Origin of the sequence: Streptomyces sp. NPDC079020 (assembly GCF_044542225.1) — a bacterium.
Classification (GTDB): domain Bacteria; phylum Actinomycetota; class Actinomycetes; order Streptomycetales; family Streptomycetaceae; genus Streptomyces.
The window spans coordinates 162,292-218,108 of record NZ_JBITUB010000009.1; the positions used below are offsets into that span (position 1 = coordinate 162,292).

Consider the following 55,817-nt stretch of genomic DNA (forward strand, 5'->3'; position numbering starts at 1 on the left):
TGGCCCCCCCACCCCCCGGTATACCCCCCCCACCCCCCCGCGGCAAAGGCGCCGCCGGCCCCCCGCCCCCCCGCCGCGGGGGGGGCCGGCCCGCCCCCCCCCCCCCCCCCCCCCGCCGGCCGGCCACTCGTTCCCGAGACTGCCGGGTGTCAGTACGCCCCGAACACGTTGTCGATCGAGCCGTACTTGTCGGCGGCGTAGTTGCACGCGGCCGTGATGTTGGCGACCGGGTCGAGGCTGTCCATCGACGTACCGGGCACGTGGTAGGCCTGGAAGGTCGGGTCGATGACCTGGAGGAGGCCCTTGGACGGGATCCCGGCGGCGGCGTTCGAGTCCCAGTTGTTGACGACCAGCGGGTTGCCCGAGGACTCACGCATGACGTTGCGATGGATGCCCTCGTAGCTGCCGGGGATGCCGTGCTCGGCCATGACGGCCAGCGACTCCTTGATCCAGCCGTCGAGGTCGTTCGTGTACGCCGTGGGCTGCTCGGCCGCGACAGCGGCGGTGCCGGCACCGGTGGCGGCGGCCTGGGTGACCGTACCGGTGGCCACGTCGGCGGCGGAGCCGTTGGCGGCCGGCTGCGCGGCCGTGCGCTGCGAGCGGTCGGCGCGGTCGCTTCCCTCGCTCCGGTCGGGCGCGGAGACAGTGGACTCGGGCTGCGCCGGAGCCTTGGTTCCGATGGACAGCTCGAGACCGGGGTGAATCAGGTCGGGATTGCCGCCGACGGCCTTTCGGTTGTCGTCGTACAGCTTCTGCCAGCCACCGCCGAGGGAATAACTGCGGGCGATCTTGGAAAGCGAATCGCCCGCGACCACGGAATGGGTCGTGACACCGGCCTGCTGCGCGGCAATTCCCTTGGCGGATACGGCAGTCGGCGCCATGGCCTTTTCAGCGGCAATGGAGTGCTGCACGGGCGCCGCGGAGGCGAAGCTCGCACCGGCCAGCGGGAGCACGAGGGCGGCTCCGCCGGTGCCCACGGCGATGAAACCGCGGGTCAGACGGGCGGACGTGGAACGACGGTGCTTGCCCGTTTCGGGCATGGTGAATTCCTCTCCGCCGCCTGCGAGGTGAGCTGTCGGGTTCAGGCTGGAGCTGCCTGGCCGCATGTGAATGCGACTTCACCCCAGCCGGTCCGGATACCGGACCGGCGTCTTACCTGGGTCCCCCGCTCCTGCCGTACGTGAGTAGGTTCGATTGCCGGACGGCGGCAGGATTAGGCGTTCCATCCGGATTGACGGTGACCGTAGGCGAGAAATCTTGATCGGAACAAGCCCTGAATTCCGGATCGCATTTCCTCCGCAAGATCAATTGATGGAAATCCCTGTCGGCAATCTCACGACGCGAAGTCGGATTCCCCGGCACAGAAGGGAACCGGGCGGCGCGTCACGGCGTCCGGGACCCGGAACGTGACGCTCACCACTGAGTCCGATAAGGGTGATTTGCGCAAGGAGTGAAACCGGCAAAAGACCTGAATGATCTTTTATGAAGCGGGGGATCAATTCCGGCAAATCACCCATATCGCCGATTCCGGGTGCTTCGGGTGGGCCGGCGGGAGGCTCCGCGGGACCCCGGCCCGACGTCCGGGCGCGCCAGGGCTTAACGTGTCCGTTGGAGACTGGTAAGCCAAGCCTTACCTCTGCGGCTCGCCGCACCCTGCCCGCGCTCGCCCGCCCTAAGGAACAACACGCCATGACACGCCCTGTCCGCGTCGCCATCGTCGGAGCCGGTCCCGCCGGGATCTACGCGGCGGACGCGCTGCTGAAATCCGAAGCCGCACAGGACCCGGGTGTGTCGATCGACCTGTTCGAGCGCATGCCCGCTCCCTTCGGCCTGATCCGCTACGGCGTGGCCCCGGACCACCCCCGGATCAAGGGCATCGTCAAAGCGCTGCACCAGGTGCTGGACAAGCCGCAGCTGCGGCTCTTCGGCAACGTCGACTACCCCAATGACATCGGCCTGGACGATCTGCGGTCCTTCTACGACGCCGTGATCTTCTCCACCGGCGCCGACGCCGACCGCGCGCTCGACATCCCCGGCGCCGGTCTGGACGGCTCCTACGGAGCGGCCGACTTCGTCTCCTGGTACGACGGGCACCCCGAGGTCCCGCGCACCTGGCCGCTGACGGCGGAGAAGGTCGCCGTGCTGGGTGTCGGCAACGTGGCCCTGGACGTGGCGCGCGTACTCGCCAAGACGGCCGACGAGCTGCTGCCGACGGAGATCCCGGCCAATGTGTACGAGGGCCTGAAGGCCAACAAGGCGCTGGAGGTGCACGTCTTCGGGCGGCGCGGCCCCGCCCAGGCCAAGTTCAGCCCCATGGAGCTGCGGGAGCTCGACCACTCGCCCAACATCGAGGTCATCGTCAACCCCGAGGACATCGACTACGACGCGGGCTCCATCGAGACGCGGCGGGGCAACAAGCAGGCCAACATGGTCGCCTCCACGCTGGAGAACTGGGCGATACGCGATGCCGGCGACCGGCCGCACAAGCTGTTCCTGCACTTCTTCGAGTCGCCGGTCGAGATCCTGGGCGAGGACGGCCGCGTGGCCGGTCTGCGTACCGAGCGCACCGAGCTGGACGGCACCGGCAACGTCCGGGGTACCGGCTCCTTCACCGACTGGGACGTGCAGAGCGTCTACCGCGCCGTCGGCTACTACTCGCAGGAGCTGCCCAAGCTCCCCTTCGACGTGGCCTCCGGCACCGTCCCGCACGCCGCCGGACGCGTCATCGCCGGTGACGAGCCCATGACTTCGGTGTACGTCACGGGCTGGATCAAGCGGGGGCCGGTCGGCCTGATCGGCCACACCAAGGGCGATGCCAACGAGACGGTCGCCTGCCTGCTGGAGGACCGCGCCGAGGGCCGGCTCCCCGCCCCGGCGCAGCCGGAGCCGGACGCCGTCGTCGCCTTCCTCGACGAGCGCGGTGTCCGCTACACCACCCGTGAGGGCTGGCACCGCCTGGACGCGCACGAGCAGGCGCTCGGCGCGGAGCAGGGCCGCGAGCGGATCAAGGTCGTGGACCGCTCCGCGATGCTGGACGCCTCCGGTGCCCCGGAGGTCTCCCCGGCGACGGACACCCCGGCCGGTTCCTGACCCGTCGGCCCATCGGCAGGTTCCGCGCCCGCTGGACGGCGGCGGCTCAGTCCGCCGCCGTCCAGCGGGAGGCGAGCAGCAGCGCGATGTCGTCGGGCCGGTCCTCGGCCTGTCCCGCCTCCTCGATCACCCGGTCCGCGATGTCGCCGAGGGGCGCCGGGCCGAACTCGGCGATGGTGCTGCGCAGCCGCTCGATGCCCTCGTCGATGTCGGTCCCCGCGCGCTCGATGAGCCCGTCGGTGAACAGGGCCAGCGTCGCTCCCGGGCCGAGCCGGAATTCGGTGACCGGGTAGACCGCCTCGCCGTCGATGCCGAGGACCACTCCGCCGGAGAGGTCGAGCACCTCCGTCGTGCCGTCGGCGTGGCGCAGCACGGGCTGCGGGTGCCCGGCCCGGACGGCCTGGGTGCGGCCGGTGACCGGGTCGAGGACGACGTAGCAGCAGCTGGCGAACTGGCCCGGATCGAGGTCGATGAGCAGTTTGTTCGTCCCGCTCATCACCTCCTGCGGGTCGTGCCCGCTGAGGGCGAAGGCCCTTACGGCGCTGCGCAGTTGGCCCATGGTCGCGGCCGCCGCCACACCGTGCCCCTGTACGTCCCCGATGACCAGCGCGAGCCCCTGGCCGGTCTCGATGACGTCGTACCAGTCGCCGCCGACCTCCATGCCCTGGGTACCGGAGAGATACCGGGCGGCGGTGTCGACGCCGTCGATCGCGGGCAGCCGGTGCGGCAGCAGGGCGTCCTGGAGGCCGCGGGCCAGCGCCGACTCGCTGTCGTAGCGCTGCGCCCGCTGGAGGGCCTGCGCGATGAGCCCCGCCAGTGCGGTGAGGACGGTGCGTTCCTCGGGGCTGAAGCCGCGTGGCTGGTCGAAGCCGAGGATGCAGGAGCCGACCGGCCGGCCGGAGGCGATCAGCGGCAGGAAGGCGCGTGCTCCCACGTCGGCGTCCATGGGGATGCCGGGGTAGGCGCCCGCCAGCCGCTGCATGGACTCGAAGAAGAGGGGACGGCCCGTGGTGAGGGTATCCACCCCGGGGATGCGGACATCGAGCCCCACACCGTCGAACCGGTCGAGGAAACCCTTCGGGAAGCCGATCTCCCAGGCGAGGTAGAGGTGGCGTTCGCTCAGCAGGTAGATGGCCAGCTGTCTGCCCCCGAAGGCGGGCAGCAGTTCCTCGGTGACGACGGCGGACACCTGGCGGGCGGTGACCGCCTCGGTCAGGGCGATGGCGAGGGCGACCGGCCGGTACAGAGCGGCGGACCGGTCGGCCGGGGAGCTGAGTCCGGCTCCGGGTGTGACGACGGACTCCGGTGCGTAGGCGGGCCGGTCGGCGGAGCCGAGCACGACCGTCACCCCCTCGTGGCCCGGGTACATGGAGACGGAGAGCCGTTCGCCGGGAGCGGGGCGGGCCATGAAGTGGACGGGTTCGTCGGAGAGCAGCGCCGCCCGGTGGTGGTCCTCGTAGGCGGGGTGCCCGAACCACGGCATGACCTCCCACAGGACACGTCCGACCAGTTCCGTCCGGCTGCGGGCGAGGAGTTCCTCGGCGAGCGGGTTCACATAGGTGATCCGGCCGAGCCGGTCGAGCGAGAAGACTCCGCTGGGCAGCCGGTCCGCGGCTTCGGCGACGAGCGGGCCGGCGCCGAGGTCGACCACGGAGCCGGTCAGGTGGTCCGTCGTGCCGGTTCCCTGCGGGTGTGCCCGGCGGCCCGAGAGTTCCAGCAGGTGAGAGCGGCCGTCGGGGCCGCGCAACCGCATTCTGCGGACGACGGGGGTCGCCGACTCGGCCGCCTCACGGGCCAGTGCCCACAGCCCGTACACGTCCTCCGGGACCAGCCGTGCGGCCAGGGCGTCGACGGTACCCGGGAAGGCGGCGGGCGTGGTGCCGAGGATCGCGCACATCTCCTCGTCGGCATCGACGGTCCCCTCGACCGGATTCCAGTCGAAGCGGCCGATCCGCAGGGGCGGCGCGGGGGCGGCGGGCATCCGGACGGGCAGCGGCTCGGTATCCCACAGGCACGGCGAACCGTCCGCCTCCAGTCGCGCCAGGGAAGCGCCGAGCCGCCGGGCCGGCTGCTGGAGCCGCTCGCTCACCGTCGGTCCGACCGGCTCCTCGGGCCTGGCGGGGAGCAGGACGAACAGAACGCCCGCCCGTCCCCGGCCGGCCAGGACCGGGACGTAGAGCGAGCCGAAGGGGAACGGCAGCCCCGCCATCAGCTGCGGGAAGCGGCGCATGGCCTCCTCCGCGTCGGCGAGGAGCACCGGTCTGCCCGAGCGGTAGGCCTCGGAGACGGGGAAGGGCCGGTTCACATGCATCCGCCACCAGGGGCGGAACAGGGGGCCGGGCAGCCCCGCGAGTGACGCCAGCCGCAGCAGTCCGGGCCTCCCGGAGCGCAGATAGACGCCGCCGGCGTATCCGCCCGCGGACTCGACCGCGCTCACGGCAGCCTGCGCGAGCACCAGGGACAGCTCGTCCGGTACTCGGCCTGCGTCCGCTGACCCGGCCACAGCCCCGCCCGGATCGCGCGGGGTGTGCCGGGCCGCACCGTACCGGGTCACACAGCCAGCATGCTCACTGCCGGCCCGCGGCGCATCTTCGCGGGCCGGCTTCCGGCGGGTGCCGGACGGGGTTCAGTGGAGCTTGGCGACGGCGGTGGCGGTCGTCGTCCTGAAGCCTTCCAGCGGCGCGCCGTCGAGATCGCCCAGCTGCCCCCATTCGAGTACGGTCACCGTGCGGCCGTCGCGGCCGACGGAGTGGAGGCCGATGTCGGTCGAGCCGACGTCCGGGTGCGAGGTGTCGATGCTGTAGATGTGGGCGCCCTCCTCGACATCCACCCGCCCGTGGTAGAGGGCCTCGCCCTCCAGTCCGGGGTCCTGCTCCTTGAGCCGGTCCAGGCAGCTTTCGAGCGCGCCGCGGAGCTCGGCGGCCAGGGCCGTCGCCTGTGCGGTGGTGGCGGCGACCGTGGTCGTCTGGCGTGCGCCGGTGTCCAGCTCGGTCCGGAAGTCGCGGTGGCTCGTGGTGGTGGCGGGAGCGATCCCGGCGGTGCATACGGAGCCGGATTCGGGCAGTCCCTGACGCACCGGACCGGCGGTCCACGGGCTGAGGGAGGCGGGCAGCTGCGAGGCCGAGAGGAACTTCGGCGGCGCGGGAGCGGCCGGGGCGGCGGCGGAGGCCATGGCGGGTGCGGCGACGGTCAGGCATACGGCTGCGGCGGTCATGACGGCTGAGCGGATCAGGTTCATGGAAGAGCTCCCCGTTTCGGTGGCCGGGCTGAACGGTCACCAGCCTCACCGCCCTGCGGGGCGGTGACAAGCACGACGCGTGCTCTTCCTCGCGGGCGCGGCGGCGGGGAGTCCCGATCCGGGCCATGCTGGTTGCGGGCGTACCACGGAGTACCGCTGTCACGGGCCCGCCCGGGAGGTGCTGATGGATCCGGTCACCGCCTTGCGGCGGATCGCGTTTCTGCTGGAGCGGTCGCAGGCCGCCACGTACCGGGTGCGGGCGTTCCGCAGAGCCGCCGGGGCGGTGGCTCAGATGCCGGAGAGCGAGCTCGCGGATCGGGTGACGCACCGCTCGCTCGAGAGGGTGAGCGGCATCGGTCCCCGCACGGCCCAGGTCATCCGGGAGGCGCGGGAGGGCGTGGTGCCGGAGTATCTGGACCGGCTGGAGACGGAGGCCGCTGTTCCGCTCACCGGCGGGGGTGAGGCGATGCTCGCCCGGCTGCGTGGCGACTGCCACGTCCACTCCGACTGGTCGGACGGCGGCAGTCCGATCGAGGAGATGGGGCGGACGGCGATCGCGCTGGGGCACGAGTGGACGGTGCTCACCGACCACTCCCCCCGGCTGACGGTGGCCCGCGGGCTGTCACCCCGGCGGCTGCGGGAGCAGCTGGAGGCGGTAACTGAACTGAACGAGCGGTGGGCGCCGTTCCGGCTGCTCACCGGCATCGAGTGCGACATCCTGCCGGACGGATCGCTCGATCAGGAACCGGACATGCTGGAGCGGCTGGATGTGGTCGTCGTGTCGGTGCACTCCAAGCTGCGCATGGAGGCGCGGGCGATGACCCGGCGGCTGGAGACGGCGGTGCGCAGTCCGTACGCCGATGTGCTGGGCCATGTGACCGGGCGGCTCGTTTCGGGCCGGGGCCGGCCGGAGTCGGAGTTCGACGCGGACCGGGTGTTCGCCGCGTGTGCCGAGGCGGGAACCGCCGTGGAGATCAACTGCCGTCCCGAACGGCTGGATCCGCCGCGCCGACTGCTCCGCCGGGCCGTCGGGGCGGGTGTGCTGTTCGCGGTCGACACGGACGCGCACGCCCCGGGCCAGCTCGACTGGCAGATCCTGGGCTGTGCGCGCGCCGAGGAGTGCGGGGTGCCCGTGGAGCGTGTCATCACGTCGTGGACCGCCGACCGGCTGCTGGAGTGGACCTCGTCAGCCGGCCGGTGATGTCCTGGATCCGCCGGGACACCCCTGGCAGCAGCGGGCTCCGCCGGGGCACCCCGGGCCGCGGCGGGCTCCGCGCGGCGGCTACTTCGTCGGGTGGACGTCCGCGCCGGCGGTCCCGCTCTGCCGCTCGCTGCGGTCACGGATCGTCCGGGCCTTCTTCTCCAGGCGCTGCCGTTCCTGCGGATCCGTCGCGCGCTCCGCGGCCTCGGTCAGCTGCCGGGCCTTCTCGCGCATCCGCCGGGCCAGGTGCGCCGGTTCGTCGACACCGCTCATCGTCGCTCCTCGGACGGTAGGGACCACCCTCGTCGTGGTCCGACGTCCTCAGCGAACCAAAGCCCCGGCGCCACCGCATCCCGGCGCCTACAGCACGGACCCCGGGTCGTCGTCGGGGCCGCCCGCCTCGACCCGGAGCGCGAGGTCCCGCAGCACATCGGTCGAGGTCACGTCCGTCTGCCCGGAGTCGTGCACCTGCGCCAGCATCGTGAAGGCGAGCGTGAAGGCCCCCACGAGCTGCTCGACCGCACCACCGACCTCGCGCCCGACGACGCTGACCACCTCCTCGACGGAGAAGTCCTCGGGGATGGAGATGTGCGGCATCGTCTCGTTCAGCAGGGCCGTCACGGCACCGGCGCCGGTTTCCAGATCGTCCCGGTCCAGGTCCGCCTCCAGCAGCCGCTGCATCTCCCCGGCCTCGGTGAGGATGCCGATCACGCGCTTCACAACTTCCCTCTGCTCCATGTCGCGAGCATAGGGCGTGCAACCTTTCCGCAACGTCAGGCGGAGTTGACTTCGTCGGTCCGTGACCGGTCGGGGAAGGACCGATACATGAACAGTGTTCCGGGCGCCGCTGCCGTGGAGCTCACCCCTGCCGCCGCCGGTCTGCTGCGGCGACTCCGGGGGGACCACGGCCCGTTGATGTTCCATCAGTCCGGCGGCTGCTGCGACGGCAGCGCGCCCATGTGCTACCGGGTCGGTGAGTTCCGTACCGGGAACTCCGATGTGCTGCTCGCGGAGCTCGCCGTCGAGGGTGTCGCCGAGCCGGTGCCCTTCTGGATGTCGAGGAGCCAGCACGAGGTGTGGGCCCACACCCGGCTGATCGTCGATGTGGTGGCGGGACGCGGCAGCGGGTTCTCGCTGGAGGCGCCGGAGGGGGTGCGCTTCCTCATCCGCTCCCGGCTCGTGGGCGGCTGAGGAGGTCCGTCACGGGGCGGCTCAGCGCCGGGGGCGCTTGTGCTGCGACCGGTTCTCCAGCATGGCCCGGCGGATTCCCGCCGCGGCCGACCGGGCGTGCTCCGGGGTGGCGGTGCGGTCGGCGACCGAGGTGACGAAGCGGTGCGTGGGACGGCGGCAGCGGCCGCACGGCGCGTCGGTGGTGATCAGGTGGCCGTCCTCGCACTGCGGGTCGGAGCACTGCCCCGGCCGCAGCAGCCGGTCGGCGATCTCCTCGGCACTCCAGCGGCGCCGGCCCTCCTCGTCCTTCTCGTTGAGGGCGTGGGCCCAGCGGAGGTTCCAGCGGCGCTCGATGCGTTCGCGGAGCGCTCCGGCGGTGCGCCGGCCGAGTTCCTGGTGGATGAGTTCCTGGACGGACTGCGGCACACGGCCGCCGAAGGCCTGCATGAGTGCGGGCGGCAGGGCCTGGAGGACGTAGCGCGGCGGGTTCCCCTTCGCGCCCTCGCGCCACCTCCGGCACTCGCAGGAGCCGTCGGGCCGCCTCGGTGTCCGGCAGCGGCCGCACAGACCGCGGCACTCGGCACAGAGTCCGTCGTCGAGTCCGTCCAGCTGGGGCGCGGGAGCCCGGCCGCAGTCGCGGCAGCAGGAGGCACACGGCCCGCAGAGGCGTTCGTTGCCCACCTTGGCCGACCAGGTCCGCATCTGGCACCGGCAGCAGAGCCCGTTGTTGCAGTACTCGTGGTGGGCGGCGCCCGAGTGCCGTCCGGGAGGCGGGAAAGACATTGCCCCATTGTGCGGGATCCGGCCGTGCTCCGACGAACGGGCCGCCGGGGCGGCCGGACCGCCACAGACCGCCGGGCCGGGTCAGGGGTTCAGGCTGCCGACCACGTTCGCGGTGGCCACGATGCCTTCCTGGATGGTCGGCGCCATGCTCGTGCCCGCGAGGAAGAACCCGAACAGGGCGCAGACCAGCGCGTGCGAGATCTTCAGTCCGCCGTTGCGCAGGAAGATCACCGCGAGGATCAGCATGAGCAGCACCAGTGAGATCGAAATGGCCATGGCCAACCTCCTCCGCCGCGCCTGAATTGCGGCATTCGGCGGCCAGTGTGGCGCAGCGGAGGAGCCGTTCGGCGCGCCGGCGTGTCCGCCGAACGGGTAGACACGGCGGAGGTGTGTCAGTCGCGCCGGACGGTGGTCACTCCCGGGCGCGCAGGAAGCGTTCGAGACCCGCGAGGTCGTCGGTGTTCAGATGGTCCACCCCCGCCGCGAGCAGCTCGGTCCAGACGGCGTCGCGCTCGGGTCCCGGGAGGTCGGGCGTGGCCCAGAAGCGGACGCGCTGTCCGCCGCGGTGGGCGGTGTTCACCAGCGCCGCGAGCCGCTGCCGCTCGGCGGCGGGGAAGGGGCCCGTGCCCAGCCAGCCGAAGGACTGGGTCCAGTTGCCGCTGATGAGCGGGATGAGGGAGGCGCTCGCCGCCGTGCCGAGGTCCTCGGGCCGGCCGTCGTAGAAGGCGTACCGGGTGCGCTGGGCCTCCATGGGGGCGCGGGCGGCGCGGTCGCCGGAGATGACGGGGGTGACCGCTCCGGTACGGACCCGGCCGTGGCTGTAGCGGGTCAGCATCCGGCGGCAGCGCTGGAGCTGCCGGTCGAGTTCGAGGTAGGCGGCGACGCCGTCGGCCTTGATGTCGATCAGTAACTGCACCGGGCGGCGGTCCCCGGGGTGGACGCTGCCGTGGTTCGCCCGGACCCGGGCGAGCAGCGGGTCGAGGTAGAGCGAGGCGAGGGTGCGCGCGGGGTCCAGGTCGGTGGCCTCGTGGGCGACGAGCAGTTCACCGTCGACCAGGAACACGTCCGCCTCGACGCTGGTGAAGCCGTGTCCGAGCGCGTCGTGGAGCGGCCGGGGGTGGAGGTAGTCGTTGTGTGCGTGGGCGTGGCGCAGGGGACGCGGGCCGTGGGGGCGGCCGGGGGTGCCGGCAGCGGCGGCGGCCGCACCGATGGGGAGGACCGCACCGGCGGCTGCCGTGGCGAGCGCGGTGGTGACGACTCTGCGGCGGGTCAGGTGTGCCATGGCCATGGGATCTCCTGAAGCGGTGGGAGAAGGAGAGCGGTGGGGTGGGACCCGACCGAGTATGGGGGCGCGCACCACCTCTACGGCAGGTACCTGCCAAGAGTTGGAGCGGTCGTCGTCCGCCCTTCGGCCTCGCTGCGTCTGCCGTTCCCCCGCTCTTCGGGCCCCCGCGGCTCCCGGGTGCCGGAAGGCCGGGGCCCGTCGTCCGGCGCGGGTCGCCGGTCACCGCGGCGGCGTCACGCGCCCTCCGGCCGCCCGCCCGTCCCGGCCCCTTCGTCCCAGCGGACGATTCGGTCGCACCAGCGCTCCAGCAGCACCCGGTCGTGACCCACCGCCAGCAGAGCCGCACCGGACTCCTCGCGGTAGGACTCCACGACGGCCACCAGGGCGGCGGTCGTCGAGGCGTCGAGCATCGCGGTCATCTCGTCGCAGATCAGCAGCCGCGGCCGCAGGACCAGGGCACGGGCGAGGCAGGCCCGTTGCAGCTGCCCGTCGCTCACCGCGTGCGGGCGGCGCTCCAGCAGTTCGGCACTCAGCTGGACCCTCGCGGCCAGCTCACCCACCCGCTCCGCCACTTCGCCGCGCCGCCCGGTGGCACGCAGGGGCTCCGCGATGAGTTCGCGCAGGCTCAGCCGGGGGTCGGCGGAGAGGCGGGGCTGCTGGAAGACGACGCCGACGGCGGTCCGCTGCTCCCTCGGGGCGCGGTGCCGCCAGCCGCGTACCGGCTCGCCGCCGAGGGTGACCGTGCCGGCCTCGGGGCGGTGCAGCAGGGCGGCGACCCTGGCCAGGGTGGACTTGCCGCAGCCGCTCGGGCCGAGCAGGGCGACCGCCTCGCCCGTGGCGACGCTCAGGGAGACGTCCCGGACGACGGGGCGGCGCGGTTCGTATCCGGCGGTGATGCCGGTGAGCTCAAGCATCGGTCCGCTCCTTGCTCGGGCGGTCGTCGGGCAGCCGGTGATGGCAGGCGACCGCCCCGTCGAACGCGGGCAGTTGCGCGCAGCGCTCGTCGGCGCGGGCACAGCGGGCGGCGAAGGCACACCCCTCCGGCAGCGCGCCCAGCTCCGGCGGCATGCCGGGGATGGGCGCGAAGTCCCGCTCCGGCAGCGCGTCGAGCAGACCGCGTGCGTACGGGTGCCGGGGTCCGGGCCGTCCGAAGAAGCGGCCGGCGTCGGCGATCTCGACGATGCGGCCGGCGTACATCACGGCCACCCGGTCGGCGATCCGTTCGGCGGCCGCCAGGTCGTGGGTGATGAGCAGCAGCGCCCGGCCCCCGTCGGTGTGGCGGCGCAGTTCGTCCACGGTCCGCTCCACCAGGTCCCGGTCGAGCCCGGTGGTCGGTTCGTCGGCGAGGAGCAGCGGTGCGTCGCCGATCAGGGCGAGGGCGGTGGCGGCGCGCTGGGCGAGGCCGCCGGAGAGCTGGTGCGGGTAGCGGTCGAGGTGGCCGGCGGGGAACGAGACACGGGAGGCGGCCGCCTCCGCCGCCCCCCGCAGCGCGGGTCCGCGCACGCCCGTCAGCTCGCGGAGGGTCTCCTCCAGCTGGCTGCGGACCGTGCGTACGGGGGTGAGATGGGCGGCGGGGCTCTGCGGGACGAGTCCGATGCGCCGGCCGCGTACGGAGCGGGCGAGGGTGCGTTCGTCCGCGGCGAGCAGATCGGTGTCCCCGTCGAGGACGGCGCTGCCCGTGCTGCGGGCGTTGGCGGGCAGCAGCCCGAGCAGGGCGGAGGCGAGCACCGACTTGCCGCAGCCGCTCTCACCGACCAGCGCCAGGCACTCCCCGGCCGCGAGGTCGAAGCGGGCGTCGGTGACGGCGGCGATGTGCCGGTTGCCGCTCAGCCGGAAGCGGACGGAGAGCCCCCGTACGGACAGGACCGGGGGCCGGGTGTCGGGTGAGCGGGTCACAGCATCAGCTCCGATCGGCGGCGCGGGTTGATCCGCTCGCGCCAGGCACCGGCGAGGCCCGCCAGGGCGAGCGTCGGAATGATCAGGAAGAGTCCGGGGAAGAGCGTCGGCCACCAGTCACCGGCGAGCAGCGATCCGCGTGCGGACTGCACGAGGTTGCCGAGGCTCGCCTGGTGGGCGGGCAGACCGAGGCCCAGGAAGGACAGCGCCGACTCGTGCCACATGGCGTGCGGGACCATGAGTACGGCGGCCAGCCCGGCCTGCGGCAGCACTCCGGGCAGCAGGTGGCGGACGATGACCCGTCCCCGCGAGGCGCCCCCGGAGACCGCCGCGTCGATGAAGGGGCGCGAGCGCAGCGAGAGCACTTCGGAGCGGACGATCCGTGCCGTGGACAGCCAGTGGGTCAGGGCCACGGACACGATCACCGGCCAGACACCGGGCCGGAACATCGCGACGACGAAGATGCCGAGCAGCAGGTGCGGTACGGACGAGAAGGTGTCCACCAGCCGCATCACGACCCGGTCCGTCCAGCCGCCGAACGCCGCGGCGAGCGCGCCGACCGCGGTGCCGATGACGGTGGCGGTGAGGGCGGCGACCAGCCCGACGAGCAGGGAGACGCGCAGTCCGTAGACACAGCGCAGCAGCAGATCCCGGCCGACGTCGTCCGTACCGAACGGATGGGCGAGGGAGGGAGGCCGCAGCTTGGCGGAGAGATCGACGGCCTGCTGGTCCAGCTGGGCCAGCGGAGGAACGACGAGGACGGCCAGCAGCACGGCGGTCACGACCACCGCGGAGGTGATCACCCGGACGCGGCGGCCGGCGCGGCGCGGGGAGGCGAGCACGGCCTCAGCCATCGAAGCCCACTCTCGGGTCGGCGAGTCCGTACAGCAGATCGGACAGGAGGTTGCCCAGCAGCACCGCCGCGGTGGCGAGCACCGTGAGGGCGGCGAGCAGCGCGAAGTCCACGGAGGTCGCGGCCTCCACGGTGGCCGCGGCGATCCCGGGCCAGCTGAAGACCGTCTCGACGAGGAGTGCGCCGGTGATGAGTTCGGGTACCCGGGAGCCGATCAGCGTGAGCATCGGCAGCATGCCGGAGCGCAGGCCGTGGCCGAGCAGCACGGTGCGCCCGCGCAGTCCGCGGGCGCGGGCGCCGCGTACCGGGTCCTCGTCCAGGGCGTCGGCGACCCCCTGGCGTACGTACAGGAAGAACCACGGCAGCTGCGAGATCCCCAGGACGGCCGCGGGCAGGACCAGATGGGAGGCGACCTGTCCGAAGGTGACCGTGTCGCTGGCGGCGTCGGTGAGTCCGCCGGCCGGCAGGACGTCCAGTTTCAGGGCGAAGAACCAGATGGCCAGCAGCCCGAGCCAGAAGGCCGGGGCGGCTTCCAGGGTGTACGCGGCCGAGCTGACACAGCGGTCGAGCCAGCCGCCGGGCCGGCGGGCGGCCAGGACGCCCAGGCCCGTGCCGAGCAGGATCGCGACGGCGAAAGCGGTGGCGGCCAGCAGGACGGACCAGCCGATGCGTTCGCCGATGACATCGGCGACGGGCTGGCGCATCACGCTGGAGTCGCCGAAGTCGCCCCGGAGCGCGGCGGTGAGCCAGTTCCACCAGCGGGCGGTCAGGGGCTGGTCGACGCCGAGGTTGGCGCGGAGCTGGTCGAGGTTCTCCTGCGAGGCGGTGAGGCCCGCGGTGCCCGCGTAGGCCTTGACGGGGTCGAAGGGGGACGCGGCGGCGACGGCGAACACGCCGAAGGTGACGACGCCGAGGACGGGCACGGCGAACAGCGCCCGCCGTCCCGCCATCCGCGCCATCGGCCCCCAGGGGAGGCGGTGGCTCACTTCTCCGTGCCTCCGGAGTTCCACTTCTCGACGTTCCACCAGGGGCCGGAGGCCAGACCGTGGTCGTGCGGTTCGACCTGGGTGGTGAGCGGGCCGAACCGGTCGTCGACGACGTAGAGGTGGTCGATGTGGGTGAGGAAGGTGTAGCCGGGGTTCTTGACCAGTTCCCGCTGGACGGTGTCGTACGCCGCCTTGCGGGCGGCCTTGTCACCGCTCCGGCGGCCCGCTTCGAGGGCCGTGTCGACGGCCTTGTTGTCGTACCAGGCCATGTTGTTGAAGCCGTCTCCCGCGAGGGAGGACTTCAGCAGGGTGTACTGGTCGAAGTCGGGGTCGGCGGGCGATCCGCCGCCCGCGAGGACGGCGTCCTGCTTCATCCGGGGCTCGATGACCTCCCAGGTCCCGGCCTCGGCGGTGATGTCGATGCCGGCCTTCTTGGCGTCGGAGGCGTAGGCGAGGGCGTGTTCCTGGCGGAGCTTGTCACCGGTGAGGTACCAGAGCGGGAAGGCGGCGCGCACCCCGTCCTTGGTGCGGATGCCGTCCTTGCCCGGCTTCCAGCCCGCCGCGTCGAGGATCCGCTGCGCGGCGGCGAGGTCGTGGCGGCGCTCGGTTCCCTCGGTGAACCACTCGCTGTCGGTGGGGACGGGCCCGTAGGCGGGCCTGCCCTCGCCGTTGAGGATGGAGTCGACCATGGCCTGCCGGTCGACGGCGACATCGAGCGCGCGCCGGACGGCGGTGTCACCGGCGACCTTGTTGTGGGTCGGCAGGGTCACCGTGCGGTAGTCGTACGTCGTGGCCGCGTAGGTCTTCCTGCCCTCGCCCTTGAAGCCCTTGGCGAGGTTGGGCGGCAGGATCGCGCCGTCGAGGTCGCCGGAGCGCAGCCGGGTGGCGCGCACGTCGTCGTCCTTGATGATGGCCATGGTGAACTTCTTGATCTTCGGTGCGCCGCCCCAGTATCCGGGGTTGGCCTTGAAGCTCAGTTTCTCGCCCTTGGACCACTTGGTGAGCAGATAGGGCCCGGTGCCGATGGGGTGGGTGGTGAAGGCGCCGGTGTTCACGTCCTGCTTGCCCGCGATGTGTTCGGGGACGATGGGCAGGACGGTGCGCTGGGCGAAGGGCGCGTAGGGGTACTTCAGGGTGAAGACGACGCTGTCGTCGCCGACCGCCTCGACGGTCTTCACCGCGTCCAGTTCGGTGCGCGAGGCGTTGTTCGTCTTCTCGTCGAGGATCGTGCGGTAGGTGAAGACGACGTCCTTCGCGCCGAACGGCTTGCCGTCGCTGAACGTGACGCCCTTGCGGAGCCGGTAGGTGTACGTGAGCCCGTCGTCGCTGACCTCGGGCAGGGCGGTGGCGAGTGCGGGCCGCAGCGTCATCGCGCCGTCGAGGGCGAGCAGCCCGTCGAATATCTTGGAGTTGCCGTCCTTGCCGTAGCCGAGCAGCGGGCTGAGGCTGTCGGGCTCGTACGCGATGCCGACGACGGCCGAGTCCGCGGAGCCGGAACCCGCGCCGCCGCCCGGACTCCCCGGATTCGAGCAGGCCGCCGCGGATATCGACAGCACGGCCGCCAGCGTGGTGGCGACCGCTCCCCGTACCGATCGGGCCGTCATACTGCACATCCCTATTGAAGATCGAATGTTATTGCGAACTGATCGCAATTAAACAGCACGTAAAGAGCCTCGCCCACCCCGCCCGCACCCGGCCGGCTCCGCCCGCTCGCCCGCCCTTCTCCCCGCGACCTTCCCCGGCACGGCGATGCGGGGATACGCGGTCGCGTACCCCCGCTCGCCGGCCCCTGCGCAGGGGCCGCGGACAGCCCTCAGGGCGCCGGGAGTCCGGCCAGCCCGGCCACCGTCCCGAGATGGCTGCCCGCGGTGCCGTACGCGATCGAGTCGGCCTTCGCCCGCTTCAGATACAGATGCGCCGGGTGTTCCCAGGTCATCCCGATCCCGCCGTGCAACTGCACGCACTCCTCGGCGGCGTGCACCGCGGCCTTCGAGCAGTACGCCTGGGCCACGGCGACCGCGAGCGGGGCGTCCGGGCTGCCGGTGGCGAGGGCGTCGGCGGCGTTGCGGGCGGCGGCGCGGGCCGAGACGACCTCCAGCCAGAGCTGCGCCATCCGGTGCTTGAGCGACTGGAACGAGCCCACGGGCCGGTTGAACTGGTGCCGTTCACGGGTGTACCGCACGGTCTCGGTCAGACACCACTCGGCGAGGCCGAGCTGTTCGGAAGCGAGCAGCCCGGCGCCGGTGAGCAGCCCGTGCCGTACGGCACGGTCGGCGGTGGCCCCGTCGGCGAGCAGGGTCCCGGTGGCGCCGGTCAGGGTGACCGCGGCGAGCGGGCGGGTGAGATCGAGGGCGACGAGCGGCTCCAGGGCAACCGCGTCCCCGGCCGTCCGGACCGCGTACAGGCCCTCGGCGGTGGGCACCAGCAGCACATCGGCGGCGAGGGCGTCGGCCACCCCGCGCACCGTCCCGTCGAGGACGCCAGCCGACGCGGTCACCGCCCCGGTGAGCGCTCCGGAGGGCGGGGTGGCCAACGGCACGGCGAGAACCGCGGTCGCGCGGCCGGAGGCCAGCTCACCGAGCAGCCCGGCGACCGGACCGTCCTCGTCCCCCAGCGCGAGCAGCGTGCCGGTCGCCGCGACCGCACTGGTCAGAAAGGGCGCGGGGGCGACGCTGCGGCCGAGCTCCTCCAGGACCACGGCGGCCTCCCGGTGCGAGGCCCCCTGCCCGCCCAGCGTCTCCGGTACGAGGAGTCCGGCGGCGCCGATGCCGGTGGCGAGCGCCTTCCACAGCCGCGGGTCGTACGGCGTGCCGGACTCGGTGGCGGCGATCACCGCCGATGCGCCGGCCCGGTCGGCCAGCAGGGAGCGCACGGCGGACCGCAGGTCCTCCTCGTCCTGCGAGTAGAGCAGGTCGGGGGTGGCGGCGGGCTGGTTCGGCTCGGTCATCGGGACAGGTCCTTCCAGGCGACGTCCTTGTCGTTGCGCGGTTCGGCGGGCAGTCCGAGCACGCGCTCGGCGACGATGTTCAGCAGTACCTCGCTCGTGCCGCCCTCGATGGAGTTGCCCTTGGCGCGCAGATAGCGGTACCCGGCGTCGCGGCCGGTGAAGTCGACCAGATCCGGCCGGCGCATGGTCCAGTCGCCGTACAACAGGCCCTCCTGGCCCAGCAGTTCGACCTCCAGACCGCTGATCTCCTGGTTGAGGCGGGCGAAGGCGAGCTTCATGCCCGATCCTTCGGGGCCGGGCTGCCCGGCGACGAGCTGCTGACGCAGCCGCTCGCCGGTGAGCCGGGCCACCTCGGCCTCCACCCACAGCGTCAGCAGGCGCTGGTGCAGGTCGTGGGTGCGCAGCTCCGGGCGCTCGCGCCAGGTCCGCGAGACCGGGCCGATCATGCCGCCCTCGCGCGGGATCCGGGCTCCGCCGATCGAGACGCGCTCGTTCATCAGGGTGGTCTGCGCGACCTTCCAGCCCTCGCCCACCGGGCCGAGCCGCCTGCTGTCCGGGATTCGGACGCCGGTGAGGAAGACCTCGTTGAACTCCGCCTCGCCGGTGATCTGGCGCAGCGGCCGCACCTCGACACCGGGGTCGGTCATGTCGCAGATGAAGTAGCTGATGCCCCGGTGCTTGGGCAGGTCCGGGTCGGTGCGGGCGATCAGGATCGCCCAGCGGGCCACATGGGCGCTGGACGTCCAGACCTTCTGCCCGTCGACGACCCAGTCCGCCCCGTCCCGGACGGCCCGGGTGCCGAGGGCGGCCAGGTCGGATCCGGCACCCGGTTCGCTGAACAGCTGGCACCACACCTCCTCGCCGACCCACAGGGGCCGCAGGAAGCGCTGCTTCTGCTCGTCGGTGCCGAACCCGAGGATGGTCGGGGCCGCCATGCCCAGACCGATGCCGATGCGGCGCGGGTCGTTGCCGGGAGCCCCGGCGGCGGCGAGCGCGGCGTCGACGACGGGCTGGAGGGAACGCGGCGCGTCGAGCCCGCCGAGTCCGGCCGGGCAGTGGACCCAGGCCAGCCCCGCGTCGAAGCGGGCCTTGAGGAATACGGTGCGGTCCGTGGTGGCCGGCGGGTACGCGGACAGCAGTTCGCTCGTGCGGCGGCGGATCTCGTCCGCGTCGGGGGCGGTGGTCACCGGGCGGCTCCCGTCGGCAGGACGACGATGCGGCCGGTGCTGGCGCCGTCGGCGACACGCTGGACGGCGGCCGCCGCACCGGCCATCGCGGCACGCTCGGTGACCAGCGGCCTGATGACCCCCTGGGCCGCGAGCCGGGTCAGCTCGTCGTGGCAGGCGCGGACCGCGGCGGGGTCCTCGGTGTTGTACAGACCCCAGTGGAGCCCGACGATCGAGTAGTTCTTGACGAGGGCGTGGCCGAGCGCCGGGGCGGGGACGACTCCGCTCGCGAAGCCGACGACGAGGACGCGTCCCTCGAAGGCGACGCACTTCACGGACCTGGCGTAGGCATCGCCGCCGACGGGGTCGTAGACGACGTCCGCGCCCCGTCCGCCGGTGGCCTCCTTGACCCGCGCCACGATGTCCTCGTAGCGGCGGTCGATGACCAGGTCGCAGCCCAGCTCCCGGGCGGTCGCGGCCTTCTCCGGGCCTCCGACGACGCCGATGACGGTGGCGCCGGCCGCCTTGCCGAGCTGTACGGCGGCGCTGCCGACGCCGCCCGCCGCCGCGTGCACGAGCAGGGTCTCGCCCGCCTCGATGCGGGCGCGGCGGTGCAGCCCGAACCAGCCCGTCTGGTAGCCGATGTGCAGGGCCGCCGCCTCGGCGTCGTCCAGGGAGCCGGGCGCGGGCAGCAGGGCCGCCTCGTCCGCGACGACGTACTCGGCGAAGCCGCCGTACGGAAGGGCGGGGGTGGCGAGCACCCGGCGCCCGTCCTCGGTGTCGCCGCAGACCTCCACACCCGGTGTGAAGGGCAGCGGCGGACGCACCTGGTACTGCCCCCGGCAGAGCAGCGCGTCGGGGAAGTTGACGTTGGCCGCCCGCACCCGGATCAGCACCTGGCCCTCGCCGGGCGTGGGCCGCTCCGTCTCGTCGAGCCGCATCACCTCGCCCGGCTCGCCGTTCCGGTGCACTCGCCATGCCTGCATGAGGGGCCTCCACAACACTGTCGGCATTACCTGCTCACGGCGCCCGCGCATGACCGCCGCGCGTCGGCCATCGCTCGCACTACCACCGCTCCGGCGCATACTAAGCGGTCGCTTGCCGATCTGGGAACACCTCGGGAAGGCCGGCGCACCCGCCCCGCCGGCCCGCCTCAGCCTCTCTTGGGCTTGGCCCTGACATGCATGCGCTCGCCCTGCGGCCCGAACAGGCTGAGGTATTCCACCGGCTCGTCGCCCACGGGCCCGAACCAGTGCGGCAGCCGGGTGTCGAACTCGGCCGCCTCCCCCGGCTCCAGCACCAGATCGTGTTCGGCCAGCAGCAGCCTCAGCTTCCCGGAGAGCACGTACAGCCACTCGTACCCCTCATGGGTGCGCTGCGCCGGCACATCCCCGGAGGCGGACTCGTGCACCACCTTGTACGCCTGGAGACCGCCCGGCCGGCCGGTCAGCGGGAGCGCGGTCTTCCCGCCGTGCACGATCGGTTTGGCCCTGACCCTCGGGTCCCCGACGGGCGGCGCGCCGACGAGATCGTCGAGCGGCACCTCATGGGCGCGGGCGATCGGGAGCAGCAGCTCCAGACTGGGGCGCCGCCCGCCGGACTCCAGCCGGGAGAGGGTGGAGACGGAGATTCCGGTGGCTGCGGAGAGGGCCGCGAGCGTCACCCCCCGGTCGGTGCGCAGCCTGCGCAGCCGGGGTCCGACACCGGTGAGTACGGCATCCAGTTCCGGGTCGTCCCGGTCGTGTTCCTTCATGCCCCCATTGCAGAATCAGCAAGCCGGTTTGTCAATCGGCCGGGCAAACGCGGCGTACCGGGGGCGGGCCCACCGCGTACAGCCGGGCGCCCCGCCCCCGCTTCCGGGGCCCGGTCCCTACCCGACGATCACCTCGGCGATCTGCGGTGCGGGGCCGGTCCCCCCGCGCCAGAGGAGGCGCACGGGCGTCGGCGGTGCTGCGGCAGGATCTGGCGAAGGGCCTGGGCGGCGTAGTACGTGCCGGTGGTGTCCTTGCCCGCCAGGACGATGCGGCCCGCGCCGATGCCGAGGACATAGCCGTCGGCGGGCAGGTCCTGCGGACCCCGGAGGTCCTGGGCCGCGAGCGCCGCGGCATCACGGACATGGACGGTGAGACCCTGCCGCGCCGGTCCGTCGCCGCGGACGACTCCGTCGGCCCGCGACCCGGCGGGCCGGCGCCTCAGCGGGCGAAGACCTCGAAGGGGACGGCGGGAGTCCCGCCGAACCGCTCGGCGACGGAGCGCACCGCACCGCCCAGGAACGTACGGCAGTACGCCTCGGGATCCTCCTCCGTCAGCGCCTCGATGTACGTGCGGTGCGCCAGCAGCGACCGGACGGAGCGCTCGAAGCCCTGCGTGGCGTCGGCCGCGTGCGTGGGCCGGTCGCTGCCCGCGACCGCGATCCAGCGCACCCCGTCCCACGGCCGGAGCCCCTGCTCCACGAGCTCGGGGAAGATCCACCGGTTGCCCGCGTCCGCGACCGCGTCCAGCGCGGCCCGCCCGACCGCCCGGTGGTCGGGGGTGTTCCAGGCGACCCCGCCCCAGGTGTCACGGTGATTGAGCGTGATCACCAGTTCCGGGCGGTGGCGGCGAACGGCCGCGGCGATCTCGCGGCGCAGCCGGATGCCGTACTCGATCACGCCGTCCCGGTGGTCCAGGAATTCCACCGCCCGCACCCCGACCACTGCCGCGCTCTCCCGCTGCTCCCGCTCCCGCACCGGGCCGCACTCCGCAGGGGGGAGCGTGTCGATGCCGGCCTCACCACGGCTGGCGAGCAGATAGGAGACCTCCCGGCCACCGTCGGTCCAGCCCGCCACCGCGGCGGCCGCTCCGTACTCCAGGTCATCGGGATGGGCGACAACGGCCAGGGCACGCTGCCAGTCGGTGGGCATGGGTTCGAGCTGTCGCTGCGTCATGCCAGCAGGCTATCCACGTGGGCGGAGCCCGCGCCGAGCCGACACACTGGGGCGAAAAATACCCCCGGGGGTATCAATGCTAGGCTGTTCGAGAGATACCCCTGGGGGTACATCGTACGAAAGGAGCGTGTCGTGTTCTTCGTCGACACCATTCATCAGCTCCCCGGGCGGCCGGCCGAGATACCGCCGGGCGAGGTGGTGGCCGCCGACGACGGGTCCGGTGCGGCACACGCGGCGGGCCTGATGGCCGTCGTCGCATGACCTCGCTGATCCTGGCCGTGACGGCCGGGGCCGGGGCCGTGGTCGGCCTCGCGCTCGGCGGGCTCGGCGGCGGGGGCAGCGTCCTCGCTGTTCCCGCGCTGATCTATCCGCTCGGCTTCAGCCCGGCCGCGGCGACCACCGCCGGGCTGCTCATCGTGATCGCGACCTCGCTGACCGGCCTGCTGGCCCACGCCCGGGACGGCGCGGTCCGGTGGCGTACGGGCGCGCTCTTCGCGGCCGCGGGCATCGTCCCGGCGGCCGTCGCCGGGGCACTGTCGGTACGGATTCCGGCGGTGGTGCTGACGGTGGCGTTCGCCGCGCTCGCGGCGGTGGCCGCGGTCCGGATGCTCCGGCCCCGTCCGCTGCCCCCGGCCGCCGACGCCGGCGCTCCCGTGCCCGCCCGCCGGGCCGCCGGGGCGGGTGCGGGGCTCGGGGCGGTGACCGGCTTCCTCGGAGTGGGCGGCGGCTTCCTGGCGGTGCCCGCACTGGTCACGTTCCTCGCCGTGCCGATGACCGCCGCCGTGGGGACGAGCCTCCTCGTCATCACGGTCAACTCGACGGCGGCGCTGGTCACCCGGCTCGCGACGCCGGCCGCCCTGGACTGGGCCGTCATAGCCCCCTTCACGGCGGCGGCGGTGCTCGGCGCCTGGGACGGCAAGCGGCTGGCCTCGAAGGTGTCCACGGACGCCCTGCAGCGCGTGTTCGGCGGGGTGCTCCTGGCGGTGGCGCTCGGCATGGTCATCGACGCCGTCCTTCGATGATCCGGCCGGGCCGCCGGCGCGGTGCGCGCCGCCGGTCCGGCGGCGCACCCGCGTCAGGCCAGCGAGAGGAAGAGCTTCTCCAGCCGGGCACGCATCCGGTCACGGTCGGCGGGCTCGGCGGAGCCGTCCGCCATGCAGTTCTGCAGCCCGGTGGCGATGATCGCGAAACCGGCCCGGTCCAGGGCCCGCGAAACCGCCGCCATCTGCGTGATGACGTCCTCGCAGTCCCGGCCCTCCTCGATCATCCTGATGATCGCGTTGAGCTGGCCCTGTGCGCGGCGCAGGCGGTTGAGGACCGACTTCAGTTCGTCGGCCGCCATGTCGAGTTCCACACATCCTCCTCCGAATACCCCAAGGGGTATTCTAACCTGTCCGGGGAACGGGTGACGCGTGTCTTCCCGACCCCGGTGAACGAAAGGAAGAACCGCTCGTGACCAGCCCCGCCTCCCTCTCCCCCGCCCAGGCCGCGGCCCGCCTGGAGGAGTTCACCGTCATCGACGTGCGAGCCCCCGGCGAGTACGCCTCAGGACATGTCCCCGGCGCCCTGAACGTCCCGCTCGACCGGCTCCCCGAGGCGCTGGCCGCGCTGAAGTCGGCCGCCGCCCGCGGCACCCTCCTCGTGGTGTGCGCCTCCGGCGTCCGATCGACGCGCGCCTGCGAAATCCTCGCCGGAGCCGACATCGACGCGGCGACCCTCATCGGCGGCACCTCCGCCTGGGAGGGGGACGGCCGCGGTCTGGACCGGCCGGCGGGCGCCGGGGCCGTCTGGCCGATGGAGCGTCAGGTCCGGCTCGCCGCCGGTTCGCTGGTGGTGGCGGGTCTGGTGGCGGGGCTCCGCTTCCCGGCCGCGCGCTGGCTCTCCGCCGGCATAGGCTCCGGCCTGGTGTTCTCCGCGGTGACCAACTCCTGCGGGATGGCGGCGGTGCTGTCCAGGCTCCCGCACAACCGCGCCCCGCGCTCCGCCGGCCTGAACGCCACCCTGGAGGCACTCCAGCGGTGACACGTGCGGACCGGTCCGCCCCGTCGCGCGTGGCGGAGCCAAACCGTCGTACCCGGGGGAGCCGGCCGCACACCGTGCGCGGCCGGCTCCCCCGCGTTCACCGGGCGGCAGGGGTCAGATCTCGTCCCTGACCATCGCGAGCAGCCGGTCCAGCACACGCGGCCCGCCCGCGCGCAGTCCGTCGTGCTCGAACTCGTTCGTCACCCAGGTGCGCAGCCCGCGGATCGACGCGGCGGTGCGCAGCGCGTGCCCGGTGTCCACGTACATGTCGTCGTGGTACACGGCCGCGGCGACCGGGACCTCGTTGACGGCGAGCCGCCCGGCGTCGTACAGCACCGGCCAGTCGGTGCGGTCCGCGAGGAGTGCGGCGGTCTCGCGCAGCGGGCGCAGCGCCGGGTCCACCTCGAAGTGCCAGGGGTGGATGCTCTCGCCGGTGAAGAGGACGGGGCCCTCCCCCGCCAGTGCCGCCTCCGCGTCGAACTGCGGGAACTCGGACCTGACCCGCTCGGCGGCCCATCCGGTGGGTGCCCCGCCCTGTCCGTAGATCGCCTCGTGCATCAGGGCGTACAGCGGATGTCCGGCGAACGAGTTGGCCGTGCGCATGCCCTCCTGGAAGGCGTCGGAGAGCTCGGTTCCGTGCGGGGTGCGGACGAAGGCGTTCTCCAGCAGATAGTGCAGCTGGTGGCTGCCGCTGCCGCCGCCCAGCATGATGCCCAGCGACTGGAACCCCTCGGGCGTCAGCCGGTGCCCGGCGCTCTCGGGCCGGTGTTCGGCGAGGTGAGCGGTGATCTCGCGGGCGCGCCGTACGTCCTGCGGGTAGCGGGCGTAGTGGGCGGCGGCCTTCCGCTCGATCCGCGGATAGGCGGCCCGGTACACCTCGTCGGCGTGGGCGTCGAGCGCGGGCAGACCGCCGGTGATCAGTACGGCTTCGAGTCCTTCGGGGGCGGCCGAAAGGTAGCGTACGGCGCAGAATCCGCCGTAGGACTGCCCCAGCACGGTCCAGGTCGCGCCGCCGGTCAGCTGCGGGCGGATGAGCTCGCAGTCGCGGACGATGCTGTCCGAGCGGAAGTGGGCGAGGTACTCGGCCTGCTCGCGGGGGCCGCCCCGCAGCGGCAGGGTCTGCCGGTTGGCCGGGGTGGACCGGCCGGTGCCGCGCTGGTCGAGCAGCAGCACCCGGAACTCCCGTACGGCACGGCCGAGCCATGCCTCCGCACCGACGAACCGGCGGGCGCCGAACCCGGGGCCGCCCTCCAGGTAGAGCAGCCACGGCAGCTGCTCACCGGCCCGGCCGGACGCCACCGCCTCCCGGCCGAAGATCTCGATCTGCTCGCCGCCCGGGTCGCTGTGATCGAGCGGGACCGTGAAATGACGGTCGGTGAAGACGACGCCGGGCTGCCGGTAGCTGCTCACAAAAGGCTCCTGAATCAGATGGTTCCGGGACAGTTCAGCACATGGGCGTGACCCGGACGGGCCCGGCCCGTGTGCGCCCGGTCCGGGTGGCTCCTAACGTGCACTCATGATCCGGTTCGAGCAGGTCGGCAAGGTCTACCCGGACGGCACGACCGCGGTCGACGATCTGTCCTTCGAGGTCCGCGAGGGGGAACTGGTCACGCTGGTCGGACCCTCCGGCTGCGGCAAGACCACCACCATGATGATGGTGAACCGGCTGATCGAGCCGACCTCGGGCCGGATCCTGGTCGACGGGGAGGACATCGCCGGCGTCGACCCGGTGAAACTGCGCCGCCGGACCGGATATGTGATCCAGCAGGTCGGCCTGTTCCCGCACCGGACGGTCCTGGACAACACCGCGACCGTCCCGGCGCTGACCGGCTGGAAGCGCGCCAGGGCCAGGGAGCGGGCGGCGGAACTGCTCGACCTGGTGGGCCTGGACCCGGGCATCTACGGACCGCGCTACCCCGCCCAGCTGTCCGGCGGCCAGCGCCAGCGGGTGGGGGTGGCGCGGGCGCTCGCGGCGGATCCGCCGGTGCTGCTGATGGACGAACCCTTCGGCGCGGTGGACCCGGTGGTCCGTGAACGGCTTCAGGACGAGTTCCTGGGACTGCAGGCAACCGTCGGGAAGACCGTTCTGCTGGTCACGCACGACATCGAGGAAGCCGTCCGGATGGGCGACCGGATGGCCGTGTACGGGGAGGGCCGCATCGAGCAGTTCGACACCCCGGCCGCCGTGCTCGGCACCCCGGCGACGCCGTACGTGGCCCGGTTCGTCGGCGCCGACCGGGGGCTGAAACGGCTGTCGGTCACCGCGATCGAGCCGGAGGACCTCTGGGCGCCGCCGGTGGCCCGGCTCGACGAACCGGCCGGCTCCGCGGCGGCCCGGCTGGGTGCGGCGGGGGCGCGCTGGGCGGTGGTCCTGAACGGTGCGGGCGAGCTGCACGGCTGGGTGTCGGTGGAGGCGCTGCGGGAGGCCGGGGAGCCGGCGACCGTGGGTGAGCCGGCCCGGCGGATGGACGCGTGGGTGCCCGTCGGCGCCCCGTTGAAGCAGGCGTTCAGCGAGATGCTCCAGTACGACGCCGGGTGGGTGGCGGTGCTGGACGGGGCGCGTTTCCTGGGGGTGCTGACTCCGGCGAAGCTCCATGAGGCGCTGCGCCGCTCGGTGGACGCGGACGCTCAGGGCGTCCCGCGCGAGGAAGTGGCGTTCGACTCGGTGGCGGACGCCTGAGGGCGGGACCGTACGGTGTGATCGTCTTTTCCTGCGACGAAGGCGGTCCCTCATGGCTCGGTTCGATCTGCCCCTCCCCGAGCTGCACGGCTACCGCAGCCGGTCGGTGGAGCCCGCGGACTTCGACAGGTTCTGGTCGACGACCCTCGACGAGGCCAGGGCCCATGACCTCAACCCCCGCTTCGAACGGCACACCGGCACGGGGCTGGCGGGCGTCGAGGTGTACGACGTGACGTTCGCGGGCTTCGGCGGGCACCCGGTGAAGGGGTGGTTCGTCGTTCCGGCGGGTACCCGGGAGCCCCTGCCGGTGGTCGTGGAGTTCCTCGGATACGGCGGCGGGCGCGGTCTGGCGCACACCCATCTGCTGTGGGCCTCGGCCGGTTTCACCCACTTCGTGATGGACACCCGGGGCCAGGGCAGCGGCTGGGCGCCGGGCGACACGGCCGACCCCGTGGGCAGCGCGCCCTCTCTGCCCGGCTTCATGACCCGGGGCATCGAGGATCCGCTGGACTACTACTACCGGCGTGTGTTCACGGACGCGGTGCGGGCCGTGGAGGCCGCCCGCTCGCATCCGCTGGCCGACGCGGCGCGCACCGCCGTCACCGGGGTCAGCCAGGGCGGCGGCATCGCGATCGCCGCCGGAGGTCTCATACCGGACCTGGTCGCGGTCGCCCCGGACGTGCCGTTCCTGTGCGACTTCCCGCGTGCGCTCACCCTCACCGACCGGCAGCCGTACCGCGAGGTGGGCAACTACCTCAAGACGCACCGCGGCCGCACCGAGCGGGCCAACGCCACCCTGGCCTATTTCGACGGGGTGCACTTCGCGGCGCGCGGCCGGGCTCCCGCGCTGTTCTCGGCGGCCCTGGAGGACCAGACCTGCCCGCCCTCGACGGTCTTCGCCGCCTTCAACGCCTACGGCCACCAGGACAAGACGATCGAGGTGTACGACTTCAACGACCACGAGGGCGGTGGCGCGTTCCAGCAGGCCGCCCAGCTGGCCTGGCTCCCGGGGAAGCTGACGGCCTGAGGACATCGACGGTCCCTCACCCCGCCGGGATGAGCCCCTCCTTCCTCAGGTAGGCGCGTGCGACGTCCTCGGGCAGCCTGCGCCAGCTGTCGACCTGCTCGTTCATCGAGGCCAGAGCGGCCGTGGTCAGTACGGTGCCGAGCGGGGCGAGGGCGTCGCGCACCCCGGCGCCGCCCGCCCGCGCGCGGTTGACGACGGGGACCAGGTGGTCGGCGTTCTGCAGATGTCTGTCGTCGGCGAGGAGCACGAGGCCGAAGTCGTCCAGCGTGGCGTCCGTGGTGGTGGTCAGGACCATCTGGTCCTGACCGCTCTGCACCGCCTGTCTGGCCTGGGTGGTGCCGACACCCTTCGGGTCGACGGCGGTGATGTCGATGCCGTACGTCTTCCTGAGTCCGGGCGCGCAGTACGGGCGCTGTACGCATTCGTCGCCCGCCGCCAGCCGCACGGGCAGCCGGGACCTTCCCAGGTCGCTGAGGGTCTTCAGGCGGTGCCGCGCGGCGTAGGAGGAAGCGACCGCGAAGGCGTTCTGGTCGACGGCCCGGCCCGGGTCCAGGACGGTGAGGCCGCGGGGCGCGGCCAGGGAGCGCAGGGCCTTCATCGTGGTGCCGAGGTCGGGGGAACCGACGGGCGCGGCGCCGGCGCCGTTGGTCTTGGCGTTCAGCCAGTCGGCGAAGGTCGCCGCGTACTCCGGCACGATGTCGATCTGGCCGCTCTCCAGCGCGGGTTCGTAGATCTCCCGGTTGGTCACGGAGATGATCCCGGTGGTGTACCCGGCCCGGCCGAGCAGGATCGCGTACATCCGGGCGAGCAGATCGCTCTCGGTGAATCCGGCGGAGCCGATCGTGAGGTGCCGGCTGTCACCGGGCGGGGCGGTGACAGCACCCTGGTTCTCCAGGGCGGGGCCGGTGGCGCACGCCGCGGCGGTGGCGGCCAGCAGGAGAAGGACGCACAGGGCGTACGGGGTACGGGGGCGGCTCACACGGCTTCCCGGGCCCTGCGCCGGTCCGGAGCGATGCGCCGGCCGGCCTCGAAGAGCCCTTCCACCAGGAGGGCGAGGACGGCGACCAGGACCGCCCCGGCCACGACCTGGGGTGTGGAGGCCAGGTTGAAGCCCGCGGTGATGATCCGGCCCAGCCCGCCGCCGCCGGCCAGGGCGGCCAGCGTCGCGGTGGCGACGAGCTGCACGGCGGCGATCCGGATGCCGGTGAGGACGAGCGGCATCGCGAGCGGCAGCTCCACGCCCAGCAGCATCTGCCGGCCCGTCATGCCCATCCCCCGGGCCGCCCCGACCACGTCCCGGTCCACCTCGCGCATCCCCACATAGGCGTTGGTGAGCAGCGGGGGCATGGCGAAGAGCACCAGCGCGATGGCGGTCGACCACTGGCCGTACGTACCGACCGGTGTGAGCAGCAGCAGGACCAGCACGGCGAAGGTGGGGACGGCCCGGCCGATGTTCGAGATGTTGACGGCCAGGGCGCCGCCCCTGCCGAGGTGGCCGAGGACCAGGGCGACCGGCAGGGCGATGAGACAGCTGATCAGCAGGCAGACCGCGGTGAGGCAGAGGTGTTCGCCGAGCCGGTGCCAGACCCCGTCGGGCCCTGACCAGTGGGCGGCCGTGGTGAGCCAGGACCAGGTGTCGGCGAGGGTGGTCACGGCCGGCTCCTGGCCCAGGGCGTCAGCAGCCGCTGCGCGCCCAGGAGCAGCAGGTCGGCCGCCACGGCGATGACGACGCACAGGACGGACGCGGTGAGCACCTGGACCTTGAAGTAGGTGTTCATGCCCGCGTAGATGAGGTTGCCGAGCCCGCCGTGGCCGACGATGGCCCCGACCGTGACCAGGGAGACCGCCGAGACGGTGGCGATCCGCAGTCCGGCCATGGAGGCGGGCAGGGCGAGCGGGAGTTCCACGGTCATCAGCAGGCGCAGGGGGCCGTAGCCCATGCCGCGCGCCGCCTGCCGGGTCTCCTCGGGCACGGCCCGGAGTCCGGCGAGGATGTTGCGCACGAGAAGGGTGAGCGAGTAGAGGACGAGTCCGGCGACGACGAGCGTGGCGGAGAGCCCGTACACCGGCAGCAGCAGCGAGAACATCGCGAGCGAGGGGACGGTGTAGAGGACCGTCGTCAGGCCGAGCACGGGTCCGGCCGCCCAGCGCCTGCCGCGGGCGGCCAGCGCGAGCGGCAGGGCGAGGGCCAGACCGATGAGCACCGAGACCGAGGTCAGCTGGAGGTGCTGGACCGTCGCGTCCCAGAGGATCTCCCGGCGGCTGGAGAGATAGGCGCCGCAGATCCATTCATTGCGCGCGAGGCAGTCGTCGGGAGGCGCGGTCACGCGTCCATTGGAGCGCGGGCGGCCGTCCGCCGCGCGTCATGATCGTCTGTTCGAGGTGCGCGGCCCTTGCCGGACGGCGCGTCCACGGCGCCGGATCCACTGATGGATGCAATGGGAAAACGCTTTCAGTGCAGCTATCGTAGACCTATGCCGAGCCAGGTCAATCGACGTTCCGCCCGCCCCCGCCCGTCGTCCGCCGTGACGCTCCAGCAGGTCGCGCAGGACGCCGGGGTATCCCTTGCCACGGCGTCGCGCGTCCTCAGCGACAGCGACCGCAACGTCACCCAGGAGCTCCAGGAGCGTGTCCTGGAGGCGGCCGCCCGGCTCCGTTACGTGTCCAACGCACCGGCCCGCGCACTCGTGCAGTCCACGACCTCCATCGTCGGGCTGATCGTCCACGATGTGAACGACGCCTACTACTCCGCCATCGCGGCCGGTGTCATGGAGGTCGCCCGCGACCGCAAGCTCCTGGTGATGCTGGCGGGCACGTTCCACGAACCCCAGCTCCAGGCGGAGTACGTGGCGCGGCTGCGCGCGCAGCGGGCCCGTGCCGTCATCCTCGCCGGGTCCGGCTTCACCGGCGGCAGCCCCGCGCTCACCCAGGAACTGGAGGCGTTCGCGGCCCACGGCGGCCGGGTCACCGCGGTGGCGCACCAGGGCCTTCCGGTGGACACGATCATGCCGGGCAACCGCGAGGGGGGCCGCGCGGTCGCCGAGCACCTCGTCGGCCTCGGGCACACGGAGATCGGCGTCATCTGCGGACCGCTGGCCCTGGTCTCGGTACAGGAGCGGCTGCAGGGGTTCCTGGAGCGCGCGGCGGAGCTCGGCGTGCAGGTCCAGGAGCGCCATCGTGCGGAGGCCGACTTCACCCGGGACGGCGGACGCGCCGCCGCCGTGCGGATCTTCCGCAGGTCGCAGGACATCACGGCGCTGTTCGCGCTGAACGACGCCATGGCCCTCGGCGCCCTGGCGGCGCTGCGCGACGACCTCGGCCGCAGTGTGCCGGCCGAGGTCTCCGTGGTCGGGTTCGACGACCTCCCGGTGGCCTCCGACGTGACTCCCGCGCTCACCACCGTACGGCTGCCGCTGGAGGAGATCGGGCGCCGGGCGCTGCTGCTGGCGCTCGGCGACGCGTCGGCCTCGCCGCGGTCGCTCGCGGTGCCGTCGCGGCTCGTGGTGCGGGCCAGTACGGCACCGCCGCCGCGCCCCGCCGGCTGAGCCGCCGCCCTTCGGGTTGACGCGTTCAAGCGGCCCGACCCGCTCACTTGACGCGCTAATACACAAGTTTTCCCTGCAACCCCCTTGAAATAATGCGTTAACCATCAACACACTGGGACCCACGCTGCTTTGACGCGTCAAACAGAGGGGGTGGTGGCTGGATGGGCATGTCCGGACCCAAGTACCAGCGGATCAAGGACGAGTTGCGGGCCGAGGTGGCACGCGACGAGTACGAGGCGGGTGCGCCGTTCATCACCCAGAACCAGCTGCGCGAACGGTTCCAGGTCAGCTCCACCACGGCGGTGCGGGCCCTCAACGACCTGGTCGCGGAAGGCCTGCTGGTACGCCGCCGGGGCCTGGGCACCTTTGTCGCGGCGCCCTCGGACCGGCCCGGGGAGCCCGCCGCGCAGCGCTCCGGAGTGATCGCCTGCATCATCAGCGGTCAGGGGCCGCACCAGTCCGACGTGCTGCGCGGCATCGAGTCGAGCTGCGCCGAACGCGAGCTGCGCATGTTCTTCTCCGACACCGCGATGGGGATGACCACCACGGGTCACGCCGACCACCCCGCGTCCACCGCCCGCCAGGACAGGGCGCTGCGACAGGCGGTCGAGGACCGGGTCGACGGCATCATCCTGTACCCGGTGCAGGGTTCGCCCGATCTCGCCGTGCTCGAGGACATGAGGCGTCTGCGCATCCCGATGGTGCTGGTCGACCGGTACTTCCCGGACCTCGCCATCGACGCCGTCACCGCCGACAACTACGACGTCGGCTACCGCCTCACCGAGCAGCTGCTCGCCGCCGGCCACGAGCGCATCGCGACGCTCTGGGGCGAGACGGAGTGCACGAGCGTCCATGACCGGATGACCGGTCACAAACAGGCCCTGCGGGCCCATGGACAGCCGCTGCTCCCCCAGCTGACCGCCCTGCGCTCGTACACCGCACTGCCCGAGGACGACCGCAGGAACCTGCTGTCCGAACTGCTCGCCGCGCCCGAGCCGCCGACCGCGCTGCTGTGCGCCCACGGCTTCGCCGTGGCCACGGCCGCCGCCGATCTGGCGTCGCTCGGCATCGGTGTGCCGGACGAGATCGTGCTGGCGGGCATGGACGACGCCGGGCCCTACGATCTGCTGCCGCTGACGAGCTTCGCCGCCCGGCTGCCCGCACGGGAGATCGGTACCCGCGCGGTGGAACTCCTGGTCAACCGGATCTCGGAGCGCACGGCGGGCGAGGACCCGTACCGCAGCGCCGAGCAGATCGTGCTTCCCGTCCGGATCAGGACGCGCGACTCCGCGCCGGTCCGGCTCCGCACCGTCGCCGCCCGCCGGCCCTGAGGGAGGAGACTCCTGTGTCCGCCACCCCCGCACCCCCCGCCCGCGAACTCGGGACCGACGTCCTCGTGGTCGGTGCCGGTCCCGGCGGTCTCGCCGCCGCGCTCACCGCCGCCCGCTTCGGCCACCGGGTCGTGCTCACCGACCCCACCGACTGGCCCGGCGGCCTGCTCACCGCCCAGGCGGTGCCGCTCGCCGACGGTCACCGCATCGAACTGGACCCGGTCTCCCCCGGCTATCGCGACCTGCGGGAGCGGATACGCGACTTCTACCGGCGCAACTACCCGCTGTGCCCCGAGCCGTACGCGGATCCCCTGCTCGACCCGGGGCTCAGCACCACCGGCCACCTCAGCCATGAACCACGCGCCGCGCTCGCCGTCGTCCAGGAGCTGCTGGCCCCGCACCTCGCGGCGGGGCGCGTCACCGTGCTGCCGGAACACCGGCCGGTCGCGGCCCACCCGGACGGCGACCGGGTCGCCGCCGTCACCCTGGAGCGCCCCGGCGGGGACCGGCTGACCGTCTCCGCCTCGTACGTCGTCGACGCCACCGACCTGGGCGAGCTGCTCGCCCTCGCGGGCGTGGAGCATGTCACCGGGGCCGAGTCCCGCGAGGAGACCGGCGAGCCGCACGCCGCCGCCGTCGCCGATCCCCTGGACCAGCAGCCCGCCTCATGGGTCTTCGCCCTGGAGCACCGCCCCGGCGAGGACCACACGGTCGAGCGGCCGGCCGGCTACGACCGGTGGGCCGCCGCCTTCTCCTGGGAGACGGCGGAGCCGGGCGGCGCGGCACCGCGCACCGTGCCGCTGTTCCTGCACGAACCGGACGACGTCCCGCCGTGGGCCGCGCCGCCCAACGACCGCTGGCACCAGCGCCGGGCGCTCGCCCGCAGCCGGTATCTGCCCGGGACCTTCGACAGCGACATCACCCTGGTCGACTGGCCGCAGACGGCCTACACCAGGCTGCCGCTCGCCGGTGCCGGCGACGGCGTACGGGCACAGGCCGAACAGGAGGCGCGCGAGCAGGCGCTGTCGTTCCTCCACTGGATGCAGACCCGGGCGCCCCGTCACGACGACGGCCACGGCTATCCGGAGCTGCGGCTGCGGCCGGACGTGACCGGGACAGTCGACGGGTTCGCCAAGTCGCTGCGGGTGCGTGAATCCCGACGCATCCGGGCCGAGTTCACGGTGCTGGAGCACCATCTCACCGTCGCCGCCCGCGCGGGGGCGCCGGGGGCCCGGACGTTCACGGACAGTGTGGGGACGCTGCGCTCCCGCATCACCCTGCAACCGGGTACCGGGGGCGGCCCCGGACTGGATCTGGAGTGCCTGCCGTTCCAGCTGCCGCTGGGCGCGCTGCTGCCCGTGCGGGTGGAGAACCTGCTTCCGGCCGGGCAGAACCTCGGCGCCACGCACCTGAGCGCACCCGCGTTCGGCGGGCACCAGGGCCAGTGGGCGGTCGGCGAGGCCGTGGGCGCGCTGGTGTCGTACTGCCTGGAGCACCGGCTGCCGCCGCGCGCCGTACGCGGGACGGAACGCAGGCTGGCTTCCTTCCAGGGACGGCTGAGCGACTCCCTCGGCCTCGCCCTCGACTGGCCGGACCGGCTCCGCAACGGTCCGGTGAACAGCGCCGGAGCGCTCTACGCCACGCTCTGACCGCCTCTCCCACGCCCGACTCCGCCCTCCTCCCGGGGAGGGCGCTTTTCCCACCTGCGGGAAAACGCTTACCACTCCACAACATCGCTCACCCACCTGGACGGTCCTTCCATGTCTGTGACCCCGACGCCCTACCGCGTCCTGTTCGTCGGCGCCGGCAACATCGCCCGCGCCGTCCATATGCCGGCGTTCCTCGAACACCCCGCGGACTTCACGGTGGTCGGCGCCGTCGACTCCGACCCCGATGCCGCCCGGTCCTTCGCCGCGGACTTCTCCCTCCCCCACCACTCCACCGATCTCGCGGCCGCCCTGCGCGAGGCCCGCCCCGATCTCGTGGTCATCGCCTCCCCGCCCGTCGCCCACCGCCGTCAGGCCGTCGCCGCACTGGAGGCGGGGGCCTGGGTGTGGTGCGAGAAGCCGCCCGCGCTCAGCCTCGCGGAGTACGACGCGATGACGGACGCCGAGGGCGAGCGCGGGCCGTACGCCCCCGTCGTGTTCCAGCACCGCTTCGGCTCGGGCGCCGAACACGCGAAGGCGCTCATCGCCTCGGGTGAGCTGGGAGCCCCGCTGGTCGCCCACTGCCAGACCACCTGGTACCGCGACGACGCCTACTACGCGGTCCCCTGGCGCGGGAAGTGGGCGACCGAGGGCGCGGGCCCCGCGATGGGACTCGGCATCCACCAGATCGACCTGCTGCTCGAACTCCTCGGGGACTGGGCGGAGATCCGGGCGATGGCGGGCCGGCTGGCCCGTGATACCGAGACCGACGATGTGACCACCGCGACCGTGCGTTTCGCCTCCGGCGCCCTCGCCACCGTCGTCAACAGCGCGCTCTCGCCGCGTCAGGTCAGCCATCTGCGCATCGATCTGCGCGACGCCACGATCGAGCTGAACCATCTCTACGGATACGGCAACGGCGACTGGACCTACACCCCGGCACCCGGCGTCGACCCCGCCCGTGCGGCCGCCTGGTCCACGCCCGCGCAGGACGTCCCCAGCTCGCACGCCGCCCAACTGCGGTCGCTGCTCGCCGACATGCGGGCGGGCCGAAGGCCGCGGGCGAGCGCCGGGGACGGCCGGCGCTCCCTCGAACTCATCACCGCCATGTACAAGGCCGCCCTGACCGGACTCCCGGTCCTGGCCGGTGAGATCGTCCCGGGCGACCCGTTCTACACCGCGCTGCACGGATCCGTTCCCGGCTGGGCCCCCGGGGAGTCGGGGCGATGACGGGTATCACCCGCGCGCTGCTGCTCACCTTCGACGACCGGCACCTGCGCGAATGGGCCGCCGCGGCGCCGCTGCTGCGGCGGTACGGCTCCCGGGTCACCTTCTTCATCTGCGAGCCCGACCGGCTCGACCGCGAGGACCGGCGCCTGCTGCACCGGCTCGCGGACGACGGCCACACCATCGGCTGCCACGGCCTGCGGCACGAGCGGGCGCCCGATTTCATCGCCGCGCACGGCCCGGCCGCCTACCTCCGCCGGGAGATCCTGCCCGCGCTGGAGGAGCTGCGCCGTCTCGGTTTCGCGGCCCGGACCTTCGCCTACCCGTGCAGTGCCCGCGACGACACCACCGACCGGCTGCTGCTCGGCCTGTTCGAGCGACTGCGCGGCGGGGTGCCGGCGGACCGGCGCGCCGATCCGTCGCTCGCGGACGAACTGCACGTCCCGGCGGCCGACGTGGCCGCCCGCAGGGTGCTGCCCGGCTGTTCGGTGGACTCCGGGCGCGGGCCGCTCGCGTACGGCGACGATCTGTCCGGGGTCGAGGCGGCGGTGCGCAGGAGCGCCGAGGACGGCGGCGTCAGCACGCTGTACGCCCACTGCGTCGCCGACGCCCACGAGGCGAACCATGTGACACCGGCGCGGCTGGAGCGGCTCCTGGCCCTGGCCGACGAGCTCTCCCTGCCCTGTGCGGGCTTCGACGAGCTCCCCTGATCCCGTACCCGGTTCGCCGTCCGGCCCTGCGCCCCCGCCCGTCCCGGCCCTCCCGTACGTCCCCGAATCCCGCACCATCCCCATCGCTCCCCCAGCCCGGAAGAGGCTTCTGCCATGCATGACGACCGCACCCTGACCGAGGAACGCCTGGACCGTGTCCTGCGCGAGCGCATCCGTCCGGCGATCCATCCGCGTACCGCGCCGCTGGACATCGAGGTCTGGCACGCCCCGGGCGAACCGGTGCCGTTCGCCGAGGCGGTCAACGCCCCGTACAAGCCCGGCGCGATCGGTGACGCCTGGGGACCCGCCTGGGGCACCAGCTGGTTCCGGGTCACCGGACGCGTCCCCGCCGACTGGGCGGGGCTCACCGTCGAGGCGGTGATCGACCTCGGGTTCGCCCGCGACCGGCCCGGATTCTCGGCGGAGGCCCTCGCCCACCGGCCGGACGGCAGTGTGGTGAAGGCCCTCAACCCGTGCAACACCTGGCTGCGCGTCGGACAGCCGGTGGCGGGCGGCGAGGAGTTCACCTACTACCTGGAGGCGGCCGCCAACCCCGAGATACTGGAGGGGGTCAGTGACCTCGGCGACCGGGAGACGGCGGGCAGCGAGCCGCTGTACCGGGTCGAGCGGATGGACGTGGCCGTCTTCGACGCGCAGGTGTGGGAGCTCGTCCAGGACCTGGAGGTGCTCGACCAGCTGATGCGGCAGCTCCCCCTCGGCTCGTCCCGCCGCTGGGAGATCCTGCGGGCCGTGGAGAGGTGCCTGGACGCGCTGGACCTCGATGCCGTCAACGCCACCGCGGCCGCCGCCCGCGAGCGGCTCCGGGCGGTGCTCGGCTCACCCGCGAACGCCTCGGCGCACCGCCTCTCCGCGGTCGGCCACGCCCATATCGACTCCGCGTGGCTGTGGCCGCTGCGCGAGACCGTGCGCAAGGTCACCCGCACCACCTCGAACGTGGTGGCGCTGATGGACGACCACCCGGAGTTCATCTTCGCGATGTCACAGGCGCAGCAGCTCGACTGGCTGCGCGAGCACCAGCCGGCCCTGTACGAGCGGGTCAAGGAGAAGGCCGCGGCCGGGCAGTTCGTGCCGGTGGGCGGGATGTGGGTGGAGTCGGACACCAACATGCCCGGATCGGAGGCGCTGGCACGGCAGTTCGTGTACGGCAAGCGCTTCTTCCTGGAGGAGTTCGGGGTGGAGACGCGGGAGGTGTGGCTGCCGGACTCGTTCGGCTACTCGGCCGCTCTGCCGCAGCTGGTCGCGCTCTCCGGTTCGCGCTGGTTCCTGACGCAGAAGATCTCGTGGAACACCACCAACCGTTTCCCGCACCACTCCTTCCTGTGGGAGGGGCTGGACGGCACCCGGGTGTTCACGCACTTCCCGCCGGTGGACACCTATGTCGGGGAGCTCTCCGGCCAGGAGATGGCGCATGCGGAGGAGAACTTCCGCGACAAGGGGAACGCCACCCGCTCGCTGGTCCCGTTCGGCTGGGGCGACGGCGGTGGCGGCCCCACCCGCGAGATGCTGGCGCGCGCCGGGCGGCTGGCGGACCTGGAGGGCTCCTCGCGGGTGACGATCGAGACACCGGCGGAGTTCTTCGCCGCGGCGGAGGCCGAGTACACCCGGCCGCCCGTGTGGCTGGGCGAGCTGTACCTGGAGCTGCACCGGGGCACGTACACCTCTCAGGCACGGACCAAGCAGGGCAACCGGCGCAGCGAGCATCTGCTGCGGGAGGCGGAGCTGTGGGCCGCCACCGCGGCTGTACGGACCGGGTTCCGCTATCCGCAGGAGGAGCTGGACCGGATCTGGAAGAGCGTGCTGCTGCACCAGTTCCACGACATCCTGCCGGGCTCGTCGATCGCCTGGGTGCACCGCGAGGCGGAGGCCACGTACGCGCGGATCGCCCAGGAGCTGGAGGCCGTGATCGGCGGGGCCCAGCAGGCGCTGGCCGGTTCGCCGGAGGACGGGGGCACGGTCGTGTTCAACGCCGCGCCGCACTCCCGGGCGGGGGTTCCGGCGGGCGGTGGCGCACTTGTGCGCGAGGCCGCGGACGAACCCGTGGGGATCGAGTCCCACGAGGGCGGCTTCCGGCTCGACAACGGGCTTCTGCGGGTGACCGTGGACGCGCGCGGCCTGGTGGTGTCGGTCCTGGACCTGGTGGCCGGGGGGCGCGAGACCGTGGCCCCGGGCAGTGCGGCGAACCTGCTCCAGATCCACCCGGACCTGCCCAACCGCTGGGACGCCTGGGACGTCGACTCGTTCTACCGCAACACGGTGACCGACCTGACCGAGGCCGATTCGGTACGCCGGGCCGGCGAGGGCATCGAGGTGGTGCGCAGCTTCGGCGCGTCCCGTGTCACCCAGCTGCTGACGCTGCGGGCCGGGGCCCGGCGCCTGGACATCGACACCGAGGTCGACTGGCACGAGCGGGAGAAGTTCCTCAAGGCGGCCTTCCCTCTCGATGTGCGGGCCGCCCACTCCACGGCGGAGACGCAGTTCGGGCACGTCCAGCGTCCGACGCACACCAACACCAGCTGGGAGGCGGCCAAGTTCGAGATCTGCGCGCACCGCTTCCTGCATGTCGGTGAGCCGGGCTGGGGCGCGGCGCTGGTGAACGACTCGACGTACGGCCACGATGTGACCCGTACGGTCCGTGCGGACGGCGCCACCACCACCACGGTGCGGCTGTCGCTGCTGCGGGCCCCGCGCTACCCCGACCCGGCGACCGACCAGGGTGTGCACCGGCTGCGCTATGCGCTGCTGCCGGGTGCGACGGTCGGTGACGCGGTGCGCGAGGGCTGGCAGTTGAGTCTGCCGGAGCGCCGGGTGCGGGGCGGTGCGGAGGTGGCGCCGCTGGTCGCGCTGGACAGTGAAGCGGTGGTCGCCACGGCGGTGAAGCTGGCCGACGACGGGAGCGGGGACGTGGTCGTCCGGGTCCACGAGGCGCACGGCGGGCGGGCCGCCGCGCGTCTGACCGCCGGCTTCCCGCTGGCCTCGGCGACGGTGACCGACCTGTTGGAACGCCCCCTGGAGGGTGAGCGGGTCACCGTCCAGGGGGACGTGGTCGAGCTGGTGCTGCGCCCGTTCCAGATCCTGACGCTGCGCCTGGCGGTCGCCGCGGCGGGCTGAGCGGCCCCGGATCAGGAGTCGCGGTCCAGCAGCGCCGGTATCCGGCGCAGCTGGACCGCTTCCTGGTACATGGCGCCGCCCTCGTGTCCGTTGAAGGGGTACACCTCGATCTCCTTCTCGCCCCGGTAGGCGTTGTAGGCGGCGAAGACCGTGGACGGCGGGCAGGTCTGGTCCTGGAGGGCGACGGAGAAGAGCGCGGGGGCGCTGCCCCGGGCGGCGAACGACACCCCGTCGAAGTACGACAGGGTGCGGAAGGTGTTCTCCTCCTTGCCGCGGTGGACCTTGAGGTAGCGGGCTATCTCGGAGTACGGGTTGGCGTCGGTGAGGGTGACGGCCCGCCCGAAGTGGCAGAGGAACGGTACGTCGACGGAGATGGCCGACAGGCCGGGGACGAGTCCGGCGACCGCGAGGGTCAGGCCGCCGCCCTGGCTGCCGCCGAGCACCACGGTGCGGGCGGGGTCGGCGAGGGGGTGCGTGCGTGCCGCTTCGACGGCGCGTACGGCGTCGGCGTAGACCCGGCGGTAGTAGTAGCTCTCCGGGTCCTCGATGCCCCGGGTCATGAACCCCGCGTGGGAGGGGCCGGAGCCGACCGGGTCGGGGGTGTCCCCGACGTTGCCGCCGCTGCCCTGGCCCCGTACGTCCATGACGAAGTGGGCGAAGCCGGCCAGCGGCCACATGCCCCAGCAGTGCGGCAGGCTGCGGCCGCCGTTGTAGCCGTGGAACTGGACGACGAGCGGCAGTGGGCCCTCGGCGTGCGCGGGGGCGCTGAACCAGCCCTTGACGGGGTGGCCGCCGTAGCCCGCGAAGGTGGTGTCCCAGGTGCGCATGCCGGTCAGCGGGGTGTCGGCCGGCTCGAAGGTGATGGCGGGCTCGTGGGCGCGGGTCTCGGCCAGGGTCCTGGCCCAGAAGGCGTCGAAGTCGTCGGGCTCCGCGATCCGGGGCCGGTAGTCGCGCAGTTCGTCGAGAGGCAGGTCGAACAGGGCCATGATGTGGTGCGTCTCCTCGCGGTGGTGGGTGATGACATCTTCGGTGCGGGTCGTACGGCATGGAGCAGCGGGGCCGGGTGCTGTCAGGTGCACCCGGCCCCGCCGGTTCGTGGGGAGCTGTCCTTCATCGGACCGGTCCGCGGGCGTTGCCCCGGTCAGTCGGTCAGCTGGACCGCCCGCAGGCCGGAGGCGGTCTTGGAGTTGTTGGCGATGGAGGCGCCCCACTCGAACCAGCCGCGGCCCCGTCCGTCGTTGTCCGCGTCGTTGACGACGAAGCCGAGTCCGATGGAGGCGGACGGCTTGCCGCTGAGGCCGAGGGAGGCCCAGGGAACCGTCACCGTGTAGTGGGTGGTGGTGCCTTCACGGGTGATCTGCGCGGTCGCGCCGGGGGTGATTCCCGCGCTCTGACCGGCCGGCGGCCGCCAGGTGTACACCTGGGGCTTGCCGCCGACGAGGGAGGCGCCGACCTCGACGTACTGACGGCTGCGGCCCGGCACCTCGGGGGTGACGGCGAACTGGAGGCTGTCGCCCTGCCACATGTTCTCGGCGCTGGTGGCGGGCTGGTACAGGGCGTTGTCCGTGAACTCGCCCTTCAGGACGAGCCCGGCAGCGGTGTACTGCGGGCGCATCGAGCCGGAGAGGTCGGCCTCGCCCTGGTAGCCGCCCGAGTACTTCTTGCCGGCGTGGGTGGTCAGGTCGATGGGCGTGGTGGTGCCGGTGCCGGACGGCTCGACCGCGCCCCAGCCGCTCCAGGTGCCCACGGCGTTCCTGGCGCCGTCGGGGGTGCTGACGTAGGCGGCCGTCCAGTAGCGGTTCCACGGCTTCACGTTGCGCGCGTCGACGGTGTACGAGACCTTGTTCTCGGTACCGACCTTGATCGGCCCGGCGATGGTGCCCCGGTCCAGATACGTGGTCCCCTCGTTGACCTGCCACTCCAGCTTGCTGAGGTCGAGCGCGGAGCGGGCGCGGTTGTTCGTGACGGTGACCTTCAGCGCGGCGGCGAAAGGTGCTGCCTTCTTCACCACCGGGTCGAAGGCGACCTCCGTCGGGGGCACCACATCGGTGTCGGTGGTGATCCGGCCGAGGTTGACCGGGCCGAGTCCGACGGTGCCGCTGACCGAGCGCGTGCCGGTCAGTGCGGAGGTGGGCAGGTCGATGGTCCTGCGGGTCACGGTGCCGGGCTTCGCCGTCACCCGGTAGGTCTTCCCGGCGACGCGGAAGTCGAGCAGCGGCGAGACCGGGGGCTGTCCCTCGGTGCGGTCGACCTTGAGCACCGCGGTGACGGACTCCTCCGTGTTGGTGCGCTCGGGGAGTTCGAGGGAGAAGGCGGGGGCGGTGACGGCCTTGACGGCGCTGACCGCGCCCTTGACGTACAGCACCTTGTCGTCGACGCCGAGCTGGACCTTGCCGCCGACCGGGACGTAGGTCTTCTCGCGGCCCATCTGGTCGCTGACGGTGACCGGTCCGGTGGCCGAGAGCTGGACGGTTCCCGGGGCCGCGGCCGTCGTGTACAGCGCGCGGACCGTGGAGGCCCCGCTGCCGAAGCGGTACGAGCGGATGTCGGCGGATCCGGCGTCGTCACGGCCGGCGTAGGCGCGGCCCGCGAGCTGGCGGATCAGGACGCTCTCGGTGACCACGGACGGCTTGGGCTGCCAGGCCGCCACGCCGGCGGTGGGACGCTTGAACGCGCCGAAGTTGTGTTCCTTGTTGTTGGCGTCGGTGCCGTCGTTGGTGAGGTCGTACCAGTAGTAGCGGTCGACACCGGAGGCGAAGGAGAAGATCTGCGCGCGCGGCACATAGGCGGCCTGGGTGGCCTGGGTGACGCCGTCGGCATGGGTGGGATAGCCGTTCTCGGTCATCCAGAGCGGGAAGTCCTCGCCGCCCGCCGCGTCCAGATCGGCCCGCACCTGCGGCAGTCTCGCCAGGGCCTGCTCGGGCGGGCTCGGGTAGCCGTAGTGGTGGACGCTGAGGGCGTCCATGTAGTCCAGGCCCTTGATCGCGTAGAGCCGCTTCAGCCAGTCGGGCTGGAGGCCGGCCAGGCCCCCGCCGACGACGGTCGCGTCCGGGACCTTGGCGTGCACCTTGCCGTAGGTCGCCTTGAGCATCTGGAGGTAGCAGTCGGCGGTGATGCCGCAGGTGCCGTTGTTGAAGCCGGTCGAGTTGTACTCGTTGTAGATCTCGACCTCCTTCGAGGACTGCTGGTACTTCTCCACGACGGCGGCGGTGTACTTCCCGTACGCCTCCAGCGCGGCCGGTGAGGCGGGCGTCCTGTTGCTGTCGTAGTTGGGGTTGCGGTAGCCGGAGATGGGCAGGGAGACCAGGCCCAGGCTCTTGGCGTACGGGATGTGCTGGTCGGTGCTGTAGTTGCTCCACGTGTACTGGCCGGGGGTCTTCTCGATCCCGCTCCAGTTGATGTCGGACCGGATCCCGTGCATCCCCATCAGCTTGACCGAGCGCAGCAGCTTCTGGTCGTCGCCGTCGTTCCACCCGTAGTGGATGCCGGTGCCGAAGCGCGGGTCCTTCTGCTCATGGCCGGCCAGCGCGGTCACCACGCCGAAGTTCACCGTGCGGGTCGTGGTGCCGGCGGTCGCCGTGAGCGTGTAGTAGCCGTTGCCCAGAGCGGTGGCGTCCACCGTGGCGGTGCCGCCCGTCACCGGCGCTGTGCCGGAGGCGACGGTCAGGCCCTGGTCGTCGACGGCCTTCCAGGTCACCGAGGTCTGGTCGGAGGTGAGGGTGATCTTCGCCTGGCCCTTGACGAAGAAGAGGTCGGGCGAGGTGACGGTGAGCGTGGCCGCCGCCGCGTGGGCGGAGGGTGCCGTACCGGGCAGGGGCGCGGCCGCCAGCAGGCAGCCGAGCAGGGCCGCGGCACTGCCCCACGCGGCGGGACGGCGGGTGCGGCCCATTACTCTGGCCGGAGCCGGGGTTCCGGACCGGATCGTGCCGTTCTGTTCCATCGAGGTGTCCTCTCGATCGGATCGGTGCGGTGCGTTCGGGGTGGATTCCCGGGCGGTGGTGTGCTCCGTCGGCTGTACCCCGGCGGAGCACACCGGCCAGGTCCGCCGGCGCGCACCGCTGCCGCCGACGGCCCGCGCGGAGGGATCCGCGTGGGTGCCCGGGTGGTTCTCATCCCTTGAGGCCGGTGAAGCCTCCCCCGCCCCGTACGATCTGCCGCTGGAAGATCAGGAACAGGACGACGGGGGGCAGGATGGCGAGCAGCATCCCGGCGATGAGCAGTGACTGTTCCGCCGTTTCCGCGAGGCGCGGAAGTGCGGCGGAGATGGGCTGCTTCTCGGTGTCCGGGATGACGATGAGGGGCCAGAGGAAGTCCTTCCAGGAGCTCATGACCGTCAGCAGGGTCACCACCGCGAGAATCGGCCGCGACATGGGCAGCACGATCCGGCGGAAGATGATCAACGGGCCCGCGCCGTCGACGCGTGCGGCCTCGAACAGTTCGCGCGGGATGCCGTCGAAGAACTTCATCACGATCAGCACCGTGAAGGCGCTGGCCGCGTGCGGCAGCCATACGCCCCAGGGGCTGTTGGCGAGCGAGATGCCGAGGCCGGGCAGGTCGAGCACGGTGAGATAGAGCGCGACCAGCGAGATCGAGCCGGGGATGAAGAGGGTGGCGAGCACCATCCAGCGCACCGGCGTGGCCCACTTGGGCCGCAGGACGGACAGGACGTAGCCGCCGGTGGTGGCGATGAAGAGGTGGGCGACGACCGAACCGGTCACCAGGACCACCGTGTTCCAGAGGTACTGGCCGACCTGGAGTTCGGTCCAGGCGCGGGAGAGGTTGTCCCACTGGGCGTTGCCGGGCCAGAGCGCCAGCGGGTCGCGCAGCAGCTCCTGGGTCGGCGAGACCGCGCCCTTGAAGGTCCAGTACAGCGGGGCGGCACCGAAGGCGATCAGCAGGAGCAGGGAGAGCGTCTGGACGGACAGCAGCGAGGTGCGTACGGAGGTCCGCCGGCGGTCGGCCGAGGAGATCAGCCCGCGGGAGCTCTCCTCGGCGCGCTTGCTGCCCCGGGGGCGGGTGGGTGTCGTGACGGCCATCAGTTGCTCCAGCTCCTCGTCGCCCGCAGATAGACCGCCGAGAGCGCGCCGAGCACGAGGGCCAGGAGCACGCTGAGGGCGGTCGCCGCCCCGTAGTCGCCGTTCTGGAAGGCGTAGTTGTAGATCAGCATCAGGACGGTGAGGGTGGAGTCCTCGGGCCCGCCGTCCGTCATCACGAAGGGTTCGGTGAACACCTGGAGCGTGCCGATGACCTGGAGCAGCAGCATGATCAGGATGACGCCGCGCAGTGACGGCAGGGTGATGTGCCAGACCCTGCGCCAGATGCCCGCCCCGTCGATCTCGGCGGCCTCGTACAGCTCGCTCGGCACCGAACCGAGCGCCGCCAGGTAGATGATCACCGTGGAGCCGAAACCGGCCCAGGTGGCCTCCAGGACGATCGACAGCATGGCGGTGTCGGTGGACTGGAGCCATGGGTAGGGGCCGAGCCCGACATGGGCGAGCAGCTGGTTGAACAGGCCGGCGTCCGGGTCGTAGAACCACTTCCAGAGCAGCACCGAGACCACCGGGGGAATCGCCACCGGAAGGTAGGCCAGAATCCGGAACAGGGTTCCGCCGCGGCGCAGTTCCGCGATGAGGACGGCGAGGAACAGCGGTACGGGGAAGCCGATCGCCAGGGCCAGCACGGCGAACAGCGCGGTGTTCCCGACCGCCGTCCACAGCAGCGGGTCGTCCAGCACCGTACGGAAGTTGTCCAGGCCCACCCACTGGGCGGGCCCGACCAGATTGGTCTGCTGGAAGCTGAGCCGCACGCTCTGGACGATCGGCCACCAGGAGAAGTAGGCGAAACACAGCACCATCGGCAGGCCGAACAGGATGGTGGTGATGCCCCCCTGCCTGATCCAGCGGACGAAGCGTTCCGCCGGGCCGCCACGACGCGGGGAGGCGTACTGCGGCGGCCCGTCCGGCCGGGGCGCGGTGGACTTCACGGAACGGTTCATCGGTGTGCGGTCTTTCGGTGTGCGGTCCCCGGCGGGCGCCGGTGGCGCGTCCGACCTGCTCATTGACGGCTCCTCAAGCGTTTTGTGCGGCGGTGCTCAGCGCTGGGCCCGCTCCACCTGGGACTTGACCTGTCCGGCGGCCTTCTTCAGCTGCTCGGCCGGGTCGGCGTCCTCACGGGTCAGTACGGCCTGTACGGCGCTGTCGAGGGCCTTGTAGACGTTCTGTGCCTCGATGGGAGGCTCCACGACCAGCTCGAAGTCCTTGAGGGCCTGGGTGTACCCGGCGAAGTGCGCGACCGGCGTGTTGGCCTGCTGGTTGACCGCGGCGTCGACGGGGTCGGAGATGGCGGGCTTGTAGAACGGCACGACCGGGACGCCGACGACGCCGCCGTCCTTCTTCCTCGCCGCCGCGTCCTCACCCGCGATCTTCGGGTCGTACTTGGTCGTCAGGTAGTAGAAGTCGATGAACTTCAGTGCGGCGGACCTCTCCTGAGGGCTCGCCTTCGGACTGATCACCGCGACATTGCCGCCCGCCAGGGTGCGCCGCGCGGGACCGTCCACGGGCATGGCGGACAGCCCGACCGTCTGCGGGTCGCCCTTGTACTGCTGCACATAGTGGTTGACCGCGGTCGGACCGGTGACAGCCATCCCGATCTTGCCCGCGGAGAAGTCCTTCTCGATGTCCGTGATGCTGCGCAGGTGGTTCTTGCCCATCGACCCGTCCGACCAGCGCATCCGCTGCAGCAGGTCCAGGGACTTCTCGGCACCGCTGCCGGGGGCGTCGAAGGAGTTGGCCCACGTGGCGCCGGTCTTCTTCTGCATGTCGTCGCCGTAGGAATACGTCATGGCGGTCAGCATCCAGCCGCCGGCGTTCTCCTTGGTCGCCTGGGCGTAGCCGACCGCATCGGTCCTGTCCGTGATGGCCTTGGCGGCCGTGCGGACCTCGGACCAGGTCCTGGGCGGGTTCTCGGGATCGAGTCCGGCCTTCTCGAAGAGGTCCCGGTTGTAGAGGAGGCCCATGGCGTACTCCTCGGTGGGCACGCCGTAGATCTTGCCGTCCTGCCCCTTGGCCGCGGCGAGCACGGCGTCGTTGAACTGGTCGCCGTTCTTCAGCTGCCCGAACTCCGCGGTGACGTCCGAGATCTGCTTGCGCTTGATCAGCCCCGACATCTCCGTGAGCGGTACTCTGACCACGGTCTCCAGGCTTCCGCCGCCCACCTTGGTCTGGAAGCTCTGCTGGTCGTACTGGTACTCGTTCGTCTTGACCCGGATCTTGGGGTTGGCCTTCTCGAACGCGGCGACCCGTGTCTCGAAGGTCTTCAGCGCGGCGGCGTTGGTGGCCGGGGGGCGGCCCGAGACAGTGATGGTCACCATGCCGTCGGCAGCGGCTCCGCTGCCCGCATCGGAGCACGACGCAAGCACGCAGACGAGCGCACCGGCGGTGATGCCCGTCAGGGCGGTGCGCAGGGAGGGTCTCATCGGGAACTCCTTCAGGGGCAGAGCGGGAACCAGCCGGAAAGCGTTTTCCAGCCGGGGTCACCTTGCCTCGCGACATATCGCCGCGTCAATGGGTACGGTGCGGACTTCCTGCCCCGGTTCCCCCTTGGGCCCCTTGCCGGGGCGTTGACATCGGCTTAGCCTCTGGAAAACGTTTCCCAAGCGTTTCCGAGATCGCCGGAGAGGCGATCGCGAGCTGGAGGACATCCCGTGCACCCTGCTTGGTCGGCCGCCGAGTACGACCGTTCCCTGCTGCGTGCGGCCCTTGCCGAGGGCGACCGCTGCTGGGACGCCGAGGCGAACCTGCTGCAGGTCGAGGCCCCGTACAACCCCATCCACACCAACATCAAGGGCGGTCCCGCACACCCCACGCGCAACTCCCTGCACTACGCTCTGCTGCTCCTGGAGCGGGACGGCGACGGCGACGCCGAACGCGCCCACTCCGTGATCCTGGAGGTCGCCGGGCTCCAGGACCGGTCGACGGCGAGCGACACCTACGGCATCTGGGGCTACTACGCCGAGGAACCGGCCGACCGGATGGAACCGGCGGACTGGAACTGGGCGGATTTCCTCGGCATCCATCTGCTCCTGATCCACGCCCGGCACGGCGAGCGGCTGCCCGCCCCCGTGCTGCGCGAACTGCACGAGTCGCTGCGGCACGCGGCCGCCTCCATCATCCGCAGGAACATCCATCTGACGTACACGAACGTCGCCGCGATGGGCACGTTCGTCACGCTCGCCGCCGGCAAGGTCCTCGGCGACGAAGCGGTGTTCGCGTACGGCAAGGAACGCATGGTGCGCCTCGCGGAGGCGATCGACGCCACCGGCAGCTTCACCGAGTTCAACAGCCCGTCCTACTGGGGCGTCGTCATCCAGACCCTGACGCTGATCAGGGAGCACGTGCGGGACGAGGAGGTGCTGGCCGTCAACGAGCGGCTGCACGACCGGCTGTGGGAACACTTCCTGGCCCGCTGGCACCCCCCGACCCGTCAGCTGTCGGGCCCGATGGCCCGCTGCTACAGCAATGACCTGGGCGCGCCGCCCCACCTGGTGAAGGCCACCCGGGGCCTGGTGGGCGGCCCGGCCGGCGAAGCGGCCCCGACCGGCCTGCTGGAGGGGGTACACGCCTGCGTGGACTACCGGATGCCCGACTGGGCCCGCCCCCGGCTGCTGGAGCTGGAGAGCGAGCACGAGCACCGGGAGCTGTTCCTGGAGACCCCGTCCCCCGAGACGGGCACCACCTGGCTGGACCGGGTCACCACGCTCGGCAGCGTGAACCACCAGGACACCTGGCTGCAGCGGCGCCCGCTGTTCGGCCACTGGGTGCGGCCGGACGGCGGGGCGGGGCATGTGCACGTCCATCTCGTGAAGGACGACGGGGCGGAGGACTTCGACTTCGCCTCGGGCGTGATCGGCACCGTGCAGAGCGGTCCGCACGTGGCCTGGATGACGGGTTTCGCCTGCCCCGCGGGCGACCGCCACCACCACCTCGACATGATCCGGCCGGGCGACCGGTTCCGGGCCCGTTCGCTGCGTCTGGTGGTGGACGTGATCGGCGCGCCGCCCGTACCCCGGGCCTCCGCGTTCACCGACGGCGTCGTGGTGGACCTCGGGACGGCGAAGCTCGACTTCCGGCTGGCCGGGGGCGGTTTCGGCGGCCGTACGCCGACGGCGCGGCTCGTCCCGCGCGAGGACGGCGTACGGATCGAGGTCGTGTTCTTCGAGAGCGCGGCCCCGGTCGAGCTCGACTGGGAGGCGGCGGGCGAGGCCTACGCGGCGGGAACGCTCTCCCTCACTCCCGTCACCGGCGTCACGGACGACGGCCAGCCCGGGTCCACGCCCGAGGTGGCGGCGGCGGGCGACTGCGCCGAGCTCCGCTGGACGACCCCGCGGGGGAACCGTCTGACGCTGCGCGGGGGCCGCTCGGTCGTGCCCCGCGAGGAGCACGCGGCGCTGCACTCCGCGACGCTGGACGGCGCGGCACCGCCGTCGCCCCGTCTGTCGCGGAACCTTCTCGCCCCGTAGCACCCGTGGGTGGGGGTGAGGGGCGCGCCCCTCACCCCCACCCATCCGCACGGCGGTTGAGCTCTTCCGTGAGTGCCGCGCCGGCGCGAGGTCCGGCAGGCAGTGCCCGGCCGGACCCCGCGCTCGCGGTCAGGGCCAGGGCCGTGCGTCCTGCGCGGGCAGCGGGCGCAGGCCCGGCCACCGGCGCGCCGCCCGCGCGAGGAGGCCGGCGCACAACCGGCCCAGGCCGTGCAGGTGTTCATGGTCCGCGGTGAGCGCGGCGACCGCCCCCAGCCGGTGCAGCAGCCGCTCCCGGGCGGAGACGTACCCCCACATGAAGTCCCGCGCGGGTACCCGGGCGAGGTGATCGGCCGATTCCCGGTGGGCCCGCTCGACCAGTGCGTCACCGCGGATCAGCCAGCCCGCGCAGACGTCCGCGAGGTCGCCCGGTACGTCCGTGCCGGTCAGCGTCCGCCAGGTGGAGCGGTAGACGTCCTCCGCCTCCGCGAGCGGCGCGGGCGCGACCGACATGGCGCACCAGCAGGTCGGGAACCCGATCCGCAGGTAGGCCAGTTCGACGAGTCCGTTCCCGAGGGAGGCCTGCTCGAAGTCGATGAAGCGGACTCCCGTGGGGGTGCGCAGGTCGTTACCGGGGCAGGGGTCGCCGTGCAGCAGCGCGTGGTGGGGGGCGGGGTCCAGCCGGTCGAGCAGCGAGGCGAGTTCGTCCGGCACTCCGGGCGGTACGGGGACTTCGAGGGCGCGGGCGAACGCGAGGAAGGATTCGGCGTCCCGGGCCGTGGGACCGGACCACGCGGGCAGGGCGCCCGCGTCCCGCGGGCCCGTGAGCGCGTGCAGCCGGGCGAGCGAACCGGCGTACTCCGGGAGCCAGTCGGCTGCCGGGCCGAGCCCGTCCAGGTACTCCAGGACCATCACCCGGTTCGGCGGGTCCGTGGCGAGCAGTGCGGGAGCGACGCCCGGCCGGGGCGCCCGTGCGGCGAGCCGCAGCGCGGTGGTCTCGCGGGCGAAGCGGGCGTCGGCGCTCCGCACGGCGTCGCCGCCGTCGGCGATCTGCTTGATGATCACCCGCCCGCCGTCGCGGAGCCCGACCCGCCACACCCTCGTCCGGGGGCTGCTCTCCAGCACGGTGGACTCCGCGGGCGTGCCCAGCACCGCGCGGACCGCCTCGCTCATCGGCACCTGGTTCGGCATGCGGTCAGCGTAAGGCCGGCGCCCCCCGCCCCCGGCGGACGCACGCCCTCGCGTGCGGCGGGACATGGCGCCGTACGGCGACGCTCCGTGGCGGAGGGTTTCCCCGATGTCCCGAATCCGTATCCCGGCAAGACATTTGAGGGCGCCGAGCAACCCATGACGCGCGACTTCCGTCTTGATCCACGACAGGACGGGCCGCCGCACAGGACACGTGGCGCCCACTCCCCACCAGTTCCGGGCTCCGAGCGGGATACTGCTATGCACTCCATGTATACATCACATGTATAGTGGTGCCGCGGCCGGGCCGGACGCACGAAAGGCACCCATGCAGAGCAAAGCACTGGCGCCCGAGTACCAAGGTGCTCTCACCAAGATGTCGGTGAACTCCTCCTTGACCGACGTACTCGCCGAGGGCATCCGTCACCTGGCGGCCGCCGAGGCCTCCGGCTCGCCGGCGGAGGTGGCGCGTGCCGGTCTCGCCGTGGCCGAGGCGCACCGCCGGCTCGGCCACGTGGCGGAGGCGGACCTGGCCTGGAAGGCCAGTTACCGCGCCGCGCGTTCGGCCGAGGACCTCGGGGCCATGGCCTGGGCGCTGTGGAGCGGCGGGACGCTGGCCCGGCAACGGGGCGCCCTGCGGCTCGCGTTCCGGCTGCTCGGGCTCGCCGCCGACATGGGCAAGCGCGGCGGGGACGTCGTCGCCCGCGGCTACTCCCTCGCCGGTCTCGCCGAGACGGGGCGCATCCAGGGCGACTACGGGACCGTCGCGGCCCTGCACGAGCAGCTGCTCGCCGAGGCCCGCGTACGCGGCGAGGCCCGGCACACCGTGTGGGCGCTGGAGGGCATCGCGCAGATCCACCGCAACACGGGCTCGCTCGACACGGCGCTGGAGATGTTCGAGGAGGCGGCCCAGCTGGCGCGGAACGCGGACGACTGGCGCGGCCGTGCCTGGGCACTGCGCGGGATAGCCGACATAGTCTCCGTGCGCGACGGGAACACGGAGCGCGCCCTCACCCTGCTCTCGGAGGCCGAGAGCACCTGCCGTGAGATGAAGCTGTCCAGCGCGCTCGCCTACAACCACAAGATGCGCGCCAATGTGCTCTTCCGCGCCGGCCGCTACGAGGAGTCCCGCGAGATCTACGAGCAGGCGCTCGCGGAGTTCAGCGAGATGAGCGAGCCGCGGGGCGAGGCGCTGGCCCGGCTGGGTCTGGTGAAGTCCCGCGCCCGGCTCGGCCGCGACCGGCACGAGACCGCCGCCGAACTGGACGGGCTGCGCCGGACACTCGACCGGATCGGCCTGCTCAACGCCCGCGACATGGTCGACAAGGCGTACGCCGAACTCGGCGTGGCGCCGAGCGGCGACGGGAGCGGCCGGCGATGAGCGCCCCCGTCACCCAGCCGGACACCGCCCCCCTGGTGCTGGCCCGTTGCCGCGACCTCGTACGTCCGGCGCTCTCCCGGGCCGTACAGCGTCTGCACCCCTGGCACGCCGGGATGGCCGCCTTCTCGCTGGGCTGGAGCGACGTGGACGGCAGCCCGCTGACCGGCTCCCAGGGCAAGGGACTGCGCCAGGCACTGGCGGTGCTCGGCGCCGAGGCCGCCGGCGCGCCGGGCGAGGAGGCGGTCACCGGCGCGGTCGCGGTCGAGCTGATCCATACGTTCTCCCTGCTGCACGACGACATCATGGACGGCGACGAGACGCGCCGGCAGCGCCCCACCGTGTGGAAGGCGTACGGCACCGGCCCGGCCGTACTCGCGGGGGACGCGCTCTTCGCCCTGGCTGTGCAGACGCTGGCGGACGCACCCGGGGGGTGCGGTGCCCCGGCGGTGCGGCGGCTGGCCTCGGCGCTGAGCGACCTGGTGCGCGGTCAGGCGGAGGACCTGCTCTTCGAGTCGCGGCCCTGGACGGGTACGGGTGCGGTGCGCCCGCACGAGTACCGGTCGATGACCGAGAACAAGACCGGCGCCCTGCTCGGCTGCGCGGCCGCGCTGGGTGCCGAACTGGCCGGGGCGCCGGCCGGCACCGCCGACGTGCTGGACCGGGCGGGCCGGCACCTCGGGGTGGCGTTCCAGGCGGTGGACGACCTGCTCGGCATCTGGGGCGACCCGGCGACGACGGGCAAGCCGGTGCACAGCGATCTGCGCCGCCGCAAGAAGACCCTCCCCGTCCTCGCGGCGCTGGCCTCGGGCCACCCCGCCGCCCGTCGGCTGGACACGCTCCTGGGCGCCGACGGACCGCTCGGCGAAGAAGCCGCCCGTCGGGCGGCCGGACTGATCGAGGATGCCGGGGGGCGTGCCGCCGCCCTCGCCGAGGCGCACGAGAACCTGGCGGCCGCCCGCGACTGCCTGGAGCGTGTTCCGCTCGCGCCGACGGCCCACGAGGAGATCCTCGCGCTCCTGCCCTTCCTCATCCAGCGCACCAGGTGACGGCGCCGCACCTTCCGGATGCCGCCCCGGTGCGCACCGCACGGCCCTTTGAGCACGGCCCGTTGAGCACCGCCGGGCCGGATACCCGGGCCGCGACGCCGCCTGAGATGATGGCGGGCGTCGCGGCCCGGGGCGTCCCGTCCCGGACGGGGCCGCTGCGGAGGGGACACAGCGCATGATCTTCGAGGCCGACGACGAGGAGCCGCGCCCCGGCGTGCCGGAATCCCGCTGGGTGCGGGCCTCGCCCGAGGTCCTCGCCGGTGTGGTGCGCCGGCCGCAGGACCTCCGGGCCCTCTGTGTGACGGGGCTTCCCCAGCGCCCGTTCGCGATGGCCCCGGCGCTCGCGGCGGACGACTGCGCCGTGGGCGGGTCCCGCTTGGTGGACCTCGGTGACACGGTCGAGATCGCGGAGCGCGAGTTCGGTGACCTGCTGCTCTTCGGGGCCGTACAGGGCTGGTACCTCTTTCTCCACCTCGGCGACGGCACGGTGTACGTCTACCCCGACGAGATCGCGCTCTTCCCCGGGGACTTCCGCCCCGTGCACACGGACCTGTCGTCGCTCCGCCGCATGCTGGAGCTGCTGCTCCGTCAGCAGCTGCGCGCCGAGGGCGAGTCCTGCGAGGGCTGGGACACGCCGTACGCCGAGCTCGCCCGCTTCGCCGATCGGCTCCGCGCCGAATTCGCCGCCGCCGACCCGGGCGCACTCTCCCCCGAAGGGCCCTGGCCCGCGTTCTTCCGCGATATCGAGGACGGCCTGTATTCCACGTACTATGCGCGCCCTCCCCGCGCTGCGGAGGACAGGGCAAACCTACCGGCCGAACGAATGATGCGCCTTACGGATATTGAGGCGAACGGCCGCGGGTAACCCTCGCGAGAAGAGTGAAACACGGACCGTGAAACAAGCTCCGCGTCCGGGTGAAAATATTGCCGTGACCACCCGGCATCGCCCGGCGGAGTGCCGGGGATCTGACCTCCAAAAGGCTCAATGCACTCCGAACAGCGCTGGCCACAGGCTGCCATTCGGGTGTTCCGCGCGAGGACGCATGAGCGAGTCACGCACGCCTTTCGGCCTCCGGTCTGCCAAAGTGCACTTCGTCTTTACCCACTGGATTGATTCCGAAATTGACGTCACGGGACGTCACGTCCAAGAAGTCGCGGAACGGCCTCCCGGATGCGGCCTCTCCTCCTCGGCCATCCGTCCGCCCACCCTCTTCGACGGTCGGACCACCGTCGCCAGAAACTCCTGACACCGGGGATTTTCGAGCCCGCACTCCGGTGGCACGTAAGAAGAGAGCCAGCCGTGCTGCAAAAGCGTTGCACTGAAGAAAGACAATTGACGGTCCTTCATTTGGTACAGCCGGTGGACGGCGGCGTGGCCCGGGTCGTCACCGACCTCGTCCGGGCGCAGGCCCGCGCCGGTCTGCGGCCGGTGGTGGCCTGTCCACCCGTGGGACCGCTGGCCGCCGAAGCGGCGGCGGCGGGGGCGCTGGTCCACAGCTGGCCCGCGGTCCGCACACCCGGCCACCGGCTGGCCGGAGAGGTCACCGCCGCGGGCCGGCTGGTCCGGGAATGCCGCCCGCACGTGGTCCACGCGCACAGCGCCAAGGCGGGTCTCGCCGGCCGTCTCGCCGTACGCGGCCGGGTGCCCACCGTCTTCCAGCCGCATGCCTGGTCGTTCGAGGCCGTGGGCGGCCGCACCGCGGATCTCGCGCTGAAGTGGGAACGTTTCGGGGCGCGTTGGGCCGACCACATCCTGTGTGTCAGCGAGTCCGAGCTCCGCACCGGCCGGGAGGCGGGCATAACCGCCCGCTGTTCGGTGATCCACAACGGGATCGACCTGGGCCGCTTCCGCCCGGGTGACCCCGCGGACCGCCGGTCGGCCCGCGCCGCCCTCCCGCTGCTGACCGGCGTCGCGGCCGGAGCCCCGCTGGTCGTCTGCATCGGCCGCCTGAGCCGGCAGAAGGGCCAGGACGTGCTGTTGCGGGCCTGGCGGCGGATGCGGGTCGAGGGTGCCCGGCTGGTCCTGGTGGGCGACGGACCCGACCGGGACAGCCTGCGGGCCACGGCCCCCGCCGGAGTGCTGTTCACCGGGGCCAGCGACGATGTGCGGCCGTGGATCCACGCGGCCGACGTCCTCGTCCTGCCCTCCCGCTGGGAGGGGATGGCGCTGGCTCCCCTCGAAGCCATGGCCTGCGGCCGGCCCGTCGTGATGTCCGACGTCAACGGCGCCCGGGAGAGCCTCCCGCCCGGGGGCGAGGCGCACTGCATCGTGCCGCCGGAGGACCCGGCGGCGCTCGCCGCGGCGCTCACCGGCCTGCTCACCGATCCGGCGCTGAGGGACGCGCTGTCCCGCAGCGTCCAGCGCCACACGCGGGCGGTCTTCGACGTCCGGCGGACCGCGCGGGCGGTCGCCGGGCTCTACCAGGAACTCGTCGGCCTGTCCGGCCCCACGATGAGGAAGGGCACCGAGCGATGACGACGGAGAGTGCGCCGGTCCCCGGCGCGGCCCGGGCAACAGCCGTACAGGCGCACACGGTTCATCCGCCGCGCAGGAGCAGAGGCCGCACCCAGGTGGCGCGCCGCCCGCACGGCGCGGGCCGGTACAGCCCCGTGGTACGGCTTCTGCTCGCCGACGGAGCCGCGGTGGGCGCCGCGACGGCACTGCTCTCCCCGGTGCCGTGGCCCTCGCCGTCGCTCGCCGTCCAGGCGGCGGTCCAGCTGACGCTGCACGCCTACCGGGGGCTGTACCGGCAGGGGCTGTCCCCCTCGGCACTGTCCGAACTGCCCGCGCTCCTCGGCCTCGCCCTGCTCCAGTGGTACGTGACCGCCGAGGCGCTCGCGGCGTGGGACCCGCGTCACGCGATCGGCTGGTCGACGCTGGCCGCCGCGGCGGTGACACAGACCCTGCTGTGCGGGGCCGCGCGGGCCGGAGCCCACCGCGCACGTCTGCGGTCCGGTGCGAGGAACCCCCGGTCCACCGTCGTCGTGGGCCACGGCAGGACCGCCCAGCAGGTCACGGCGGCCCTGTTCGCCCACCCCGAGTACGGGCTGCGGCCGGTCGGCCGGTTCGTCCCCGCCGCCGCCCCGGACGAGGGGTTCACCGCGCCCGCGTCCGGCGCCGTCCCGCTGCCCGCCCTGATGACGGTGGAGGAGGTGAGCCGTGCGGTCGTCCAGAACGGTCTGCGGCACGCCGTCTTCACCGCCCCGCCCGAGTCGACCCCCGAGGGCGCGGCTCTCTTCGGTCTGTTCGCCGGACACGGCTGCCGGGTCTGGCTGATCGACAGCCCCGCGACCGGGGCCGTCACCCCGCGTCCGGCCCGGACCGGACCGGACCATCTGTGGGGCTTCGCCGCCCACCCGCTGCACAGCGCGGACCGGCGGCCGGTGACCTACGCGGTCAAGCGGGCCATGGACGCCGTGCTGGCCGCGCTGGTCCTGGTCGCGGTGGCACCCCTGCTGGCGGTCTGCGCCCTGGCGGTGCGGCTCTCCGACGGACCGGGCGTCATCTTCCGGCAGGAGCGCGTGGGCCGGCACGGCAGGCCGTTCGTCCTGCTCAAGTTCCGTACGCTGCGGCCGGCCGACGCCCACGAGTCGGCCACCCGGTGGAACGTCGCCGCCGATCAGCGCATGAGCGCGGCCGGGCGGCTGCTGCGCCGCACGTCGCTCGACGAACTGCCGCAGCTGTGGAACGTCCTGCGCGGCGACATGAGCCTGGTCGGCCCCCGCCCCGAACGCCCCTTCTTCGTCGCGCAGTTCAGCCGGACCCATCCCGGCTACCAGGCCCGTCACCGGATGCCCGTCGGCATCACCGGGCTCGCCCAGGTGAACG

50 protein-coding genes and 1 riboswitch (1 of these 51 running past the window's edge) are annotated in these 55,817 nt (G+C 72.6%); of the genes, 20 read left to right on the plus strand and 30 right to left on the minus strand.

What is annotated here, in order from left to right; translation table 11 throughout:
• Positions 1-149 precede the first annotated feature (149 nt).
• Positions 150-1,040, minus strand: coding sequence for a transglycosylase SLT domain-containing protein (locus tag ACIGJO_RS20575; protein ID WP_399959975.1), 891 nt, complete (start codon positions 1,038-1,040; stop codon positions 150-152).
• A 4-nt stretch (positions 1,041-1,044) separates the two neighbouring features.
• Positions 1,045-1,230, minus strand: a riboswitch (cyclic di-AMP (ydaO/yuaA leader).
• Between the two features lie 459 nt (positions 1,231-1,689).
• On the opposite strand from ACIGJO_RS20575, the gene ACIGJO_RS20580 reads away from it, so the two are divergent.
• A complete protein-coding gene (locus ACIGJO_RS20580) occupies positions 1,690-3,090 on the plus strand; it encodes an FAD-dependent oxidoreductase (protein WP_399959977.1) in 1,401 nt (466 codons plus the stop codon).
• 46 nt (positions 3,091-3,136) lie between these two features.
• On the opposite strand, the gene ACIGJO_RS20585 is transcribed toward ACIGJO_RS20580, so the two are convergent.
• Both ACIGJO_RS20585 and ACIGJO_RS20590 read right to left on the minus strand, forming a co-directional pair.
• On the minus strand, positions 3,137-5,644 hold the full coding sequence (locus ACIGJO_RS20585; RefSeq protein ID WP_399959979.1) for a SpoIIE family protein phosphatase: 2,508 nt from the start codon (positions 5,642-5,644) through the stop codon (positions 3,137-3,139).
• 72 nt (positions 5,645-5,716) lie between these two features.
• The gene (locus tag ACIGJO_RS20590; RefSeq protein WP_399959981.1) at positions 5,717-6,328 is read right to left on the minus strand and encodes a hypothetical protein; all 612 of its coding nucleotides are present in this window, start codon (positions 6,326-6,328) and stop codon (positions 5,717-5,719) included.
• 184 nt (positions 6,329-6,512) lie between these two features.
• Here ACIGJO_RS20590 and ACIGJO_RS20595 point away from each other — a divergent pair, with 184 nt between their 5' ends.
• On the plus strand, positions 6,513-7,529 hold the full coding sequence (locus ACIGJO_RS20595) for a PHP domain-containing protein (protein WP_399959983.1): 1,017 nt from the start codon (positions 6,513-6,515) through the stop codon (positions 7,527-7,529).
• A gap of 81 nt (positions 7,530-7,610) precedes the next feature.
• Here ACIGJO_RS20595 and ACIGJO_RS20600 read toward each other — a convergent pair whose 3' ends face one another.
• Together ACIGJO_RS20600 and ACIGJO_RS20605 are read right to left on the minus strand one after the other, a co-directional pair.
• Positions 7,611-7,802, minus strand: coding sequence for a DUF6381 family protein (locus ACIGJO_RS20600; RefSeq protein WP_399959985.1), 192 nt, complete (start codon positions 7,800-7,802; stop codon positions 7,611-7,613).
• 87 nt (positions 7,803-7,889) lie between these two features.
• Positions 7,890-8,267: a hypothetical protein gene (locus tag ACIGJO_RS20605; protein ID WP_399959987.1), complete on the minus strand. Its 378-nt coding sequence runs from the start codon at positions 8,265-8,267 to the stop codon at positions 7,890-7,892.
• Between the two features lie 87 nt (positions 8,268-8,354).
• Here ACIGJO_RS20605 and ACIGJO_RS20610 point away from each other — a divergent pair, with 87 nt between their 5' ends.
• Complete coding sequence (locus tag ACIGJO_RS20610; RefSeq protein WP_399959989.1) at positions 8,355-8,720, plus strand: DUF779 domain-containing protein; 366 nt, start codon at positions 8,355-8,357, stop codon at positions 8,718-8,720.
• Between the two features lie 21 nt (positions 8,721-8,741).
• On the opposite strand, the gene ACIGJO_RS20615 is transcribed toward ACIGJO_RS20610, so the two are convergent.
• The 14 genes from ACIGJO_RS20615 to ACIGJO_RS20680 all read right to left on the minus strand — a co-directional run bounded on the left by ACIGJO_RS20615 (position 8,742) and on the right by ACIGJO_RS20680 (position 21,542).
• Positions 8,742-9,482: a hypothetical protein gene (locus ACIGJO_RS20615; RefSeq protein WP_399959991.1), complete on the minus strand. Its 741-nt coding sequence runs from the start codon at positions 9,480-9,482 to the stop codon at positions 8,742-8,744.
• A gap of 81 nt (positions 9,483-9,563) precedes the next feature.
• Positions 9,564-9,758 carry a hypothetical protein gene (locus ACIGJO_RS20620; protein WP_399959993.1) on the minus strand — a complete coding sequence of 65 codons (195 nt, stop codon included), beginning with the start codon at positions 9,756-9,758 and terminating at the stop codon, positions 9,564-9,566.
• Between the two features lie 136 nt (positions 9,759-9,894).
• Positions 9,895-10,764 (minus strand): phosphatidylinositol-specific phospholipase C/glycerophosphodiester phosphodiesterase family protein, encoded by an 870-nt coding sequence (locus tag ACIGJO_RS20625; RefSeq protein WP_399960265.1) that lies wholly within the window; start codon positions 10,762-10,764, stop codon positions 9,895-9,897.
• 236 nt (positions 10,765-11,000) lie between these two features.
• Positions 11,001-11,681 (minus strand): ABC transporter ATP-binding protein, encoded by a 681-nt coding sequence (locus ACIGJO_RS20630; protein ID WP_399959995.1) that lies wholly within the window; start codon positions 11,679-11,681, stop codon positions 11,001-11,003.
• Positions 11,674-12,663, minus strand: coding sequence for an ABC transporter ATP-binding protein (locus ACIGJO_RS20635; protein WP_399959997.1), 990 nt, complete (start codon positions 12,661-12,663; stop codon positions 11,674-11,676). Before ACIGJO_RS20635 ends, ACIGJO_RS20630 begins: the two co-directional genes overlap by 8 nt.
• Entirely contained in the window at positions 12,660-13,517 is an 858-nt protein-coding gene (locus ACIGJO_RS20640; protein WP_399959999.1) for an ABC transporter permease, read from the minus strand. The genes ACIGJO_RS20635 and ACIGJO_RS20640 overlap by 4 nt, the downstream gene beginning before the upstream one ends.
• A complete protein-coding gene (locus tag ACIGJO_RS20645; RefSeq protein ID WP_399960267.1) occupies positions 13,510-14,475 on the minus strand; it encodes an ABC transporter permease in 966 nt (321 codons plus the stop codon). The genes ACIGJO_RS20640 and ACIGJO_RS20645 overlap by 8 nt, the downstream gene beginning before the upstream one ends.
• 23 nt (positions 14,476-14,498) lie before the next feature.
• On the minus strand, positions 14,499-16,106 hold the full coding sequence (locus ACIGJO_RS20650; RefSeq protein WP_399960002.1) for an ABC transporter substrate-binding protein: 1,608 nt from the start codon (positions 16,104-16,106) through the stop codon (positions 14,499-14,501).
• A gap of 209 nt (positions 16,107-16,315) precedes the next feature.
• On the minus strand, positions 16,316-17,449 hold the full coding sequence (locus tag ACIGJO_RS20655; protein ID WP_399960004.1) for an acyl-CoA dehydrogenase family protein: 1,134 nt from the start codon (positions 17,447-17,449) through the stop codon (positions 16,316-16,318).
• Entirely contained in the window at positions 17,446-18,636 is a 1,191-nt protein-coding gene (locus ACIGJO_RS20660) for an acyl-CoA dehydrogenase family protein (RefSeq protein WP_399960006.1), read from the minus strand. Before ACIGJO_RS20660 ends, ACIGJO_RS20655 begins: the two co-directional genes overlap by 4 nt.
• Entirely contained in the window at positions 18,633-19,601 is a 969-nt protein-coding gene (locus tag ACIGJO_RS20665) for an NADPH:quinone oxidoreductase family protein (protein ID WP_399960008.1), read from the minus strand. Before ACIGJO_RS20665 ends, ACIGJO_RS20660 begins: the two co-directional genes overlap by 4 nt.
• Before the next feature lie 167 nt (positions 19,602-19,768).
• Positions 19,769-20,368: a helix-turn-helix domain-containing protein gene (locus ACIGJO_RS20670; protein ID WP_399960010.1), complete on the minus strand. Its 600-nt coding sequence runs from the start codon at positions 20,366-20,368 to the stop codon at positions 19,769-19,771.
• 128 nt (positions 20,369-20,496) lie between these two features.
• On the minus strand, positions 20,497-20,898 hold the full coding sequence (locus ACIGJO_RS20675) for a glycoside hydrolase family 20 zincin-like fold domain-containing protein (protein WP_399960269.1): 402 nt from the start codon (positions 20,896-20,898) through the stop codon (positions 20,497-20,499).
• Positions 20,808-21,542 carry a PIG-L deacetylase family protein gene (locus ACIGJO_RS20680; protein WP_399960012.1) on the minus strand — a complete coding sequence of 245 codons (735 nt, stop codon included), beginning with the start codon at positions 21,540-21,542 and terminating at the stop codon, positions 20,808-20,810. Before ACIGJO_RS20680 ends, ACIGJO_RS20675 begins: the two co-directional genes overlap by 91 nt.
• A 132-nt stretch (positions 21,543-21,674) precedes the next feature.
• Here ACIGJO_RS20680 and ACIGJO_RS20685 point away from each other — a divergent pair, with 132 nt between their 5' ends.
• Both ACIGJO_RS20685 and ACIGJO_RS20690 read left to right on the plus strand, forming a co-directional pair.
• Entirely contained in the window at positions 21,675-21,803 is a 129-nt protein-coding gene (locus ACIGJO_RS20685; protein ID WP_399960014.1) for a hypothetical protein, read from the plus strand.
• On the plus strand, positions 21,800-22,564 hold the full coding sequence (locus ACIGJO_RS20690) for a sulfite exporter TauE/SafE family protein (protein ID WP_399960016.1): 765 nt from the start codon (positions 21,800-21,802) through the stop codon (positions 22,562-22,564). Before ACIGJO_RS20685 ends, ACIGJO_RS20690 begins: the two co-directional genes overlap by 4 nt.
• Before the next feature lie 53 nt (positions 22,565-22,617).
• On the opposite strand, the gene ACIGJO_RS20695 is transcribed toward ACIGJO_RS20690, so the two are convergent.
• A complete protein-coding gene (locus ACIGJO_RS20695; protein WP_323179569.1) occupies positions 22,618-22,896 on the minus strand; it encodes a metal-sensitive transcriptional regulator in 279 nt (92 codons plus the stop codon).
• Between the two features lie 98 nt (positions 22,897-22,994).
• Here ACIGJO_RS20695 and ACIGJO_RS20700 point away from each other — a divergent pair, with 98 nt between their 5' ends.
• Entirely contained in the window at positions 22,995-23,564 is a 570-nt protein-coding gene (locus tag ACIGJO_RS20700; RefSeq protein ID WP_399960019.1) for a rhodanese-like domain-containing protein, read from the plus strand.
• Positions 23,565-23,678: 114 nt separating this feature from the next.
• On the opposite strand, the gene ACIGJO_RS20705 is transcribed toward ACIGJO_RS20700, so the two are convergent.
• Entirely contained in the window at positions 23,679-24,974 is a 1,296-nt protein-coding gene (locus ACIGJO_RS20705; RefSeq protein ID WP_399960021.1) for an alpha/beta fold hydrolase, read from the minus strand.
• 106 nt (positions 24,975-25,080) lie between these two features.
• Here ACIGJO_RS20705 and ACIGJO_RS20710 point away from each other — a divergent pair, with 106 nt between their 5' ends.
• Entirely contained in the window at positions 25,081-26,244 is a 1,164-nt protein-coding gene (locus tag ACIGJO_RS20710; protein WP_399960023.1) for an ABC transporter ATP-binding protein, read from the plus strand.
• A gap of 52 nt (positions 26,245-26,296) precedes the next feature.
• Complete coding sequence (locus ACIGJO_RS20715; protein ID WP_399960025.1) at positions 26,297-27,271, plus strand: acetylxylan esterase; 975 nt, start codon at positions 26,297-26,299, stop codon at positions 27,269-27,271.
• 16 nt (positions 27,272-27,287) lie between these two features.
• Here ACIGJO_RS20715 and ACIGJO_RS20720 read toward each other — a convergent pair whose 3' ends face one another.
• Genes ACIGJO_RS20720 through ACIGJO_RS20730 form a run of 3 tightly spaced genes read right to left on the minus strand, consistent with a single transcriptional unit; the run spans position 27,288 to position 29,598 of the window.
• The gene (locus tag ACIGJO_RS20720) at positions 27,288-28,250 is read right to left on the minus strand and encodes an ABC transporter substrate-binding protein (protein ID WP_399960027.1); all 963 of its coding nucleotides are present in this window, start codon (positions 28,248-28,250) and stop codon (positions 27,288-27,290) included.
• Positions 28,247-28,924 carry an ABC transporter permease gene (locus ACIGJO_RS20725; RefSeq protein ID WP_399960029.1) on the minus strand — a complete coding sequence of 226 codons (678 nt, stop codon included), beginning with the start codon at positions 28,922-28,924 and terminating at the stop codon, positions 28,247-28,249. The genes ACIGJO_RS20720 and ACIGJO_RS20725 overlap by 4 nt, the downstream gene beginning before the upstream one ends.
• The gene (locus ACIGJO_RS20730) at positions 28,921-29,598 is read right to left on the minus strand and encodes an ABC transporter permease (RefSeq protein WP_399960031.1); all 678 of its coding nucleotides are present in this window, start codon (positions 29,596-29,598) and stop codon (positions 28,921-28,923) included. The genes ACIGJO_RS20725 and ACIGJO_RS20730 overlap by 4 nt, the downstream gene beginning before the upstream one ends.
• A 147-nt stretch (positions 29,599-29,745) precedes the next feature.
• Between ACIGJO_RS20730 and ACIGJO_RS20735 the strand changes: the two genes are divergently transcribed.
• From ACIGJO_RS20735 to ACIGJO_RS20760, 6 genes are all read left to right on the plus strand, one after another.
• A complete protein-coding gene (locus tag ACIGJO_RS20735) occupies positions 29,746-30,816 on the plus strand; it encodes a LacI family DNA-binding transcriptional regulator (protein ID WP_399960033.1) in 1,071 nt (356 codons plus the stop codon).
• A gap of 167 nt (positions 30,817-30,983) precedes the next feature.
• Entirely contained in the window at positions 30,984-32,147 is a 1,164-nt protein-coding gene (locus ACIGJO_RS20740) for a substrate-binding domain-containing protein (RefSeq protein WP_399960035.1), read from the plus strand.
• A 14-nt stretch (positions 32,148-32,161) separates the two neighbouring features.
• Positions 32,162-33,796 (plus strand): FAD-dependent oxidoreductase, encoded by a 1,635-nt coding sequence (locus tag ACIGJO_RS20745; protein WP_399960037.1) that lies wholly within the window; start codon positions 32,162-32,164, stop codon positions 33,794-33,796.
• Positions 33,797-33,907: 111 nt separating this feature from the next.
• Positions 33,908-35,023: a Gfo/Idh/MocA family protein gene (locus tag ACIGJO_RS20750; protein WP_399960039.1), complete on the plus strand. Its 1,116-nt coding sequence runs from the start codon at positions 33,908-33,910 to the stop codon at positions 35,021-35,023.
• A complete protein-coding gene (locus tag ACIGJO_RS20755) occupies positions 35,020-35,730 on the plus strand; it encodes a polysaccharide deacetylase family protein (RefSeq protein WP_399960041.1) in 711 nt (236 codons plus the stop codon). Before ACIGJO_RS20750 ends, ACIGJO_RS20755 begins: the two co-directional genes overlap by 4 nt.
• 114 nt (positions 35,731-35,844) lie before the next feature.
• The gene (locus ACIGJO_RS20760) at positions 35,845-38,859 is read left to right on the plus strand and encodes an alpha-mannosidase (RefSeq protein ID WP_399960043.1); all 3,015 of its coding nucleotides are present in this window, start codon (positions 35,845-35,847) and stop codon (positions 38,857-38,859) included.
• A gap of 11 nt (positions 38,860-38,870) precedes the next feature.
• Here the strand turns inward: ACIGJO_RS20760 and ACIGJO_RS20765 are convergent, their stop codons facing one another.
• From ACIGJO_RS20765 to ACIGJO_RS20785, 5 genes are all read right to left on the minus strand, one after another.
• Entirely contained in the window at positions 38,871-39,845 is a 975-nt protein-coding gene (locus ACIGJO_RS20765) for an acetylxylan esterase (protein ID WP_399960045.1), read from the minus strand.
• Between the two features lie 155 nt (positions 39,846-40,000).
• On the minus strand, positions 40,001-42,799 hold the full coding sequence (locus ACIGJO_RS20770; RefSeq protein WP_399960047.1) for a hypothetical protein: 2,799 nt from the start codon (positions 42,797-42,799) through the stop codon (positions 40,001-40,003).
• Positions 42,800-42,968: 169 nt separating this feature from the next.
• Positions 42,969-43,895: a carbohydrate ABC transporter permease gene (locus ACIGJO_RS20775; protein WP_399960049.1), complete on the minus strand. Its 927-nt coding sequence runs from the start codon at positions 43,893-43,895 to the stop codon at positions 42,969-42,971.
• Positions 43,895-44,854 (minus strand): carbohydrate ABC transporter permease, encoded by a 960-nt coding sequence (locus ACIGJO_RS20780; protein WP_399960271.1) that lies wholly within the window; start codon positions 44,852-44,854, stop codon positions 43,895-43,897. The genes ACIGJO_RS20775 and ACIGJO_RS20780 overlap by 1 nt, the downstream gene beginning before the upstream one ends.
• Positions 44,855-44,950: 96 nt before the next feature.
• On the minus strand, positions 44,951-46,333 hold the full coding sequence (locus ACIGJO_RS20785) for an ABC transporter substrate-binding protein (RefSeq protein WP_399960051.1): 1,383 nt from the start codon (positions 46,331-46,333) through the stop codon (positions 44,951-44,953).
• Positions 46,334-46,561: 228 nt separating this feature from the next.
• Between ACIGJO_RS20785 and ACIGJO_RS20790 the strand changes: the two genes are divergently transcribed.
• Positions 46,562-48,376, plus strand: coding sequence for a hypothetical protein (locus ACIGJO_RS20790; RefSeq protein WP_399960053.1), 1,815 nt, complete (start codon positions 46,562-46,564; stop codon positions 48,374-48,376).
• A gap of 129 nt (positions 48,377-48,505) precedes the next feature.
• Here the strand turns inward: ACIGJO_RS20790 and ACIGJO_RS20795 are convergent, their stop codons facing one another.
• The gene (locus tag ACIGJO_RS20795; RefSeq protein ID WP_399960055.1) at positions 48,506-49,564 is read right to left on the minus strand and encodes a phosphotransferase; all 1,059 of its coding nucleotides are present in this window, start codon (positions 49,562-49,564) and stop codon (positions 48,506-48,508) included.
• Positions 49,565-49,889: 325 nt separating this feature from the next.
• Here ACIGJO_RS20795 and ACIGJO_RS20800 point away from each other — a divergent pair, with 325 nt between their 5' ends.
• From ACIGJO_RS20800 to ACIGJO_RS20820, 5 genes are all read left to right on the plus strand, one after another.
• Positions 49,890-50,942, plus strand: a complete 1,053-nt coding sequence (locus ACIGJO_RS20800) for a tetratricopeptide repeat protein (RefSeq protein WP_399960057.1) — start codon at positions 49,890-49,892, stop codon at positions 50,940-50,942.
• Positions 50,939-51,988 (plus strand): polyprenyl synthetase family protein, encoded by a 1,050-nt coding sequence (locus ACIGJO_RS20805; RefSeq protein WP_399960059.1) that lies wholly within the window; start codon positions 50,939-50,941, stop codon positions 51,986-51,988. Before ACIGJO_RS20800 ends, ACIGJO_RS20805 begins: the two co-directional genes overlap by 4 nt.
• Before the next feature lie 175 nt (positions 51,989-52,163).
• Positions 52,164-52,853, plus strand: a complete 690-nt coding sequence (locus ACIGJO_RS20810; protein ID WP_399960061.1) for an SUKH-4 family immunity protein — start codon at positions 52,164-52,166, stop codon at positions 52,851-52,853.
• Between the two features lie 435 nt (positions 52,854-53,288).
• Positions 53,289-54,464 carry a glycosyltransferase family 4 protein gene (locus ACIGJO_RS20815; protein ID WP_399960063.1) on the plus strand — a complete coding sequence of 392 codons (1,176 nt, stop codon included), beginning with the start codon at positions 53,289-53,291 and terminating at the stop codon, positions 54,462-54,464.
• A protein-coding gene (locus tag ACIGJO_RS20820; RefSeq protein ID WP_399960065.1) for an exopolysaccharide biosynthesis polyprenyl glycosylphosphotransferase crosses the window boundary here: on the plus strand, positions 54,461-55,817 show its 5' portion. The gene runs 134 nt beyond the window's last position; the window shows 1,357 of its 1,491 coding nt (coding positions 1-1,357); it begins with the start codon at positions 54,461-54,463; its stop codon lies beyond the right edge, outside the window. Before ACIGJO_RS20815 ends, ACIGJO_RS20820 begins: the two co-directional genes overlap by 4 nt.

What these genes read in the sequence shown, in the direction of transcription:
- ACIGJO_RS20630 (WP_399959995.1), bottom strand. Translation starts at nt 11,681, where the DNA reads ATGCTTGAGCTCACCGGCATCACCGCCGGATACGAACCGCGCCGCCCC.
- ACIGJO_RS20780 (WP_399960271.1), bottom strand. Translation starts at nt 44,854, where the DNA reads ATGAACCGTTCCGTGAAGTCCACCGCGCCCCGGCCGGACGGGCCGCCG.
- ACIGJO_RS20575 (WP_399959975.1), bottom strand. Translation starts at nt 1,040, where the DNA reads ATGCCCGAAACGGGCAAGCACCGTCGTTCCACGTCCGCCCGTCTGACC.
- ACIGJO_RS20710 (WP_399960023.1), top strand. Translation starts at nt 25,081, where the DNA reads ATGATCCGGTTCGAGCAGGTCGGCAAGGTCTACCCGGACGGCACGACC.
- ACIGJO_RS20775 (WP_399960049.1), bottom strand. Translation starts at nt 43,895, where the DNA reads ATGGCCGTCACGACACCCACCCGCCCCCGGGGCAGCAAGCGCGCCGAG.
- ACIGJO_RS20590 (WP_399959981.1), bottom strand. Translation starts at nt 6,328, where the DNA reads ATGAACCTGATCCGCTCAGCCGTCATGACCGCCGCAGCCGTATGCCTG.
- ACIGJO_RS20645 (WP_399960267.1), bottom strand. Translation starts at nt 14,475, where the DNA reads ATGGCGCGGATGGCGGGACGGCGGGCGCTGTTCGCCGTGCCCGTCCTC.
- ACIGJO_RS20690 (WP_399960016.1), top strand. Translation starts at nt 21,800, where the DNA reads ATGACCTCGCTGATCCTGGCCGTGACGGCCGGGGCCGGGGCCGTGGTC.
- ACIGJO_RS20770 (WP_399960047.1), bottom strand. Translation starts at nt 42,799, where the DNA reads ATGGAACAGAACGGCACGATCCGGTCCGGAACCCCGGCTCCGGCCAGA.
- ACIGJO_RS20810 (WP_399960061.1), top strand. Translation starts at nt 52,164, where the DNA reads ATGATCTTCGAGGCCGACGACGAGGAGCCGCGCCCCGGCGTGCCGGAA.
- ACIGJO_RS20740 (WP_399960035.1), top strand. Translation starts at nt 30,984, where the DNA reads ATGTCCGGACCCAAGTACCAGCGGATCAAGGACGAGTTGCGGGCCGAG.
- ACIGJO_RS20715 (WP_399960025.1), top strand. Translation starts at nt 26,297, where the DNA reads ATGGCTCGGTTCGATCTGCCCCTCCCCGAGCTGCACGGCTACCGCAGC.
- ACIGJO_RS20755 (WP_399960041.1), top strand. Translation starts at nt 35,020, where the DNA reads ATGACGGGTATCACCCGCGCGCTGCTGCTCACCTTCGACGACCGGCAC.
- ACIGJO_RS20795 (WP_399960055.1), bottom strand. Translation starts at nt 49,564, where the DNA reads ATGCCGAACCAGGTGCCGATGAGCGAGGCGGTCCGCGCGGTGCTGGGC.
- ACIGJO_RS20735 (WP_399960033.1), top strand. Translation starts at nt 29,746, where the DNA reads ATGCCGAGCCAGGTCAATCGACGTTCCGCCCGCCCCCGCCCGTCGTCC.
- ACIGJO_RS20625 (WP_399960265.1), bottom strand. Translation starts at nt 10,764, where the DNA reads ATGGCACACCTGACCCGCCGCAGAGTCGTCACCACCGCGCTCGCCACG.
- ACIGJO_RS20610 (WP_399959989.1), top strand. Translation starts at nt 8,355, where the DNA reads ATGAACAGTGTTCCGGGCGCCGCTGCCGTGGAGCTCACCCCTGCCGCC.
- ACIGJO_RS20760 (WP_399960043.1), top strand. Translation starts at nt 35,845, where the DNA reads ATGCATGACGACCGCACCCTGACCGAGGAACGCCTGGACCGTGTCCTG.
- ACIGJO_RS20785 (WP_399960051.1), bottom strand. Translation starts at nt 46,333, where the DNA reads ATGAGACCCTCCCTGCGCACCGCCCTGACGGGCATCACCGCCGGTGCG.
- ACIGJO_RS20580 (WP_399959977.1), top strand. Translation starts at nt 1,690, where the DNA reads ATGACACGCCCTGTCCGCGTCGCCATCGTCGGAGCCGGTCCCGCCGGG.
- ACIGJO_RS20800 (WP_399960057.1), top strand. Translation starts at nt 49,890, where the DNA reads ATGCAGAGCAAAGCACTGGCGCCCGAGTACCAAGGTGCTCTCACCAAG.
- ACIGJO_RS20805 (WP_399960059.1), top strand. Translation starts at nt 50,939, where the DNA reads ATGAGCGCCCCCGTCACCCAGCCGGACACCGCCCCCCTGGTGCTGGCC.
- ACIGJO_RS20670 (WP_399960010.1), bottom strand. Translation starts at nt 20,368, where the DNA reads ATGAAGGAACACGACCGGGACGACCCGGAACTGGATGCCGTACTCACC.
- ACIGJO_RS20655 (WP_399960004.1), bottom strand. Translation starts at nt 17,449, where the DNA reads ATGACCGAGCCGAACCAGCCCGCCGCCACCCCCGACCTGCTCTACTCG.
- ACIGJO_RS20650 (WP_399960002.1), bottom strand. Translation starts at nt 16,106, where the DNA reads ATGACGGCCCGATCGGTACGGGGAGCGGTCGCCACCACGCTGGCGGCC.
- ACIGJO_RS20595 (WP_399959983.1), top strand. Translation starts at nt 6,513, where the DNA reads ATGGATCCGGTCACCGCCTTGCGGCGGATCGCGTTTCTGCTGGAGCGG.
- ACIGJO_RS20615 (WP_399959991.1), bottom strand. Translation starts at nt 9,482, where the DNA reads ATGTCTTTCCCGCCTCCCGGACGGCACTCGGGCGCCGCCCACCACGAG.
- ACIGJO_RS20750 (WP_399960039.1), top strand. Translation starts at nt 33,908, where the DNA reads ATGTCTGTGACCCCGACGCCCTACCGCGTCCTGTTCGTCGGCGCCGGC.
- ACIGJO_RS20605 (WP_399959987.1), bottom strand. Translation starts at nt 8,267, where the DNA reads ATGGAGCAGAGGGAAGTTGTGAAGCGCGTGATCGGCATCCTCACCGAG.
- ACIGJO_RS20620 (WP_399959993.1), bottom strand. Translation starts at nt 9,758, where the DNA reads ATGGCCATTTCGATCTCACTGGTGCTGCTCATGCTGATCCTCGCGGTG.
- ACIGJO_RS20680 (WP_399960012.1), bottom strand. Translation starts at nt 21,542, where the DNA reads ATGACGCAGCGACAGCTCGAACCCATGCCCACCGACTGGCAGCGTGCC.
- ACIGJO_RS20600 (WP_399959985.1), bottom strand. Translation starts at nt 7,802, where the DNA reads ATGAGCGGTGTCGACGAACCGGCGCACCTGGCCCGGCGGATGCGCGAG.
- ACIGJO_RS20640 (WP_399959999.1), bottom strand. Translation starts at nt 13,517, where the DNA reads ATGGCTGAGGCCGTGCTCGCCTCCCCGCGCCGCGCCGGCCGCCGCGTC.
- ACIGJO_RS20665 (WP_399960008.1), bottom strand. Translation starts at nt 19,601, where the DNA reads ATGCAGGCATGGCGAGTGCACCGGAACGGCGAGCCGGGCGAGGTGATG.
- ACIGJO_RS20765 (WP_399960045.1), bottom strand. Translation starts at nt 39,845, where the DNA reads ATGGCCCTGTTCGACCTGCCTCTCGACGAACTGCGCGACTACCGGCCC.